This is a genomic window from Marinomonas sp. AWM4_232 (assembly GCF_056158325.1).
The window spans coordinates 2,160,001-2,215,715 of record NZ_JBSWTA010000001.1; the positions used below are offsets into that span (position 1 = coordinate 2,160,001).

Below are 55,715 nucleotides of genomic sequence, written 5' to 3' on the forward strand. Positions count from 1 at the left end.
TTGAAGGTTAATTGATGGGGTTAGCGTAAGCGAAGCTCTTGATCGAAGCCCAAGTAAACGGCGGCCGTAACTATAACGGTCCTAAGGTAGCGAAATTCCTTGTCGGGTAAGTTCCGACCTGCACGAATGGCGTAACGATGGCCACACTGTCTCCACCCGAGACTCAGTGAAATTGAAATCGCAGTGAAGATGCTGTGTATCCGCGGCTAGACGGAAAGACCCCGTGAACCTTTACTATAGCTTCACAGTGAACTTTGAACCTACTTGTGTAGGATAGGTGGGAGGCTTTGAAGTGCAGACGCCAGTTTGCATGGAGCCAATCTTGAAATACCACCCTGGTATGTTTGAGGTTCTAACTCAGGTCCCTAATCGGGATCGAGGACACTGTGTGGTGGGTAGTTTGACTGGGGCGGTCTCCTCCCAAAGAGTAACGGAGGAGCACGAAGGTGCGCTCAGCATGGTCGGAAATCATGCAAAGAGTGTAAAGGCAAAAGCGCGCTTAACTGCGAGACAGACACGTCGAGCAGGTACGAAAGTAGGTCTTAGTGATCCGGTGGTTCTGTATGGAAGGGCCATCGCTCAACGGATAAAAGGTACTCCGGGGATAACAGGCTGATACCGCCCAAGAGTTCACATCGACGGCGGTGTTTGGCACCTCGATGTCGGCTCATCACATCCTGGGGCTGAAGCCGGTCCCAAGGGTATGGCTGTTCGCCATTTAAAGTGGTACGCGAGCTGGGTTTAGAACGTCGTGAGACAGTTCGGTCCCTATCTGCCGTGGACGTTTGAGATTTGAGAAGAGTTGCTCCTAGTACGAGAGGACCGGAGTGAACGAACCTCTGGTGTTCCGGTTGTCACGCCAGTGGCATTGCCGGGTAGCTACGTTCGGACGGGATAACCGCTGAAAGCATCTAAGCGGGAAGCCTCCTTCAAGATAAGATCTCACTGGAACTTAGAGTTCCCTAAAGAGCCGTTCGAGACTAGGACGTTGATAGGTTGGGTGTGTAAGCGTTGTGAGGCGTTGAGCTAACCAATACTAATTGCTCGTGAGGCTTGACCATATAACACCAAAGTGGTTTTACTGAGATTGTTCCAGACAATCTCGAGTACTTCCTCCCTCCATGGAGGTCGTGCACTACAGAATTTACGATACAAACCAACGGTTTGACCTTGGTTATCGACTATTTCAAAGTCTAATTGTTAAAGATATCAAGTTTACGAACTTGCGTGTTTTGGACAAGGCAACAGAAAGCCACCCAGAACGAATGCAAACCCGTTTGCTTGACGATCATAGAGGCGTTGAACCACCTGATCCCATCCCGAACTCAGAAGTGAAAAGCGCCATCGCCGATGGTAGTGTGGGAGATCCCATGTGAGAGTAGGTCGTCGTCAAGCTTTTAATTGAGAAGCCCTGATCGTTAGCGCGGTCAGGGTTTTTTTGCGTCTGGCGAAAATGAAACCAGCTTAGTAAAGGGGTCAGATCCCTCAACTGGTGATAGTGCTTGGAGACTGATGTACGTGCAGGGATCTGACCCCTGAGGTTAAATCTGCTTGACTCTAATGAGCGAGATATATTCAGTCTATACTAGAATCCCTTTCAGAATCTCTCTTTATGGTACCGTCCCATTGAGTGTGTCTCTGCTCTCATCAAACATCTTTATTTATCTCTTATTTAAATAAATTGCTCTTTTGGAATCGACTCACTGGGTGACGATAAGTACTGCTATTCATATCAATCGCAACCTTGCTTAAAAGAGTTAACACTGATTCAACATTAGGCATCGAGTTTCTAATTTTCAATGTTCTTTTGAAGGCTTTGTTCAGTCGCTCAATCCAGTTGGTGGTGTAAATCATATTTCGGATATCATACTCGAAGCTTAGATAAGTTGAGTAATATGAGAGCCAATATGGATCAGCTAGCCTTTTCATATGAGGGTAGTAGCGCTGCCACCGTTGGGCCACTTGTTGTGCTCTGTCTAGCAACTGTTCTTTTGTATCCTCCCGATTTTCAATTTGAAAAATCTCATTCAAGTCACTGACGACGGCTAGGCGATGCTGCTTTTTGACCTTGTTCAGTATGGATCGCTTGAGATGTAGCACACACTTTTGAATTGAAGCATCAAAGTGCTTTTCTAATGTGCTATCGAGTTCGGTAAGGTTATCGATGACGAATAAGTCTGTTTGCTGCATTCCCCTGTCTTTAAGATCTTGGCAAATCTCATCCCAAAAACTTGATGACTCTGTTGGTGCATTATAGATACCAATCACTTCTCGAGTCATATCAGGTAAAACCGCTAACGCTATGTAATACGCCTCACTGGAGACTCTTTCTCGTTTGGTTTTCACAAACGTGGCATCAAGATATACGATGGGATAATAGCTGTTTAGTGGCCGTTCTCTAAACTCTCGCATTGCATCGGACAAGCTAACAGTAATACGAGAGATCTGGCTTTTTGACAGATGCTGACCGTAGATAGTATGTGTAATGGATTCGATATCACGCGTTGTTAAGCCCTTAGCATACAGCTCAAAACACAACTCATTCAGCGTGTCCGATTGATTCCTCATAATATTGAGTAGTGTCGGCTTGAAGTGCCCTAATCGATCCCTTGGGATTTGCAGTGATAAAGCCTCTCCGATACCAAAGCCATTCACGTTGCGATAGCCATTTGCTTTATTGCCTTGTACAGCAGCCTCAAGATAAGCTGCTCGCTCGGCCTTCATCAGGCTGTTGATCGCCATCTCGAGTAATTTATTGATACCGTCAGGCTGCAAAGTTAGCTGATCAACGGCGGCTTGTATCTGTTGAGTGTTTAGTTTTAAAGTGTCCATAGTCTCTCTTTTGTTAAATGGTTTGTTTTTTGGTCGAAACAAAAACATTTAATGAGAGAGAGGCGCCTAATACAACGTCCTTTACTAGACACACTTCTGGGGACGGTATGCTCTTTATATTTTCAACTACCCTAACTCTATGGCTGTTTTTATTAAACCGAAGTTCATATCATCTTATTAAAACTCAATAACTTTGATTGCACATAGCTCATCATCTTATATGGCTATTGAAAGAAAGCTAGTTTCAGTTTTGAAGGGCTTTTGTATCTTTTGAAAATGTTCTGGCTGTTTTCTCACTGGTATGAGCTGTTTTGAGCTTTTAATTTGTACAGTAGTGAACTTTTTCAAATCAATATCACTGTCATTAATAGTCTTTATGAAATTTTATTTCATAATTTAGTCGTTAATGAGTAGGAGACATGAATAAACGGGTATAAAATTCCAAAATCAAAATTTTGGGCTTTTAAATTCATCAATTGAGGTTGTTATCATGTCAGAGGTACTGCAAATAGTGCTGATAAGCTTGGCTGTATTAGCTTTGCTGGGAGTCGTGTTAGAGGATATTATCCATGTTAATAAAGCTAAGATAACGTTGTTTTTAGGAACGTTTTCTTGGTTTTTATTGTATGTTTTTCACTCTGGCTCTCCGGAGGAAGCCGAAGCCGTCGCTATCGGTTTCGAGGAAAACGTTGCTGAGATTGCGTCACTTTGGTTGTTTCTTGTGGCTGCGATGACTTTTGTCGCGTATTTAAATAAAAAGGGGATGATTGAGAATGTTATCCATCTTTTCTTACCTCGGCAGATTAAAGAGCGGTCACTGCTGTTTTTAACAGCGATCTTTTGTTTTATTTTCTCTTCTTTAGCGGACAATATTACTGCGACACTTGTTTCAGTCACATTAATCCTGTCTTTGAATCTGTCGACTAAGAAAACCATTCGTTTTGCGACATTAGTGGTATTTGCGGTTAACTCTGGTGGTGTATCGTTGATAACCGGTGATGTCACGACTTTGATGATTTTCCTTGATGGCAAGGTCAACATTTTAGATCTCTTGATGCTTTCTTTGCCTGCCTTCACAGCGGTAATGGTATTGGCTTTATTATTAAGCCGAGGGCTAAACGACACTGTTGAGATTAACATTCGCCATAATGAAGTAAGACCTGTGGATCTTATGATCGCTGGTGCTTTCCTTTGCACGATCGTGACGACGATAGTTGCCAATGTATTATTTGGTATTCCACCTGTACTGATGTTCTTACTGGGTATGGCAACAATGTTTCTCATTGCACGTTTCTTTGATTCAGATGAAAAGGAAGAGCAACAGATTTTAGAATACATCCGTGTAATAGAATTTGAGACATTGCTGTTCTTCTTGGGCATTCTTTTGCTAGTCGGTATGTTGAAAGAGATTGAGGTGCTGGATGCGATTGTTCGTATGTATGAAATCCTTCCTCCAGCTCTCGCTAATTTTTTAATGGGCGTATTATCGTCTGCGATTGATAACGTACCTTTAACAGCCGCTTTGTTAAAAGCTGGGATTGTTATGACTGAAGCGGAATGGTTAGGTCTGACTTACGCTGTTGGTGTGGGTGGTTCACTGCTTGTGATCGGTTCTGCCGCTGGGATTGTGGCGATGAGTAAGGTAGATGGTTTGACGTTTGGCTCTTACGCGCGATACTCATTTGTCCTGCTGCTTGTATATGCGATTGGTTATGTTGCTTCCATTGGATTAGCTCAACTGGTATTAGGAAGTTGATTTGAGATCGATAAAACAGACGCTGAGGCGTCTGTTTTTATTTGTACTATTACTTATGATAGTTGGCCTAAGAATTGTATGCTCATAAAGTAAAACTAATATATCCAGGATTCATAAACCGAGTGTGTTAAAGCGCTTCAGATGTGCTCTGAGGTGGTGCGTTAAATAGGGGTGGTAGTGAGTGGAGTAGCTATGTTAGATGTTGTGTGGCTTTTAGTGTCGGCAAGCTTGGTGTTTCTAATGCAAGCGGGTTTTCTATGTTTGGAAAGTGGCCGTATCAGGAGTAAGAACAGCATTAACGTGGCTGCGAAAAATATTTCTGACTTCATTATTTCTTCAGCGGTTTTCAATATTTTAGGGTTTGGCCTCATGTTTGGGGCCTCCTACCAAGGTTTTTTTGGCCTTTCTGATTTTATGTTTGGTGAGCAAGCATCTTCTAAAGAAATCGCTTTTTTCCTTTTTCAAATGATGTTCTGTGGCACCGCAGCAACCCTTGTATCGGGAGCGGTTGCCGAGCGTATGTCATTTATCGGCTATGTCATTATTACCATAATTTTGAGCGCAGCGATTTATCCCATTGTTGGCCATTGGGCATGGAATGGCATTTTTCAAAATGAGTCTCAAGGATGGTTAGAGTCTCTAGGGTTTGTTGATTTTGCAGGTTCGACTGTCGTGCACTCTGTGGGTGGCTGGGTTGCTTTGGTGGCGATCCTATTGATCGGTCCAAGAATACGAAGATTTGAACAAGGGATTCACTTGCCCCAGGGGAGTAACTTGCCCCTCTCTGGTCTTGGTGTATTACTGATTTGGCTAGGTTGGGTTGGCTTCAATGGTGGCAGTACGCTCAGCTTAACCGAAGCTGTCCCTCATATATTATTGAAAACGTTTGTTTCTGCTGCCTGGGGTGGTATTGGTGCTAGTTTCCTATTCTTTATACATAAGCGCTATGTTGACGTATCACAGTTACTAAATGGCGTGATTGCTGGCTTAGTTGGTATCACTGCTGGCTGTCATGTCGTATCCACTGGTGATGCCATCATAATTGGCTTTATCAGTGGCGTCATCACGGTACTTGGTAGTTATTTGATGGAGCGCTGCAAGCTAGATGATGCGTTAGATGTTGTGCCAGCTCATCTCTTTGCCGGTATTTGGGGAACCTTAGCGGTTGCCATTTTTGGTGATCTAGCGCTTATTGGAACGGGGTTAACACGCCTAGAGCAACTGCAAAGCCAAGTGATCGGTATTCTTTGTACTGGCTTATACTGTGTGGCGGTTTCATACCTATTGCTGAAAGTCGTTGGGCAATTTGTTTCGCTACGTGTATCTAAGGACTATGAAGAACAAGGTCTAAATATCGCAGAACACCGCGCCACGACAGAGCTTATCGATTTACTGAATTCCATGCAGTATCAGGAAAATAAAGCGGATTTCTCACAACACGTTCCCGAGGAGCCTTTTACGGAAGTAGGTCAAATAGCCAAACAATATAATCAAGTGATTGATCGAGTCACTCAAGAAATCACATCACGAGACGATGCCCTGAGTCGCTTCAAAGAAAGTGAGATGCGTAAATCTGCCATTCTTGATTCTTCAATGGATTGTATTGTTACGATTAATAGCGACGGAATAATCATGGAATATAATCCTGCTGCAGAAAGAACGTTTGGTGTCCTAAAACGTCAGGTTGAAGGCGAAAGCTTTATTGATTTATTCGTTCCTGAAAAAGACCAAGCGAGCATTTTGAATAGCCTAGACACTGGTTTTTCTACTTCTGGTGGTTGGCTCATTAATCGCCGTAACCACTTTCAGCTACAGCGAGGAGATCAACAGATTTTCCCTGTAGAAATAGCGATTACCAAAGCGGTTAATGAGCAGGGCGGCCTGCAAGAGTTTACGCTTCATATTCGAGATGTGACAAGGCACGTGAAGCTACAGCAAAAATTGCGCTTCCTTGCTTACAGTGACCCGCTAACCAGTTTGTTTAACCGTACCTACATGACAGAACAGCTAGAGCGGGCTCTACACAATGCTAAAGAGCATCAAACAAGAGTTGCGTTACTGTTTCTAGATTTGGACAAGTTCAAGATCATCAACGATACATTAGGGCATAAAGCCGGTGATGAGTTGCTTTGTGAAGTGGCTGATCGTCTGACCCAAACGGTGCTAAAGAACGACATCATCGCAAGATGGGGCGGTGATGAGTTCTTAATTATGCTCACAGAGGAAGTGACAGAAGCGCGAGTAAGCACACTGTCGGAAGCCATCCTAGATATTATGCATGAGCCTGTCATGTTGCTGGAAAAACCAGTCAAAGTGGGTACGAGTATCGGTATTGCTTTAAGCAACGCTGACCATGACGCTGAGACACTGATTCAACAGTCGGATATGGCGATGTATTGGGCCAAGCAGAGTGGTCGTGATAACGCTAAGTTATTCCAACCCTACATGGCAAAGGAAGTGACGAGCCATTTCCAGAAAGAGCAAGAGGTACAAAAGGCACTGGATTGCGATCAGTTCTTTTTAGTATTTCAACCACAAATAGACACTCGATCAGGGGCCGTGTTCGGTTTTGAAGCCCTGATTCGATGGCAGCACCCTGAAAAAGGCCTTATCGGTCCTATGGATTTTATTCCTCTAGCGGAAGAGTCCAACTTGATTTGTCGAATTGGTGAGTGGGTCTTGGAAAAAACGCTGCAAACACAGGTGAACTGGCTGGAGTCTGGTATTACGGCGACGCCAATAGCAGTGAATATCTCAGGTAGACACTTTATTTCTGAAGGCTTTCTTGTGTTTATTACAGATCTGTTAAAACGTTATGAGGTGCCGGGTAATCTGATCAAGATTGAAATTACCGAGGGGGTTTTTATTCATGACATGGCGTTATGTATAGAAATCATGGCTGGCTTAAAAGCGCTGGGGGTTGAAATTTCAGTTGATGACTTTGGCACTGGTTATTCCTCATTGCACTATCTAAAACGACTGCCCTTAGATACGTTGAAGATTGATAAGTCGTTCGTGTGTGAAATTGGCGATCAGGCAGAGGGCGATAAAATTTGTGAAGCCGTTGTGCAATTGGCTCAAAACCTTGAGTTGAACGTTATTGCGGAAGGGGTGGAGACAGGTCAGCAGGCAGAGGTTTTAAACCAGCTAGGTTGCCACTTACATCAAGGGTATTACTACGACAGGCCCTTATCTGAGACTGCTGCGCGAGTGATTTTAAAAGCGCAGCAATCTCATACGGATATCAGAGTCAGTTAATCTTTATCTGTTGTTTCCAGTGCACTTTCTCGGTTACGAATCTTTGTTAGTAAAGATTGTCCTGAGGTGCGTGGAATAGCTGGATTCTCTCTGTGTAGCGCAGTCTTCGCAATCATATTGGCTGCCACTGGCGCTGTGATAAGTAAGAATAACGTGATCAAAAGCTCTGATACAGAGAAGGAGCCTTGGTTAATAGATTGATAGACCAGAGAAGCAAGCAGTACACCTGTAATACCAAGAGTCGTCGCTTTTGTTGGTCCGTGCAGACGCATAAAAATATCTGGTAGTCGCGCAAGGCCGATGGATCCAATGAGGAGAAACACTCCTCCCACCACCAATAAAATGCTTATAACCAGTTCAACATAAAAAGACATGAAACTCTCCGTATTATTCGATGATGTCGCCGCGTAGTAAGTACTTACACAAAGCGGAGGTGCTGACAAAACCAAGCATGGCAATCAACAAGGCTGCTTCAAAGTAAAGGCTCGTTTCCATATAGATGCCGTACAGCATCAGTAGAGCAATGGCATTAATGTACATAGTGTCCAGCGCCATAATACGGTCGGAAACATGAGGCCCTACTAACAAGCGCCATAAATTTAAAAATAGAGCCACACAGATACAGATGGTGACGAAAAATAAAGCCCAACTTAGCATCCTAGGATCTCCTTAATAGGTTGTTCGTAACGCTGTTTAACTTCGTCAATAAGGTCTTGCTCGTTATCCAGATGAAGAGCGTGAACATACAACCAGCACTTGTCCTCTGATACTTCTACACTCACGGTACCTGGCGTTAAGGAAACCGTACTTGCCAAGACTGTGATACCAACATCTGATGTTAGATCAAGCGGGATGGCGACAAAACCAGGCTGCAATTTTCGAATCGGTCCAAGTACGAGTACTGCCACCTGCATATTCGCCACTAAGATATCTTTTAGCACCATAAAGAAATAGCGTAGCGCGAGCCATGGCTTAAGTATCTTAGGTTGCTCATCCCGCATTGAATTGACCAGCAACGGAATGCTGATCGCAAAGAAGGCTGCCAAGACAATGTGGCCTGGACTGATGGAGTTATTCATTAGTAACCAAACACTAAACAGCAGTAAGCTGTGAAATGGCATTGGGAATAATTTCATTGTTAAAAGCCTCCTTCAGCCAAAGGGCTGGTTAATAGGGCTTCTACTGATAGCCTAGGGTCATGCAAAAATGCTGCTGCATCATTTGCCAATTCTGATAAAGGGCCAGCGAATAAAGCTAATAACGGTGAGGCGGACAGTAGCAGTACGACACCTAGCCACTCACCAAGGTGAATAGATTGAGCGGCTTCAGGCTGTTTACCAGCCGAGTGTCGCCAAAAGAGTGTTGTCCCAGCGCGTGATAGCGCAATCAAGGCTCCTAAGCTGCTAAGCAATAGAATCGGCCATACCCAGATTTGCTCAGCAGCGGACTGAACAGACTGTAACACCATTATCTTGCCAATGAAGCCAGAAAAGGGCGGCATACCGATCACAGCTATCGCTGCGATAGCAAAGAAAATTCCCAGAAAGACAGGATTATCCATTTTCTTCGCAACCACAAAGCGATCTTCTGCTTTACCTCGTTGTCGCGAGATCATATCTGCTAGAAGGAACATTCCCCCAGCAACTAAAGTACTGTGTACCATGTAGTAAAGGGCAGCGCTGGTTGCCGCTTCACTTTGAATGGCGGTACAAACCAACAATGTACCAGCTGAAAGCACCACTAAATTGGCTGTTAGCAATTTTAAGCTTGGACTTGCTAAGGCGCCAATGGTACCTACGGTGATCGTCAATAAGGCGAGAGGCCAAATCCAAGATTGGGCAATATTCGCTAACTCTCCAGCTTCATCACCAAACACCACACCATGGATCCGTAGAATGCTGTAAATACCCACTTTGGTCATCACCGCAAAAATGGCAGCTACGGGAGCACTGGCACTGGAGTAGGTTTTTGGCAACCAAAAATGCAGAGGTAGCATGGCCGATTTAAGGCCAAACACGGCTAATAACAATAAGGCCCCGATTTTGGCCAAAATGGCAACACTGCCTTCGAGTTCAGAAACTTTCTGAGCCATATCTGCAATGTTCAATGTACCTAACGTGCCATATAAAATCCCTAAGCCGAATAGGAAAACGCTTGAGCCTGCTAAGTTTAAGACGACATAGTGAATCGTCGCCTGAGTTTTCTGTTTTCCGCCACCGTGAACCAGTAATGCGTAAGAAGCAATAAGTAGCACCTCAAAGAAGACGAAGAGGTTAAACACATCGCCGGTTAAGAATGCGCCATTGATACCCATTACTTGAAACATAAACAGCGGATAAAAGTAGCCGCCTGCTTTATCGTGAGAGCCTGTGGCATAACATAGAGCTGAGAACGCCAAGAAGTTGGTCACGGCGACCATGATGCTGGACATCGGATCAGCCACCAGCACGATGCCAAAAGGCGGGCGCCAGTTACCAAGAATGTACTGTGTAATGCCTTCTGTTTGGACCCATAAAACCAGAGCAAAACCAACAATCACCTGAAGTAGCATCGATACAATCGATAAAACTCGTTGGCGTTGCAATGTTTTAGAAAAGGGCGGTAGTAGCAATAACGCGCCAGTAAACAAAGGCAGTAAAATGGGAAGAATACTAAGGTGCTGCATTTAGCGCTGGCCTCCAGATTTCTGACGAACTTCTTCTTTTGTCTGTGGTATACGGCCATCAACATGATCGTTACCTAAGTCAGCACGTGCACGCATGGCCAAGATGACCGCAAATGCAGTCATTGCAAAACCAATTACGATAGCAGTCAAAACTAATGCTTGAGGAAGTGGATCACCGTAGTCTTCGGACATACCGAGCACTGCTGCGGCATCCAGTTTTAAGCGGCCGCTGGCAAATAAGAACAAGTTGACGGCATAGGAAAGCAGCGTCAAACCAACAACCACGGAAAAGGTTCTTCCCCGTAGCGTCAGAAAAATTCCGCAGGCCGTCATTAGGCCCACACAAAAAGCGTAGATGCCTTCCATTACGACTCCTCCTCAAAAATAGCTCGTTCACTGGTCGTTAACTGACCAAGGTTCGCTAGAATTAACATAGTGGCTCCGACAACCGTTAGGTAAACCCCTAGGTCAAAGAGCATGGCACTGGCAAGCTCAAACTTACCAATGACAGGTAGGTAGAAATAGTCAAACCACGACGTTAAGAACGGACGGTCAAAGAACCAACTTCCTAAACCTGTTAGCGCAGCAATACCTATGCCCGAACCGATCATGATTTGATAATCCAGTTTTAAACGCTCTTTAATCCAGTCTACGCCGTGGGCAACGTATTGTTGGATGATTGCCACTGACGTAATAAGGCCTGCAATAAAGCCACCACCTGGCATGTTGTGTCCGCGCAAGAATATGTAAGCGGATACCAACAGTGCTAAAGGTAGAAGACTTTGCGAAACAACAGACAACATTAGAGGGTGGCTATCAGTTGACCAAGGGCGTCCTTGTTCATTACTCGATGGCATGTAGAGACGCATACGAGCAATCAGCTTAAAGATACCCAGTGCCGCAATCCCCAATACAGTGATTTCACCCAGCGTATCGAAACCACGGAAGTCGACCAAGATCACGTTGACCACATTGGTACCACCACCACCGGTTTTACTGTTTTCAGTAAAGAAGTCCGAAATGGTATCCAGCGGACGGGTCATTAAGGCGTAAATAACCGTACCGACGATACCACCGATCATGGCAGAAATACCTAAATCTCGAACCACTCGTCGAGGACTCGATTCTTTCGGCGTCTTTTGCGGTAAAAAGAACAAGGCAAGCATCAGCAATATGATGGTGACAACTTCAACAGATAACTGAGTTAACGCCAAATCTGGTGCCGAGAATCGAGCAAACGCTAAGGTTACGATCAAACCGACCACTGATAAAGTCAGCAGGGCAACCATCCGGCGACGATGCCAAATAACGGTTGCTAGCGAGGCAATCGACAGTAGCACTGCCCCCGTAATAGATAGTGCGTCAACCGGAATTTCAGGGCGTCGCCCTGCGGTAGCGTTTAGGTCCAAAAGTGGGTAAGCACTCATGACAATCGTAAACATGAATAGGAAATACAAATAACGCTGTAGTGAACCATTTTCAAAGAAGTTAATGATCCACGTGGCCTTACCAACCAATTGTTGAATCGCACGCTCAAACAAGACCTTAGGGTCATTTGTCGGAAATTGTGCTTGGAACTTAAACAAATGCTGACGGTTGTAATACACCAATAGACCACCTAAGAGAGCGATTACACTCATTAGCAGAGGTATATTAAAGCCGTGCCAAATCGCCAAACTATATTCTGGCAAAGGGCCATTCAAAGCCGATAAGGAGGCGCTTTGCAGTAAATCGCCGACAATCCAACTTGGGAAAATACCGACCAAGAGACACAGGGCAACAAGAATCTCAACAGGTACACGCATGTAGCGTGGTGGCTCATGCGGCGTTTTAGGTAAGTTAATCGGCTCACCATTAAAGAACACATCGTGCACGAAGCGAGTGGAGTACGCCACGGAAAACACACCACCTAGCGTGGCGAGTACTGGTACCATCCAAGAGAGTGAACCAAGAGAGTCTTGGTGTAAGGTTTCGTTGAAGAACATCTCTTTCGATAAGAAGCCGTTTAGTAGTGGAACACCTGCCATGGCAGAAGAGGCGACCATGGCGAGCGTTGCCGTATAAGGCATGTATTTCCATAAACCGTTTAATTGGCGCATGTCCCTTGAACCAGACTCATGATCAATAATACCTGCCGCCATAAACAAAGACGCTTTAAACGTAGCATGGTTAATAATATGGAAAATGGCCGCTACCAGCGCCAAATCAGATCCCATGCCTAGAAGTAATGTGATCAAACCTAGATGACTGATCGTAGAATTAGCCAAAAGCCCTTTTAGATCATGTTGGAATAGCGCTAGATAACCACCTAACAAGAAAGTAGCAAGACCTGTCATACTGACAATCAGGAACCATAAATCGGTTCCTGCAAGGGATGGGTAAAAGCGAGCCATTAGGAAAATACCGGCTTTTACCATGGTGGCAGAGTGCAAGTAAGAGCTGACTGGGGTTGGCGCAGCCATGGCATTAGGTAGCCAAAAATGGAACGGGAACTGAGCGGACTTAGTGAACGCACCGATTAAGATCAACACAGTAATAATCGGGTATGTACTGTGCGCGCGGATAATATCGCCACTGTCCAGCACCGTTTGCAAATCGAACGTACCGACCACATTACCGAGCATGAGCAAGCCGGCTAAAAGGAATAATCCGCCTGCGCCAGTAATCGTAAGTGCCATACGTGCGCCTTTACGTGCTTCACTCTTACTGCCCCAGAAGCTGATTAGTAAAAAGGAGCTAATACTAGTCAGCTCCCAGAAGACCCAAATTTGAATTAGGTTATCCGACATCACCACGCCAAGCATGGCGAACATGAAAAGAATCAGATAACAGTAAAACTTCCCCATATTGTCGTTACTCGATAAGTAATATCGAGCATAAAGAATAACGAGTAGGCCGATCCCAAGAATGAGCAAACTAAATAAGAGGGTCAGGCCATCCAAGCGAAAAGCCAAAGAAAGCCCTAAGCTTGGCACCCAATCAACAGCGGTTTGAAAACGTTGTCCATCAAGGATCGCTGGGGCCATTTGCAAGATAAGAAACAGCGCGATAGCGGGTAGCGCTGCCGTTAAAAATGCACATGCGGTTCGGCTATAGCGGGTACTACAGAGTGGCACGAGCGTGCCCAGTAGTACTAATAGGGGAATGCATAGTAGGGTATTCAACGGATTTGCTCCTTCATAGCATGTTTACGAGGTCGCCTAGATAGTTAGGTTACCCATCGCCTCCATTTTTACTAGCAACTTATCATGACGCTAAGATTGCTCAATCAACTATAGTTTGTAAGGATAGCGTGATCAGCGCACATTTTCTTTAAAAAAGCGTGCGAAAAAAGTAACAAAAATAATGTCTTGCGCGCCAGCTACAAAAAAGCGCTGATCGAGGTCAGCGCTTATATTAGAGACTCCTATTGAGGGATTAAGTTCATTCCGACTTAATTTCTTCCATCAAGGCTTCAATGTTGACGACCACTTGTAAGCTCGCCGTCTCCATTTTATCAAGATGTTTAAGCATGTCATCATGATGGCCTTGCTCAGCTGCGGCCACGGCTGCTCGCCCTAAATCGTGCACGGCTTTGTGTGGTGTCTCTAAGGCTTTGAAGTTACGAGAATTTTGGTAATGTTTATGGCCATAACCTTGGTAATACCACTTCCCTAAACGGCATTCAGTATGAGCATTAACACCCTCTCGAAAATCGCGTTGGTCAATTTTACGGTAGACCTGATTTTTCCAAACGGTGTGGTCCAATTTAACGGTATCCAGAAAGGCTTGTGTCGCGGCTATTTTGATAACGTGCTGCATCTTTTGAGAGGTAGAAATGACATTTTCGACGATGCTGTCAATTTGACCGGCAGACGTGGCGACATCTTCAGCGCTAGCTTGGTTTTTGCTCACCATGGCCTTAATTTGCTGTGTTTGCTCTAAGACCTTACGGACCAAGTCTTCAACTTGCTCACTAGCCGAGTGCGTTTTGCTAGCCAAATTACGCACTTCATCAGCTACCACAGCGAACCCTCGTCCTGTTTCGCCAGCTCGTGCAGCTTCAATAGCAGCATTTAAAGCAAGTAAGTTTGTTTGGTCTGAGATTTCTTGAATGCTCGACACGAGCTGACTAATGCCACTGGCGGTTTTATCAAGCACATTGGCGGCTTCCATACTGGAGCTGGCTTCATCATTAATGATCAATGCGCGTTGATTTAGACGAGACAAAGCGGAACGGGTGTCACTGAAAAGCGTGTCCACTTCTTTCAGATTACGTCTTTCATCTATTAAGCTGGCAGCACTTTCAGCCAAGCCTTCACGGATAGATCCAATCATCTCTCCCCCACGCAATTGGTAACCGAGCAGTTCAGAGCAGTAATCGTTGTCATTAGTTGTCTGCGTTGTATTTTGGGCTTGGTATAGTTCCGCCTCTAATGCAGATATGCGTTGCTGGCTTTGGCTGCGCTCTTGTTCAATTAGATTTTCGAGCTCAGCAATGCGGTTTTTATTGGAAGAGAAGAACATCTTTTAGCTTGGCTCCATACAACAGGACAAAACATGATTGATGATTGTGTACTCTAAATTAGTGACATAAAAGTAATTTATTGTATACGGGCCAATAGAAAGGCCTTAAACGAACAAGGCCTGCTTTCGATCAATGTAATCAATTGAAGCAGGCCTATTTTCGCGCTTTAGGGGCGGTGCAATTAACCAAAGAATGCCCAAAGAGGACTGTGTTCAGATCCCATGCTCCAGAGTAGGACTACGACTGCTAATAGGAATTCAAGCACTAGTACGCCGATACCCAGTGTGCCAGTGGATAAGATGAAACCTTCTTTATGGCTAATCCCTAAAAATCTTGGTGTGCCTTTGTAAAGTAAGAACGCTGAGTAAGCGACCCCCATGCAAACCGCTAAAACACATAGCCAAGCGATAGGGTAAATTGCGAACAACCCACTTAAAAACATTGGTGTAGCAATGTAACCAGCAAACACAATGCTTTCAGCTCGACTGGGGCGATGAGAGTACTGTCTTGAAAGAGCGTGAATAGCTGACCCAACACCCGCCACCGCTAGTAGAATTAAGGCGTAAAACAAAACCCCCAGTCCAAGGGCGGTCATGACGCTTAGTTTTACACCTTCTTCGCCGTTCAGCGTCCATCCCACTTGCGTGGTCCCAATAAAGCTACTAACAACCGGAATGGCAGCCATAATCAACACATGATGAGCATACATGTGACTGACTGATTCGTGTTCTTTATTGATTTCTCGCCATTCTCGATCAGGATGGTGTAATAATCCCCACACATGATTAATCATGCTGTCCTCCTCGTATTCGACTTAAATTAGTTAGATGTTTCTGAACGGTTTTTTGTGTTTAAAAATCACCCTTAACGTTCAGTATAGATGCATACGAGAAAGCGAGATGGCTGGATGATAACGTTTTCTTATAAAGGAAACGGCGCTTAGATGCTTGTTGAATATCAGACTTCTGGAATAACCTAAACTAAGGCGCTCTAGTTCCCATCTGTACACTGATAATCTTCAGGCATTTCAACATTAAAGGGCTTATCCATGGGGTGCTTTAAATCTAGCTGCGCGATGGAGTGCTGAACTAAGAACTCATAAAGTTTCCAACGGGAGCAAGTGGGATGAGTAACGAAGCTGGTGCTTTGAAGTAATAAGTGATTTTGAGTATCGATCAACTTCAGTGTCATTTTGGTCTCAAGCACAGACTGCTCAAGTGTTTCATAGCCAACTAGATGTGGCATGGTATAAACATTTGTATCACAGCGGTGCTTGTCTTTGCCTGTGCTGTAGCATGAGGTTGTGTGACCTGTTACTCGTTCCCGGTAAATGGGTTGCTCAACTTGCTTAACTTGCTGTTGGTGAGTCAGCGAGAAGCGTGCAATGACATCTGGCTTGGTCAGATTTGCGCCAATATTATGGTAGCCGCGGCTATGAAAAGCTTGAATCACATTTTCAATGTAACGTTTGTTGGTAAGAGGGTCGCCCATCTCCATGGTTTCGACCTTGATGCGAGATTCAGGAGTAACGATAGCGTCAGGATCAATATTGCTGACTTGTCGTCCCGACATCACAACATTTGATGTACAGCCACTCAGCCCTACGAGCAACATTAAACTTACTAATACGCGCATTTCTATACTCCAATGAATACTAGTTACAGCATTTATAACCAACGCAATCCTTGTCGAACATAACATCAGCTTTACTGTGATAGTTGGTTTTTCAATGTATTTGGCCATTTATTACGAAGTCTAAATTATATCCCCCATCAAATGGAATTTATTGTTATTTGCAATTGATTCTCTTTATCTTTAATGTCTTGTCAAATTTTTCCATTTCAGCGGAGATTGTGACATTGAATATAGAACAGAGTAATCGTGATTTTGCCTTCCTAGAGCCAGAGCAAATTATTGAACACGCTCTGCATTACGCTAAAACACCTGTTACTACCACGAACTTTGGGCCTTATGAAGCAGTGATTTTGCATATGGTGACTCAGATAAAACCCGATATGAAGGTGGTTTGGATTGACTCGGGTTATAACACACCGCATACCTACAAGGTTGCCCAGCAGTTGATGGATAAACTGAATTTGGATATCGAAGTTTACACTCCTAAAGTCTCAGCGGCTCGTTGTGATGCTTCAATGGGCGGGATTCCGAGTGTGGATGACCCTCGTCATGCTGAGTTTACCGAGCAGTTTAAACTAGAGCCATTTAGTCGTGCTATGCGTGAGCAAGCACCTGATGTTTGGTTTACAGCGGTAAGAAGTGAGCAAACTGAGTTTCGTAAAGAGATGGAAGTCTTCGGTGAAGGTCCAAATGGCATGTTAAAAGTGGCACCGCTTTTACATTGGAGCGAAACAGATATGCAGGCTTATCTTGATCGTTTTGAGTTGCCTAATGTAGAGCGATACTTTGACCCAACTAAGGCATTAGCGAATCGTGAGTGTGGTCTGCACACCAAGCTTTAGGCGTTGCGATGGTTCTCTATAAAATGACTGATGACACTGCCATACTGGATAAAAACGCTACGTTGTCGACGCTTCTTGCGCGGTATCACGACCTTAACTTAAAGGCTCATAGCGCTGTTTGTTATGGGGAAATGGTGTTAGCAGATGCTTATTATCAGGACGCATTCCGCATCAGTTTAGAGATGCTTCGACGCTTTGGGGGCTTAAGCGAAGTGCTCAAGTCTAGTGTTGAAGCCTGCTTAAATTGCTCTGAGTTTTGCCAATGGAAAGAGGACAGCCATCAGTCTAATTTTTTAGAGAACACCATCGCGCTTTTGCTTGAAATTATAAATGGTGAATTTGGCGACTTCCACAAACAGCAAGCTATGGCGGCCTACGTAGATCTTGCATACATAGCCTCGCGTTTGCACGGCGAGACGCATTCTAGAAAGGCTAAAAGCTTGGTCAACGAGTTTCGGACACTTTGGCCAATATATTCAAAGGCGTTGGTCAGCTTTCAATGACGAATGAAGAGGTTGAGGTCTGTGCAAGTGGGGAAGAGAGAGCGGACGGTCAGAAAACTAAAACAGAGGGTATTATTTTTATTCCCTCAGTAGTAGTGATGAGAAGCTTACTTTTCAATTGGAAACGTACGGTACCAATCGAGGTTGTCAATTTCCATATCGGCTGGTTTCGTCGCTTTAGGCTGGCGCTTAAACAGGCTTACTAACTGGCTTGAAACACTGCTTAAACTAATAAGCTTAACATTGCTCAATGCTTGAGAGATAAAAGACCCGTTGTTTAATGTGTTCATAAAATAGACTCCTAAGAAAGAGAAAAAGCAGAAATCGCTATTACCAGACTATATTGTAATTAATGGCATTTAACTGAACAAACGATGCTTTTTCACCCAAGTATTAAGTTTTTCTCAACAGTGAGTCTGTGGGAGGAGGGATCGTATGGAATCGTGCAGATTTGCAAAATCGAAGACACAAAAAAAGCCGCTCATTGCTGAGCGGCCTTTTTCTTAGACATCTGGTGGAGATGGGGGAGTCGAGCCCTGTTTAAATACACAGTTTAATCAGTAGGTTGCTGATTTGCATATGATCTATATATGTATATTTACATAGTGCTTAGGGGTTGTTTTGATGCCTTGGTGTGTCGCTTGTGCGTCATCTCAGCACAGGCGTTATTTGAACAGCTGTATGCTTTTTAGTGCCGTTTCATGCCCTTCTGTGTCTTTTGATAGGATATTTCAATTTCAAAACAGATATATTTGTATTAACATAATTATTGAAAGCGAGAAGCAGGCTGGTCTTACTACCGATAGCCTGTGGAAGGACCCCATAGATAGGTAAGTGTCTGTGTTAGGGTGAGACCTTTCTCCATTGCCCATGGATAATTAGGGCTTAGATTCGAGGCGATATCCGTTAGGGTATCGCCTTTTTTCGTTGGTAAATTATTTCACCGCTACGGTGTTTATTCAATCTCTTTGCTTCTGAGTGCATGAAGTTCCAAAGAGTGTGTGTCTCATATTGAGCTACTACGACCAACATTTGATTTCTGGTTTTAAACGTACCAATAAACTGAAAACGCTTAGTTTCATCTTCATATTCTGATAACCATACCTCGAAAGGGTTTTGTATAGTTTCAATTGCATACCTTACAAAGCGCTCTCTGGCGTCATTTCTCTTTTCCACAATGTGTCTCAAGTTCTTCCCGTGAACATCAATTAGACCGACAGGCGTCAGAATCTGATTAATGTCATTCTCGTGACCGAGGTTAAAAGCATCAAGGATAATGCTGTAAGCTAAGTCTGCGTTATCTGCTGCACTGATTTCGCCGGGACAGTCGAGGCGGTGTTCTAGCTCTAAGGAACGAAGATCAACTAGCCCTAAATCATTCCATTGATTCTGTATTTTTAATCGTTGAGACATAATCCATTTAGATTGATACGTATTTCTAACATGAGTAATAGTATCACCATTGCCAGCAGTGTTTACCATCTTTCAAGAAATGCCCGTGCAACTCGTCCCAAGTCTCGATCAGCTCTGATAGCTTGCGGCTGTCTTTTGGCCTCTCTAACCACGGCTTATCGTTCGACTGGGTTTCATGCTGGGCAATGGTGAAACGCATAAAACGCTCACACTCGCCCTTAGTCGGGAATGTCTTGCGATATGAGCGGCTTCCTCGGCCAGCTACACGGAAGCGGACCTCATAACCAGATGACAGTTTTTTAATTGGCATTGCCAACCTCTATGATTGGTGCATTCGTACAGTCTGAATATATTTTATTATCATTGGGTGACTTTTGATAAAAGGTCGTTTCCTGATAGTACCTATTTAGGTTTTCTGTTGTGAAAAATAGCCTAAGTGCGAATGGTGGTTCTATATTTTCTAGTGTGCTTAAGGTGAATTCAATATGTTTATTTTTAGGTACTTGTTGTAAGTTACTTTTTATGATTCCTCCATCTTTTATGAGTTCGAAATATGTGTTTTTGATATCTTTTCCATGATTTATTATGTATAGCTCTATGGTGTTTTCTTCTACTACTTTAGATGAGAAAGCGTTATTCATTGATGTGCCAATACGATAGAAATATGCAGAGATTATTTCTATCAAAGGTAGTTGAGAGTTTAATAGGTTTTTAATCTCTAGTTTTGTTAAGTTAACCATTTCTTTCTGTTCATTAACTGAGTTTTTTAACTCCTCGGCCTGTCTTTCTAATGCTAGTCTACTAATGATTAATTCTTCTCTATTCATTGCTAGCTCTTTGTTTTGCATAAAATAGCCAATTACTAGCCATAAAAATGCCAATGGGCTAAAAAAGCCTGCAAGAAAGTCACCAATTCCATTCAGTTCTGATGGTAGTGTTAGATTAGAAAATATTGTTAATATGAACAGCCCTCCGCCAATTATGATGAAGTAGAGTAAGGTTAATTTTTTTCCAATATGAAGATAGTTGCCTCTAAGGTCTAAAAACTTAAAAATTGATTTAAAAGGCTTAGTTAATTTATCAGGTAGTAGGTCATCAAGAGTTTGAAGTAATTTGCTGTCAGAAATTTTATACATTTAGCTACTCCTTGCTAAATCATTGGATGGCCAGACCAGATAACGCGGCCTATGATCTTTAGTGTGTTGAGGTCGGCTGACGCAATGACAATATCGCCGTAGTTTTTGTTATCTGATGTGATCGCCACGGTGCCGTTAAGTTGCTTTTGCACTCGCTTTACGAACAGTTCCCCATCGTAGTTGATGACGTATATCCCACCTTCATTAGTCATAGTATTCATATCCTTATTAATTGTTTAAGCCAACATCTGCAACAGCGTATCGTGCCATTGTTCTAATGGAATGGTACCAAGCTGTGATTTAAGGCGCTTTTTATCCACAGTGCGAATTTGATCTAATAAAATGCGACCGGGCTTTCCGTCTAAGGTGATTTCTGGGCGGCAGCCAAGTGGTTGGCCTTTGGAGGTAATCGGGGCGATGATGACTCTGGGGAGTGCTTGATTCATATCATCAGGGGAAATCACCAAGCAGGGGCGTGTTTTTCGAATTTCAGAGCCAACCGTTGGGTCCAGTTCAACCCAATATACTTCGCCGCGCTTTACCATTCCCAGTCCTCTTGCTCTGATTCGACATCCTGTAGTTCTTTTAGCGGTTCATCGTCTTTATTAGCGTCGTAGTTATCAAACCAGCCTTGACGTGGTTGCTGGCTAGGTTTTAAAACAAGAGCGCCATTTTCAATCGTCATCTCTACTTCATGATCAAGGTGAAGTGCTTCGATCATATGAGCAGGGATGATGATGCCTTTTGAGTTGCCAATTTTTCTTAACGTGGTGTGCATAATGCTAAACCGGTAATAACAATGTTATTACAAGTGTAGGTGAGATTTTACTTGGTTGCAATTTGTACAGATAGGGATTTCGGCTATTTTTAACAGGCACAAAAAAGCCGCTCATTGCTGAGCGGCCTTTTTCTTAGACGTCTGGTGGAGATGGGGGGAGTCGAACCCCCGTCCGCCAGTCCTCTGCCATTGGCTCTACATGTTTAGTCTCTTCTACTTTTTGACTGTTTACCGCCCGAAGGACAGGGTGTAACCAGCGAGCCTGTTTGAGCTTAGATCCTTATCCCCAGGCAGGGCATCGGATAGCATCTTGTAATTTATGATACTGCGGGATCCCGGGCTACAAGCAACCTGGGGGCAGCACACTAGCAGGTTATTAAGCTGCTAGAGCGTAGTTTTCGTCGTTTGCGACTATTAAAGTGATACAAGTGGATTTACGAGATCTCGTATCGCTCTCGACATGCACCTCAGGTTTTGTAACCGGCGTCGAAACCATGTCATCCCCGAAGTTGCGGCCATCATAACGAATCTAATCCGATTTCGCTAGTCAGTGGCGCGCTTTCCACAGTGTGGAAATTAAAATTTTGCCTTCATTAGGCGTTCTTTATCACGTGCCCAATCGCGCTCTTTGGCGGTATCGCGTTTGTCGTGATCTTTTTTACCCGTTACCAGTGCGACTTCACATTTGATCTTGTTACCTTTCCAGTACAAGGCCATGGCCGCACAGGTTTTGCCTTTTTGTTCAGTGACTTGGATGATGCGGTCGATCTCTTTGCGATGCATCAACAGTTTGCGCTGGCGCAACGGTTCGCACACTACGTGTGTCGATGCACTCAAAAGTGGTGTTATGCGAGCGTTGATTAGGTACGCTTCATTGCGGTGGATAATGACGTAACTATCCACTAGCTGTGCTTTCCCTTCACGAAGACTTTTGACTTCCCAGCCTGATAGCTCTAAACCTGCTTCAAACTTCTGGTCAATGAAGTATTCGTGGCGCGCGCGCTTGTTTAAGGCAATCGTGCCCGAGCTGTTTGGTTTTTTCTTTGCTTTACTCATAGGTAAAAATTATACGGTTGATAGCGCGAAAAGCCTATGCTTTTCTTGAGGTATGCGCCCTAATATAAGAAAATTTAGAATTATAAGTAAATTCGGTGCAGGCAGTTGCGCTGCCGTGTGTTTAAATTCGCTTAACGCATTATGAGAGCTTAATGTATGCCCGAGAGTCGCTGTTTACAAGGTATTTGGTCTAGCCCCTGGATATTTATTTTTGCAGCGGCTGGTTCTGCTATTGGTTTAGGAAATATTTGGAAGTTTCCCTACATGCTCGGTGAGCATGGCGGTGGTGCATTCTTGTTGATCTACTGCTTATGTTTATTGGTGGTAGGGCTTCCTATGCTGATGGCTGAGGTGGCCTTAGGCAGAACAGTACGCTCTAACCCCGTTGATACGGTTAATGATCTTGCTGAAAGGCGAGTCGTGTCAAAGTACTGGGTGGTCGTGCCTTATGTGGCTGGGTTAACAGGGCTACTGATTCTTTCCTTTTACAGCGTTATTGCTGGGTGGGCATTTGCTTATTCTCGACGTGCTGTAACTGGTACGTTGGAGCAACTTAACACCGTTCAGTCTGAAGCATTGTTTCAAAGTTTCTTGAATTCGCCTGTGGAGATGCTGCTCTGGCACAGTGTGTTTATGGGACTGGTGGTGTTAGTGGTTGGCCAGTCAGTAACCAGAGGGCTGTCTAATGTTGTGCGTATATTATTACCAACGTTGATTTTCGTTTTATTGTTGTTAGCTGCCTACGCTTTGGTCGTCGGAGCAAGTGCCGATGCCATCGGTTTTATGTTTCGATTGGACTGGGGACAAGTTACGTTTGATGTGGCTTTGTCGGCCATTGGTCATGCCTTATTTAGTCTAGGGGTTGGGTTGGGGGCAATGTTCTCATATGGCGCTTACATGAGTAAGCGTATGTCCATTGCAAAGGCTTGTACCATAGTGGTTGGATTGGATCTTCTGGTATCGATTCTGGCAGCGTTGATTATTTTTCCGCTGACGTTTGAGTTTGGTATTAATGCGGATTCTGGCCCCAGTTTACCCTTTGTGACATTGCCGATTATTTTTGATTTGTTACCAGCAGGCCAAGCGATCGGTTTAGTGTTCTTTGCTTTGTTGGCGTTGGCCGCACTAACGTCCGCTATTTCAATGATGGAGCTGTTTGTCTCTTGGATGCATGAGCGCTTTTATATAGGACGATTGAAGTCCGCGTTTTTAATTGGCATTGGGGTATGGTTCTGTGGCATCGCTATAGTGCTATCGTTCAACCATTGGGATACCAAGCTGCTGTTTGATCTAAATTTGTTTGAGCTGGTCGATAACCTTACGTCTTTGATTTTGCTGCCTATGGCGGCGGTGGCCTTGTCTGTTTTGGTTGCTTGGGTGATTCCTGAGCCAATGTTAAAAAACGAAATGATAGCGAAGAACCCCAAGCATTTTAGATGGTGGTACACTACGCTGAAATACGTCAGCATTCCGGCGGCAGTTCTGATAACCGTTGCTGGTTGGATAGGAGTTTAGTTTGAGTCACATTCAGAAGTTTGCTCATGTGAATTATAGCCAACAGCAAATGTACGATTTAGTGAATGATTTTGAGCAATATCCGGCATTTTTGCCTGGTTGTATTGGTGCACGAACCTTATCTCGCACTGATCAAGAAATTATTGCGACGCTTGATGTCGGCAAAGGGCCTGTTCAGCAGTCCTTTACCACTCGCAATGTGCTTACTGAGCCGAGCAAAGTGGAAATGAATTTAGTTCAAGGCCCTTTTAAGCGTTTACATGGTGTATGGACGTTTGAGCCTTTATCTGAAACAACGTGTAAAATTGCTTTAAGTATCGACTTTGAATTAAGCGGCATGTTGAAATTCGCATTTGGTGGCGTTTTTGGTCAAGTTGCCAATGCCATGGTAGAAGCTTTTAGTGAGCGAGCAAAAGTAGTATATGGCTAAGATTCGAGTTGAGGTGGCTTATGCGCTACCAGAAAAGCAGAAAATAGTCGCATTGGATGTAGAAGAGGGCTGCACTGTGATGGAAGCCGTGCGCCTTTCTAATATCGATGCGTTTTTTCCTGAGTTAGATTTATCTGCCCCGAAGCTAGGCATATTTGGTAAAGCTGTGCGTAAGCCAGAGGAGCAAATATTAAAATCTGGTGAGCGTGTAGAAATTTACCGAGAACTGAAGGTTGACCCGAAACAAGCTCGGGCCAACCGCGCTGCAAAAACAGACAAATAGGAGGCTTCCTACTTTTCCTGAACGTTCTGCAGGGCACCATTTTGGAAAGTGAGGGTCAAATGTTTGACCTCGCTTTGCTTGCTGTTCTGGTCACTGTATAAACTGGTAAACAGATAGTGCCATTGGTTTGAGTTAAACGTGCTGCTTACCATAGGTGTACCCATTACGTATAGGACTTGTGATTCGCTCATGCCAAGTTGGAGTTGTTGCACTTGTTCTGTTTTAATGACGTTGCCTTGTTCAACAGACGGTTTGTAGGGTGAAGGCAGCAAGCTGCAACCGCTAAGAGTGAGCAGCGTGGAAAGTAGGAGAATCGTTTTCTTCATTGGTCTTATCCTGTATTGGTTAGGTCAATGATAAAGTAATTATTAACGAGATCGAAATAGAGAATGACTCATGAGTAGTGAAAATCAAGAACTTAAAAAAGCTGGACTGAAAGTAACACTTCCGCGTGTGAAAATCCTACAAATCTTAGAAAATGCTGGTGATCATCACATGAGTGCGGACGACGTGTACCGTACTTTACTAGACCAGGGCGAAGATGTTGGTCTAGCAACGGTTTACCGTGTACTGACTCAATTCGAAACGGCGGGTCTTGTTTCTCGTCATCATTTCGAAGCCGGTACTGCGGTATTTGAACTTGCGAAAGGCGAGCATCATGATCACATGATTTGTCTTGAGACTGGAAAGGTAATTGAATTTGTGGACGATGTGATTGAGCAGCGCCAGCATGAGATTGCCGAGCAACACGGTTACGAAATCGAAGATCACAACCTGATCATATACGTTCGTCCAAAGAAGAGCTAAAAAACTTCAGTAGCCAAGCTACTGAAGTTGGACATTGCCGAGCATCTCTTGAGCATGAGCCAGAGTTTGCTCGGTAAGTTCTATTCCCCCTAGCAAGCGAGCAATCTCTTGGGTTCGTTTTGTCTCCACTAACGGTTCTACCTTAGATACCGTTGCCTCATTCAATACTTCCTTACTGACGCGGAAATGCTGATGTCCTTGGGCTGCAACCTGTGCCAAGTGTGTGACACAGAACACTTGCCCGCGATTGCCCACAGCGCGAAGCATCCGCCCAACCACCTCAGCGGTGCCGCCACTGATGCCCACATCGACTTCATCGAATACCAATGTCGGAATGACGGATGTGTGTGCCGTGACGACTTGGATGCCTAGGCTGATACGGGAAAGCTCACCGCCGGATGCCACTTTGCGAAGAGGTTGTGCGGGTTGCCCTGGGTTAGAAGCAATCATGTATTCGATTTCTTCATAGCCATTAGCGCTGATTTGATCCAGCGGATCGCAATGGATATGGAAGTGAGCATAAGGCATACCTAAGCCGTGGATTTGTTCTTCAACTCGTTGTGCCAGCTCCTCTTTAGCTTGCATACGCTTTTCTGTTAACAAAGTGGCGCTGGTTGTGAGCTGTTGATAAGCCTTTTCTTCTTTGAGCTTGAGGGCTTCTAAACTTTCTTCCCCACCAGATAAGCTGTCTAGTTCTGCTTCGACGTCTTCTCGCAAAGGAATTAAGCCTTCCGGCAACACTTTGTGTTTGCGGGCGGTGTCGTAGATATCGCTTAAACGTTGTTCGACATCTTGCAGGCGACCAGGGTCTTGCTCCAGAGTATCTTGGTAATGATTCAAGCTGCTTGAAGCCTCTTCCGCTTGGATGAGTGCTTGATTCATCATTTCTAAAGCGTTTTCAAGCTCTTTGGTGGCAGGGTGAATGGTGCTTGCCTGTTGGATGGCTTGATGTAGTAGCGAGCATATATTGCCTTCATCGTTATCTCTAAGGATGCCGCTCGCCGCGTAAGCTTTATATTGAGCGTCTGCAATGTTGGAGAGAAAAGCCTGCTCTGTTTCCAATTCCTCTAACTCGTGAGGCTTTAGGTCCAGCTGCGCTAACTCTTCCGCTTGGTATGACAGTAATTGGATTTTGGCTTCAAGTTCCGCTGAGCGATTTTGTTTTGCATGCAACTCTTCTTTCAGCTTACGCCATGCGTTGTATTCGTCACGAACTTGACGAGAGAGCTCTGTCAGCTGGCCATATTCATCAAGCTGTTGACGTTGTGCGCTGCGCTTTAACAGAGATTGGTGTTCATGTTGACCATGAATGTCGACGAGAAAGCTGCCTGCTTCCTTTAAGTCGCTTAATGTACATGGGCGGCCGTTAATGTAAGCCTTAGAACGGCCTTCTTTGCTAATGACTCGGCGCAATATGCATAGAGGATCGCTGCCATTCTCTAGGTCTCGCTCTTCTAGCCAGTGTTGTATTGCCGGATAAGCGCTGATTTCAAAGGTGGCGCTGATATCTGCCTTTTTTTCCCCGTGACGCACGACGCCTGCATCGGTGCGCCCCCCTAAACAAAGTGAAAGGGCATCCACCATGATGGATTTGCCAGCACCGGTTTCGCCAGAAATGGCGGTCATCCCAGGTTTTAGCTCTAAATCCAGAGTTTCTACAATGGCAAAATTTGAAATGGCGATACTGGTTAACATGGCATGCTCCCGATCAAGCAAAGTTTCATGGTTAAATATACAGTACTTTTATATGGTTCTTTATACAGTACTTGTACGTTTTTTGACAAGTGCTGAGAAAAGATTTTATTTGCATACATTTAATAAGGATTAGGTGTTGAAAGGTTAAAAGGTGACCCCATATACCACGCACAGACAGGTTACTTTCTGTTATTTGGAGATGAAAATGAGTGATCAAACGAATAAAGCACAGCAAGAAGTCGAGCAAGAAGAATTGCTAAACGAAGCCGATGCTGCCATCGCAGAAGAAGTCCTAGAAGGTATGGTAGATGATGCTTCTGATGAACTAGTTAAAGCACGTGAAGAAGCAGCGCAATACAAAGAAGTGGCGCTTCGTGCTCAAGCTGAAGCGCAAAATATTCGTCGTCGTGCTGAGCAAGATGTTGAAAAAGCGCATAAGTTTGCGCTGGAAAAATTCGCTAAATCCGTCATTACGGTTGCGGACAACCTAGAGCGTGCTTTGTCCTCTGCGGTAGAAGGTTCAGAAAATGACCCTATGCGCGAAGGTGTGGAGCTAACTTACAAAGACCTAGTAGAAACGCTAGCGCGTTTTGAAGTGGTTGCGGTTGACCCACAGGGCGAACCATTCAACCCTGAATTACATCAAGCGATGACCATGGTGCCAAATCCAAACATGGAGCCAAACACTGTGATGGATGTGGTACAGAAAGGTTACACACTTAATGGCCGCTTGTTGCGCCCAGCAATGGTGGTGGTTTCAAGCGCAGCCTAAAAAAAACTGTCATTTTTTTGACAGTGAGTGCTTGAAATAAAAATTGCCGTACCCAAATACAGAATTATCGAAACGAACAAAGAATTTTACTGGAGATACAACCATGGGCAAAATCATTGGTATTGACTTAGGTACAACTAACTCTTGTGTTTCCGTGCTAGACGGAGACAAGGCCCGCGTTATCGAGAACGCGGAAGGCGATCGCACCACCCCATCTATCGTAGCATTTACTGAAGATGGCGAGACATTGGTAGGTCAGTCAGCTAAGCGTCAAGCGGTTACTAACCCAACAAACACTCTATTCGCTGTTAAGCGTTTGATCGGACGTCGCTTCCAAGATGACGTGGTACAAAAAGACATCTCAATGGTGCCGTACAAGATCATCTCTGCAGACAACGGCGATGCATGGGTAGAAGTAAAAGGCGACAAGAAAGCGCCACCACAAATTTCTGCTGAAGTTCTTAAGAAAATGAAGAAAACAGCAGAAGACTACTTGGGTGAAAAAGTAACGGAAGCGGTTATCACGGTTCCTGCTTACTTCAATGACTCTCAGCGTCAAGCGACAAAAGACGCAGGTAAGATCGCTGGTCTTGATGTTAAACGTATTATCAACGAGCCAACAGCGGCTGCACTAGCATACGGTCTAGATAAAGCTTCTGGTGATTCAACAGTAGCAGTATACGACCTTGGTGGTGGTACATTCGATATCTCTATCATCGAAATTGCTGACGTTGATGGCGAGAAACAATTCGAAGTACTGTCTACGAACGGTGATACGTTCCTAGGTGGTGAAGACTTCGATATGCGCGTGATCGAATTCTTGGCTGCAGAGTTCAAGAAAGAGACGGGTATCGATCTACACAACGATCCACTAGCGCTACAACGTCTAAAAGAAGCCGGTGAGAAAGCGAAGGTTGAGCTATCTTCTTCTTCTCAAACAGAAGTTAACCTACCTTACATCACGGCAGATGCAACAGGTCCTAAACACCTTAACGTTAAGCTAACTCGTTCTAAGCTTGAGTCTTTGGTTGAAGATCTAGTGACTAAGTCTCTAGAGCCTTGTCGTCAAGCGCTGAAAGACGCAGATCTATCTGCTTCTGACATCGACGAAGTTATTCTAGTAGGTGGTCAGACTCGTATGCCACTTGTACAGTCGAAAGTAACTGAGTTCTTCGGTAAAGCACCTCGTAAAGACGTGAACCCAGACGAAGCGGTTGCAATCGGTGCATCGATCCAAGGTGCGGTACTAGCAGGTGATGTGAAAGACGTTCTTCTACTAGACGTTACGCCGCTGTCTCTAGGTATCGAGACTATGGGTGGTGTGATGACGGCTCTAATCGAGAAAAACACGACTATCCCAACTAAGAAGTCACAGGTATTCTCGACTGCGGAAGACAACCAGAACGCTGTAACGATCCACGCCCTACAAGGTGAGCGTAAGCAAGCGTCTCAGAACAAGTCTCTAGGCCGTTTTGACTTGGCTGACATCCCACCAGCGCCACGCGGTGTGCCTCAGATCGAAGTTAGCTTCGACATTGATGCCAACGGTATCTTGAGTGTCTCTGCGAAAGACAAAGCGACTGGTAAAGAGCAGTCTATCGTGATCAAAGCCTCTTCTGGCTTAAGCGATGAAGAAGTAGAACAAATGGTTCAGGACGCGGAAGCGAATGCTGAAGAAGACCGTAAGTTCGAAGAGCTAGTACAAGCTCGTAACACTGCGGACGGCATGATCCATGCAACTCGTAAGACTTTGACTGATGCTGGCGATAAAGCGACTGCAGAAGAAAAAGAAGCAATCGAGAAAGCGATCACTGATCTAGAAGCGGCTCTAGAGTCTAACGACAAAGATCAGATCGAAGAGAAAACGAATGCGTTGACTCAAGCGTCTGGTTCTCTAGCGCAGAAACTGTACGAGCAAGCAGATGCTGCTGAAGCTCAAGCAGGTGAACAAGCTTCTGGTCAAAAACAAGACGACGCAGTTGATGCTGAGTTTGAAGAAGTTAAAGACGACAAAAAATAAGCCAACCGCTTAGTTAAGTCGTCGTCCCAACGGGACTTATGCAAAACACGGGACGCTACCGTGTTTTGCTGTCTCTAGGGATTTGAACTCACTCTACATATTCAGGAACACCTGCAATGAGTAAACGTGATTATTATGAAGTACTTGGTGTTGCCAAGGATGCGGACAAAAAGGACATTAAAAAGGCCTACCGCTCATTAGCGAACAAGTACCATCCGGATAAGAACCCGGATAATCCAGAAGCGCTGGATAAATTCAAAGAGATTGCCGAGGCGTACGAAGTTCTGTCTTCAGAGGATAAACGTGCGGCCTATGATCGTTTCGGCCATGAAGGCGTGAGTGGTCAAGGTGGTCATGGTGGCTTTGGCGGCGGCGCTGGCGGCTTCAGCGACATCTTTGGCGACGTATTTGGTGATATTTTCGGTGGCGGCGGTGGCGGTGGTCAAAGCCGTACTCGTCGCGGATCAGATCTGCGCTACACCCTGGAGCTTGATCTTGAGCAGGCGGTTTGGGGTTGTGAAGAGAAAATTCGCATTCCAACGGCTGTAGAGTGTGATAAGTGTGAAGGCTCTGGTGCCAAGCCAGGTACTAAGCCAACGACTTGTCCAACTTGTAACGGTGCTGGACAAGTCCGTATGTCGCAGGGCTTTTTCTCTGTGCAGCAGACGTGTCCTCAGTGTCATGGCCAAGGTCAGATCATTTCTGACCCATGTAATTCTTGTCATGGTCAAGGCCGTAAGCAAGAGTACAAGACACTTAATGTTAAGATCCCAGCGGGTGTTGATACTGGCGACCGTATTCGTCTGTCAGGCGAGGGTGAAGCTGGAGCGTTTGGTGGCCCTTCAGGCGATCTATTTGTTCAGGTTTCGGTGAAACCTCATGCGATCTTTGAGCGTGATGGTGCGAACCTTTATTGTGAAGTGCCAATTAGCTTTGCAACGGCGGCGTTGGGTGGCGAAATCGATGTGCCAACACTTGATGGTCGTGTGCGTCTAAAAGTCACGCCTGAATGTCAGACAGGTAAACTGTTCCGTTTACGCAACAAAGGTGTGAAGCCTGTTCGTGGTGGCCCAGTGGGTGATCTGATTTGTAAGGTGGTGGTGGAAACGCCAGTGAACTTAACTGATCGTCAAAAAGAACTGTTAGAAGAGCTTGCGGAAACGATGGGTGAGAACTCAGAGCATTCACCTAAACAGAAAAGCTGGTTTGACGGCGTGAAGCGATTCTTCGAAGACATTAAAAAGTGATGCAAATCGCTATTTAAAACAAAGGAGCCAATTGGCTCCTTTGTTATTTTAGTAGATGTTCAATATATTGACGCAGCAGATTGGCGGCGTTGGTAAAGCTATTATTATTAGGGATGATGAAATCTGCTTTATTGCGAATCTCAATGGTTTTAAGAGAGGCTTGGCGTACATGTCGCATGTAGCGGCTAGTTACCTCATTAACATTACGCCCACGCTCCGCAATATCGCGCTTTAGGCGACGTACAATGGCTATGTCCATATCTGTATCCACATAGAGCAAGTAGTCCACGGCGTCGCGGATGCCAGGGTCTTGGAACATCATATGGCCTTCAACCAGCACCACTTTGGAAGGCTCCAAATTACGATAGCCGACTCGTTTGTGTTGCGAATGGTCGTAAACTGGGATTTCATTTGGCTGTTGTTGATTTTTACAGTTATGGATGGCTAGGGTGATGCTTTCTAAATCTAGCGAGTTTAGATCATCGAAATTGTAGACGTCCGGGTCGATGTTGCCGCAGCCTTTGTAGAAACTATCCTGACAAATAACGGTCAACTTATCTCCTAAGCCTTCTGCTAACAGTGAGCATAGGCGGCTTTTACCGCTACCTGAAATACCGGTGATGCCGATTACGAGTGCCATGGGCTACCTCAAAATAGAAAAATGAATTTGCATTGCTGAGTGGAAGAATTAGGCTCTAGTTTAACAGAGAAGTGTTAAAATCGCTTCCTGACTTATTGGTTAACATAATGAAGATTGAGATTTTCATGTGGAATAAATGCTTACGCACATTTTCTTTGATTTTACTTACCTTGTTGCTATCTGCTCCTGCCTCGGCAAATGATGAGCCAGAGGCATCTGAGCCAATAGAAGAGCCAGTGGTCTACTCTTCAGGGGCTGAACTATTTGGTATACCGTTTAACGATTTATCGAAAGATAAGTTCGAAGAGCACTTGGCTAAAATTGGTTTAGAGCCTTACCCTTCCTACCGAGAAGGCATTGCCAACTATAGCCTCGGTGCGTCTGGTATTTTAGGTATCAAAGAGCTAACAGTTATTTATAACCGTTACCAATATGTTGAGCGAGCCACGATGTCTGGTGTTGTTGAGAGTGCAGAGCTACGCGCTAAGCTTGGTCATTTGTTGGAAGGAAAATACGGTCCGCCTTCAATTGGCTTTGTGCGTGATGGTTATGGGCGTGCTCGTTGGATGCTGTCAGATGGCACTGAGATTGAGTTGCGTAATACTACCTTTGATGTATCAGTGAGCTATATTGACCGCGTTCCAAGACGTGCTTCGGCTTCAGGTCGCATAGATGTCGAGGCTCTGCTGCGTAGGAGCCAATAACCATATGGATATTGTACAAGACATTAATATGGTGTTTGTTCGCCTAATTCAGCCTTATCTTTCTGATATCGCATTGGCTCTCATGGCCACCAGTTTGGTGATCTTAGGTGATTGGCTTAACCGGACGTTAAAGCGCTCTGTGGCGAGCTGGTGGTTTGTAGCGCGTATTGCAGCTTTTGTTCTGATGTGTACTTTTGGTTATGGCCTGCTGACGCTTTGGGGGCAGCCGTTTATTTATCAAGTGTTAAGCATGACGGATCCTGTATGGCGGCCGACTCTAATTCTGGTTTGTTTTTGTTTGCTGGGGATTATCGCCGAGAGAAAACGTTATTTATAAAAAAATTAAGAAATTTTCCTTCTTTTTCTGTAGTGAAATTACGTAACTTTATTAGAAAAAGTGCCGTAATTTTACTGCAATCATCATAATGTCGTTATTTATTTACGCACTTCTTATTCTTACGTTGTTTTCATAAAAAAAAGCTCTAAAGTACCGTTTTTAAAGGTTTTTTGTTGCCTTGTTACAATTTGTTTTTACCTCAATGAATGGGTAGACTGCGCCCAAATTGTCGCAAAACGTTTGTATTTCTCGGGGGCAGATAAATGACAAACACTTGGTTAGAAACGGTTTCCAAAGTTGAATCAATGATTCCACTATTGGGTAAGCTAGGTCGTGAGCAGTCAGTTAAAGTTCAGCTTGCTGGACAAACTTTGATGTCAGATTCTGTTACTGGATTGGTAGCATTGTTTGATCAATATCCAGCAGTAGACCTAGCTCGTGTGTATCAAGTGTTGGAAAAACTGATCGCAAACAAAACATCTAATGCCGTTGTTGAGCTTGAAGAAGCATTGACTGATGCGGACATCGCATCGCTAGCAAGCTTTGCTCAAGCGGGTTCTACAACACCGGTTGTTTTGTACGGTTTCGGTCGTATTGGTCGCTTGCTTGCACGTCGCATGTGTACGCTTGGGCATACCACTCCAGGTATGAATTTGGCTGCTATCGTTGTTCGAAAAGCAGGTGATAATGACTTAGCTAAACGCGCTAGTCTGCTTAAGTTTGATTCAGTTCACGGTACTTACGAAGGTGTTGTTAAAGCGGATGCTGAGAATGAGCAACTGATTATCAACGGCCAGCCAGTTAAGATTATTTACTCATCTGATCCAAGTGAAGTGGATTACACTGCCTACGGCATCAACAATGCTTTGCTAGTAGACAACACTGGTCGCTGGCGTGATCACGATGGACTGAGTATCCATCTAGCTCGTCCAGGTATTGATCGTGTTGTACTGACAGCGCCTGGTAAGCAAATGAAGAACATTGTGTTTGGCGTTAACGATTCGGATATCGAATCAAACGATCAAATCCTATCAGCGGCTTCTTGTACAACGAATGCGATCACTCCGATTCTTTCTGTTCTTGAAGAGAAGTACGGTATCGAATCTGGTCACGTTGAAACAGTGCACGCCTACACGAATGATCAGAACCTAATCGATAACGTTCATAAAGGCGATCGTCGTGGTCGTGCTGCAGCCATGAACATGGTAATGACAGAAACGGGCGCAGCGAAAGCGGTTTCTAAAGCGATTCCTTCTCTTGAAGGTAAGCTAAGTGGCAGTGCGATTCGTGTTCCTGTTATCAATGTTTCTATCGCGGTTCTAAGCTTGAACTTGAAAGCGGAAACGTCAGTTGACGAAATCAACGAAGTACTGAAGAAAGCCTCTGCAAGCGCTGCGCTAGCAGGTCAAATTGGCTTCAGTGCAGAAGCTGATGCGGTAAGCTCTGACTTCATCGGTAGTGAGCAAGCAGGTATTTTGGACTCTCTATCAACAAAAGTACGTGGTAACCAAGCGACTCTTTACGTTTGGTACGACAACGAATATGGCTACAGCTGCCAAGTAGTGCGTCTAATGGAAAAATTAGCGCAGATGGCACTGGCTGATAGCAACGCTGTAGAGACTGCAGCGGCGTAATGACCGGACACATTTAAGCATGTGTGTTAGTTCGGCGACCTTCGGGTCGCCGTTTTTTTTGCCTAAAAATAATGTGTTTTTGTTTGTCTTGAGTGCCTAGCTAAGTTTAGACAAAAAAAATCGGGCACAAGGCCCGATAAATGTAACTAGCAGTTGATGTGATGTGGCGCTCACCAACATCACGACTAATGCATGGCTGTGGGGGCATGCATTAGAGGTTGGCATCCAATCATGATTGATGCCAGGTTAAGGAAGCAGTACTACCAAAACATGGTGCTTATTCTAGCTATTGAGCGTTGCACGACAAACGATATAAACTTGTGTTTTGGATTAAATTATCTAATGCTAAATGCCTATGAATAAAGCCTCTCTTCCTTTTCTGCATACGTTTGTTGTGGCAGCTAAGCATTTAAGTTTTACCAAAGCTGCACAAGAGCTATTTTTAACCCAAGGAGCGGTTAGCCAGCAGATTCGCTTACTCGAGCAGCGGCTAGGTTTTACCTTGTTTGTACGTTTTCATCGACGCTTGGAACTGACGCCTATGGGGGCTCGTCTGGCGATGCATCTTAGGCATATGTTTTCAGACCTAGATGGTTTGATTGATGAGTTAAGAGAGGAGCGAGATTCAAATATTATAACCCTGTCTGTTATGCCGTCTTTTGCAACACGCTGGTTAATGCCACGCTTGGGGCGATTACAGGAGCGCCACCCCAGTCTTCAGTTACGTATTCAAGCAAACGATCGCGAGGTGAATTTCACTCGAGATAGAATTGATGCGGCCATTGTTCATAGTCATTTACATTCTGGAAGTGCTTACAGTGTGCCGCTGCTTACAGATCGGGTATTTCCGGTCTGTAGTCCGCTTTTTGCAGAGCAGAATGCCCTAACGTCTCCTCAAGATTTGGTTCGAGTACCACTTATTAATGATGATTCAGAGTGGCGCTTCTTTAGTCCTTATGCAGAGTGGGAGGCATGGTTGGCTATGGCGCAAGTCAAAGGTGCGCGTCCAAGTCGTGCAATGAGCTTTAATCGTGGAGATTTGGCTGTTCAAGCTGCATTGTCTGGGCAGGGGGTTGCTCTAGGGCGCACGCCTCTTGTGATGGATGATATTAGAGAAGGGCGTTTATTGAAGCCATTCGATCAGGTTTACGATAATGGTCATGTGTATTTATTTGCGTGTCCTAATGAGTTCCGAGATAGAGAGCCCATTCAACAAGTACTGAGCTGGTTAATGGATGAATGTCGCTTGTACTCTATAGAAGAGTCTTTGTCATGACAGCAGTAGCTTGATTGACAATGCGATACACATAACGATCACCAGTGGCCGAATTAACGTGTTGCCTCTGGTGATCACTAATCGTGACCCAATCTGCGCGCCAAACCATTGGCCCGCTCCCATTGCGATCCCTATTCCCCAAAGTACATGCCCACTGAAGCTAAAAACAATCAGTGATGCGACATTGCTGGTAGCGTTTAGTACTTTTGTATGAGCGGTTGCTGAAACTAAGGAGTAGCCCATTAGGCAGATATAGGCGGTCGAAAAGAATGCCCCGGTGCCTGGGCCAATAAGGCCATCGTAAAAGCCTATACTAAAACCTATTAATATTGAGAAATAAACCAAATTTAGGTGGGGCAGCCTACTTATCAAGGGTTGCAGTTTAGGCAAGCTGATAAAGAAGATGGCCACAAGAATTAAAATAGCCGGAATCACTTTAATCAGTATTGAGCTATCGATGTAAGAAACCATGAGTGTTCCTAGCAGGCTGCCTGAGGCGGTCATGCAAATAGCTAAGCGCATTTTGGTTAAGTCCACTTGCCTCGTTTTCACAAAATGAAAGGAGGCGGAAAGGGTACCGGCACATCCTTGAAGTTTATTTGTTGCAAGTGCTTCAACTGGAGAAATACCCGCGGCGATTAAAACGGGTACAGTAATGAGACCGCCTCCCCCTGCAAGAGCGTCGATAAGGCCCGCAATAAAAGCAGTGAGAACTAATGCGAAGATGACCCAAAGGGATAAATCAGAAAACCATTCCATTGGCTTCTCCTTGTGCAAATAGTCATGGCGTAAAGACACTACTTTACAGTATGTTAGAGGTCGGTGGCGAGTTGGTAGCCGCTCAAAATAGCGAGTTACGTTTTTAAACGCTTATTTGCTTGAGCTTGGGAGTGTTACTGGCTAAGTTAGATTATTGATACTTAGTGATATTGAGGGATTTTATTGATGGCTAAACAATACTCAGAAGTGCATCAAGACGATTTTATGAAGTTTGGGGGAGAACGCCCAAGTTATCTGGATATCGAGGATGAATTGATGTCCATGGGTGGGCATGGTGTCTCAGGGAATGCATTTAAAAAGGAGGTTTTAAAATTAGCTGGTTGGACGGGAGGGGCATTGACAACATATGCTCAGCGACCAGTTGTGGCTGCCAATGCATTTAATAAAATTCGAGAAGGCTTGGCTAAAGTCAGTAATGCTGATGATTTGAAAGCGTTTCTGAAAAGCTAGCTAAAGCGTTAGCAGTTTAATAGATTGAGGAGTGCACCTTACGCATGAGGAGCACTCTCAGTTTCTAACACTACATTTCTGCGTTGGCGATTTCTCTGATACCGTATTCTTCGTCAAGTATCTGGCCTATCACATTTTTACCCGCTAAATGGTGTGCGTATTGCATGTGTAGGCAACGAATTTGATCCCAATTTTTTATTCCGCCAATCCCAAGTGTTTCAAAAAGGTGAGTAAAGCCTTTCTCATCGATAATTTTTTTGTGCTCATCACTCATCGCTTGCCACCGTCTTGAGACGTAGTCTTGATGAGATTGATGATACGCTTGTCGTAGCTCGTCATCATCTTTGATTCGTTGTTCTAGTTCCTTGACAACACCTTGGCTTTCAATACGGGCAAGAGCTTTATCTATAGCACTACTAGACAGCCAGTACAGTGTTGGAAACGGTTGGTCAAACACCCATGTTTCCATTTCTAAAACTTGAGGAATACCATTAGGAGAATAGTGAGCTACTTGTCGAATGCCACTCGGCGCTCGACCTAATTGCTTCGTGATTATGTCGATATCAGCTTGTGATAGTGAATGAGTCATTGAGGTAATTATAAAGTGAATGCAGGGAAGCTTGCGGCAAATTGTTGGATCCATTCCGCAGCGGCTTCGTTATAGTTTAAACGCCGACCTTGGTGCTTAGCTTGTCGACGATAATGTTCTATCTGAGATAACTGTTCGACCATACGAACACAGTAGCAATCGTCATTATTTGGAAACTCAATTGCAATACGGTATTCATCTTGCTCTTTGTCACACCATGCGATTCGGCCTGTGACGCAGAAATGTGGATCAATTTCTTGTAACGTTATACGAACGCATGAACCTGTTTGGTAAGCCGAAGGTGCTAAATAGGTGATGCCTACAAAGCCAAGTCTTTCTGCCTCAACAACAGGGAAAGACTGGTCCTCAATCAACGTTATGTTGAGTGGGAGGTCTTTCGGATGTGCAACAAATTCCATCGCAACAAGCCAATAATCGTTTAATTAGTCAGTTTATCGGCCGGATGGCCTTAAGGTTTAAAAGAAAGCGAATTGTACGCTTTTTACTCTGACTGTACAGACGAAATTTAGGATAAATTTCCCCCAATACATAATTTTTAACTATTAAAATATTATATTTTTGCATTCAAAGGCCTACTTTGTGATTGGCTAAGTGCTTGAGTTTTATTTATGCATAAACTAAACCAAGTATGGTTGGTAGCCAGTCAATAATTTGTCATGCTAGCACGTTATTGTTTCTATAGTAGAACTTGCAAATTTAGTGGAAAGCAGGCACATTTTTTGTTAAATGCGAATTTAATAAAAATGAGTGACGAGATGCTAAAACAGGAGACATTTATGTCGTTATCCGTCGTACAGCGGGTGTTACTGGGTTTTATATTATTGCTATTGCTGCTTTTTGTCGTGGCAGGAGCGGGTGTAGGCGGATTAAATTCTGTGCAGACACGTATTGAAAAGGTGACAGGTGACATTGCGGATATATCTGATCAGAGCTCTGACGTCAGTGCGGCCTTGGCGCAAAGTAGTAGTGCCGTACTGCAATATTTGGTGGCATCTAGCGACGGAGTATTAGACAGCGCTAAGCAACAATATTTGAATGAACAAGAACACTTTGCACAGAGTGCTGAGTCGCTAAAACGAGAAGTGGCTAACTTCCCTGATATCTTAGCAACGGTTGATGCTATCGACCAGCAGTCGATTTCCTTTTTCCTGCTAGCTGATAAGGCTATTCGTGACCATAATCGAATGGTTGAGCTAAGCCGAATAATGCCAGATAAAAAACTGGACCTTAAAGACGCTTTAACGTTCGCAATAGACGACTTAGATGCCTTGGGAAACTACCCTGAAACTGATGAGCAGGCGTTTGCCGCGGGATTAGCAAAAACACAACTAGAAAGTCTATTGTTATTGGTGGGTGATTACTTTGACTCTACAAGTGTGAAAGCCTTAACGAATATTCGTAAAGAAATGAGTAAAGCATTTGCTCCTGTAGATAAGGTGATTGAAAAATTAGGGGACGACAGCATTTTGGAATCCATTGAAGAAGTACGCAATGCTATAGAATCTGAGCAAGGTGTAGTACTTAACTACTTTGTATTTCAGCAAATTAAATTGGACTCTGAAGAGGCTGCTGCTGGTTTATCAGAAGGGCTTGCTACCATGCAAGTACTGCAAAACGAATTAATCTCTCGTGTACGAGAGCTTCGAGAGGGGGCTAAGCTTAACGCATTAGATGCGTCAAATAGTGCTAAATATGTCTCTTATATCGTTGTGGCGATCTCTGTGGTATTGGCGATGTTGATCGCTTATTGGGTGAGTTTAAGTATTCGCAAACCACTTGCAAATATTATGGCTGTTTTGAATCAGATCGCAGACAAAGATTTCAGTCAACGTGTTTCTGTATCGAGTAAGGATGAATTTGGTCAACTTTCTCATTGGGTCAACACGTTAGTTGAGCAGCTTAGTGGGGTAATTAGGCAAATAGACAGTGCCTCGAACAAAGTGGTTTCTTCGGCAGAGGATGTTTATCAATCAACAACAAATACGCGCAAAGTTATGATGCTGCAGAATGATAAGACGACTGAAGTTGCGGCTGCTATGGATCAAATGTCAGCAACGGTTCGAGAAGTCTCTCATCATGCTGAGGTCACCCTAGAAAAAGTACAGCAAGTGGATCAGAGTGCTGACAGTAGCCTGCAGCGTATGACTGAAAATATATCCCAAGTGGAGCAGCTGGTTTCTCAATTAGAGTCATCTGCTCAGGTTGTACAGCAGGTGAACCAATACTCGCAGAACATCGGTAATATTCTAGAAGTTATTCAAGATATTGCAGAGCAAACCAATCTGCTGGCACTTAATGCAGCAATTGAGGCGGCTCGAGCTGGCGAGCAGGGGCGGGGCTTTGCTGTGGTTGCGGATGAGGTTCGCACGCTGGCCAATAGAACTCATACCTCTACAGAGGAAATACAGCGAGTCATTACCGAATTGCAAAGCGGAGTTAAAGCAACAGTTTCCACTATGGATCAGAGTTGTCAGTATGCCCGTAATAGCATGAATGAGGCTCAAAGTGTTGGGGATTCGTTGCAGGATCTACGGCATTATATTGGTGAAATTCGCGAATTAAGTGTGCAAATTGCGACGTCATCGGATCAGCAAGCAGGGGTGGCGCAAGACATTAATCAAAGCATTCATGAGATTTCTAATCGCTCGCAAGAGGCGATGGAAGATGCACAAGCCAGTCAAGCTAATTGCCAAAGTATGAATGAATTGGCCCAGCATCAGCGAAAACTTGTTGGACAGTTCAAGACATCCTAACGTCGCAGAGTTTTAGAAATCAAGCTATGATGCTGATCCGAGAATCAAATGGAGTACGAGCATGAGTGTGCAAATTGGTGATATGTTGCCCTATGGTTCCTTCTTGGTAATGGGGGAAAATGGTCCACAAGAAGTGAATGTCACTGAATTCTTTGCAGATAAAACCGTCATTTTATTTGCTGTGCCAGGTGCTTTTACGCCGACCTGTAGTGCGAGGCACTTACCAGGCTACGTCGAACACTATCAAGCATTCAAAGAGCAGGGTGTTGATGACATTGTCTGCTTGTCTGTAAACGATGTGTTCGTTATGAATGCGTGGGGGCAAGCTCATGGTGCGGGTAACATCGTTATGGCTGCGGACAATTCAGCGGAGCTAACCACGGCTTTAGGCTTAGAATTGGAAATAGCCACGGCACAAATGGGACTTAGAAGTCGCCGTTACGCTATGTTGGTGATCAACGGCGTGATTCAGCAGCTCTGGTTAGAAGAGCCTGGAGAGTTTGGAATTAGTTCTGCTGAACATGTTCTAGGGCAGGTTTCATAGTTACGAAAGAATAAAGATAAAGTCGCCGATTGGCGGCTTTTTTTGTGCTTGTGACGGCGCATCTATTAAGGTACTTAAGAAATCTGCAAATTAGATGCGATCTAGGAAACGCATAAATCTACTTGCTTTTTTATTGCCTAGGCGCAATATACTTATAAGACAAGCACATAGAAAAAGGAGGGCGATCCATGACATATAGCGATCGCGTTGATGCGCTGGTATCACCAAAAGGCGCATTAGAGATGTTATCTCAGGAAGAAATAGCTCGTATGTCGGAGGACAGCGGTGATTTGCATGAACTGTTCCGCCGTTGTGCGTTGGCTATTTTAAACTGTGGCAGTGATTCGGACGACCCAGCAGAGGTTATGTCTACTTTCAAGGACTTCGAAATTCGCATCATTCAACAAGAGCGTGGTGTAAAGCTTCAGTTGAGCAATGCTCCAAGCAGTGCTTTTGTTGACGGCAAAATGATCAGTAGCGTACGAGAAATGCTATTCAGTGTGCTGCGAGACATTATTTTTACTTATCATGAATACAATGTTGCTCGTGGCCTAAATGACGCAAGCTCAGACAAAATAACCAACGTTGTTTTTGAGCTGCTTCGAAATGCAAATGTGTTTCGTCGTATACAAACACCGGACATGGTGGTTTGCTGGGGTGGACACTCTATTGCCCGCCATGAGTATGACTACACGAAACAAGTGGGCCATGAGCTAGGCCTGCGTGAGCTGAATATTTGTACGGGCTGTGGTCCAGGTGCCATGAAAGGGCCTATGAAAGGAGCTGCCATTGCTCATGCGAAACAACGTATCCAAAATGGCGTATATCTTGGTTTAACGGAGCCGGGAATCATTGCCGCCGAATCACCTAACCCAATTGTTAATCAGCTGGTTATTATGCCAGATATCGAAAAGCGACTTGAGGCATTTGTTCGCACTGGCCATGGCATCGTTGTTTTCCCTGGTGGCGCTGGGACCGCTGAAGAAATTCTCTATATTTTGGGTATCTTATTGCACCCTAAAAATGCAGAGATGCCATTCCCATTAGTCTTTACTGGCCCCAAAGAAAGTGCACCTTACTTTGAGCAGATTAATGAATTCATTGGTTCTGTTTTAGGCGATAAGGCGCAAGCGAAATATCAAATTATTATTGATGATGCCGTTGAAGTGGCGCGAGTAATGAAGGAAGGGATGGAAGCTGTACGCCTATACCGTAAGGCGCATCAAGATGCCTTCTATTACAACTGGAAGTTGCATATCCCCGACGAATTTCAACGTACATTTGAGCCGACACATGAAAATGTGAAGGGATTGAATTTGTTTTATGGCCAAGATACGCACTTGCTCGCAGCCGACCTACGTCGTGCCTTCTCTGCGATTGTGGCTGGGAATGTAAAACCACAGGGTGTTGCCAGCATTAAAGAATTTGGACCATTTGAGATACACGGTGACAAGGGGTTGATGAAGAAACTCGATGCTTTGCTAGAAGCGTTTGTCACTCAGCAGCGCATGAAGTTACCAGGTACGGCTTATGAGCCTTGTTATAAGGTGATTACTGATTAAATTTGTCTGAAAGGATTGGCAAAAAGCCGTGCTAGCGTTTACTAGCACGGCTTTTTAGTTTTGAGACGGTCTCTATGTTGCTACTGGCGTGTGTTTGCTTGAATTTGACGGAGTAGCTGATGGATAAAGCCAAGTTTTTCTCTTACCTTCGGCACTAATACAAACGGATAGAGATCTGGTTGCCCCATGCTTCGGTTTAAGCAGTTGGCTGCGAAGGTCAATGGAAGGTACTCGTTAAGGAGATCTTCAAAGCTCTCGTGTGTATAAGGGTCTAAAGAAGCGCTTGCTGTAAGCTGGCTATGTTGAGGCAAGGGTGGGCGAGTGCTAAGGCCAAAGTAATAAGCGGTTTCCAAAGTATCTAATATATGTAAATAGTGCGCCCAAGTTTCCGCCCAATCTTCCCATGGGTGGGATGAGGCATAGGAGCTGATGAATTCATTTTGCCATTCAAGGTTAGGGGTGGCGTAATGGCTTGAAAGTGCTTCAGCGTAATTGCGTTGCTCGTCGCCAAACAGTGCTCTAAATGAGTCCAAATAAGTAGGTTGATCGGCAATCAGCTGATCCCAATAGTAATGGCCAATTTCGTGTCGAAAGTGCCCAATGACAGTGCGGTACGATTCATTCATGTCCTTGCGCATCTGTTCTCTATCAACGCTATCGGCTTCGACAGCATTAATCGTCACCTGACCTTGTGCGTGACCCGTTGAAGTTTGAGCGCCTTCAGGGATCACGTTTTCTTCAGAAATAAAATCGAAAGATAAGCCGTCATCTGGGTCTTGTTTCTTGTTCACAATCGGTAGATTGAGTTGGCGTAAAGCATATACCAGCTGATGTTTTGCCTGCTCCAGCGTTTGCCAAGCTTGTTGCTCCTCGATGCCCGAAAGGTTAGGGATGTGTCGATTTAGATCGCACGCATCACATAGTGTGTCTGGGGTAGAGACTAGCCAGTTACAGACGTTATGAGCATGATTGGAGCAGTGGAACCAAACCGTGTTGTCTGGTGACGGTTGTTGATTCGAGTAGACATTGAAACCTTGTTCCAATGGTGTCAGCGCTGTTAGCTCTAATGTGTCGGAGCGAAATCCTAAAGGGGATTGGCAACTCTCACACAGGGTGTTTTCAAAAAGCAGCGCTTGACCACATTGTTGGCAACTGAATAGCTTCATGATCCTTTGTGACTCTCTATGCTTTGAAATTCATCTGGTTGATCAGCTCAACGTGCTCAAGTATCAGCTGGCCTGAAATACTGGTGGCGTTGGGGATTGTGGGTAAGGCGTCTATTGGGTACCAGCCTGCTTCCGCGATCTCATCAGGTGCTGGAGCGATATCTCCATGATCATATTCGGCAAAAAAGCCCACCATAAGTTGATGGGGGAATGACCAAGGTTGGCTGCCACGATAGTGAATGTTCTTAATATGAATTCCCACTTCCTCCAGCACTTCACGATGCACGGCTTCCTCTAATGTTTCACCCGCTTCAACAAACCCTGCAATGTTGCTCATTCGTCCTGACGGCATGTTAAATGAGCGCGCGAGCAATATAGAATTTTCCTTTCTTACAGAGACAATGATGCAGGGGGAGATGCGTGGATAGTGTCTAATGTGGCACTTGTGGCAGAGCTTTGCGTGTTCTTTCTCATGCTTTTTGGTAAGCGTTGATCCGCAGCGGCCACAGAATTGGTGGTCCAAATCCCATGTTGCCAGTTGATGGGCTCTGCTTAAAAGGCCAAAGTAGTAGGCATCGGACTCATAAAGAACATCACGCAACCCTTTCTCGGTATAGCCTTTAGGTGGAGAGGGGAAATGGCATACGAATACATCTTCCCCTTCAAACTGACCGATATAAACACTGCGCATTTCTGGTGTTGGATGAAAGTCTTTTAGGGAAAAAAGAAAGCCCGAGTCATGTGTTAGTACGCTTTGCTTGGTGACTAGTATGTATCGTGCCATGCCATGTGGGGATGGGTGAGTGCTTGTGCCAATTTCAACCATGAAAAAACTCATCATTCTTTAGTGTGTATGTGGTTAAGCTACTCTCTCCAATGGTTGTATGCAATTGTCCAGCAGAGCCTTTTTGCATGTTTATCTGCTACCTTTCCCGTACAATGTGATGACATGTAAAGAATGATGAAAGGGTTTTTATGAAATTGCTGTCTGCTGCGCTTTTAGGTGCTTGCTGTGTAACTGGGGCTGCTCATGCACAAGAGTATTTGCCAATTTTGCAGTACCACCATGTAGATGCTTCAACACCTCGCTCAACATCCGTGTCACCTGAAGAATTTAAACAGCACATGGACTATTTGAAGGAAGCTGGTTATCAGGTGCTTGATCTGGCAACAGCTTTGCAGCGTATTCGTTCTGATCAGCCTTTGCCCGATAACGCTGTTGCCATCACGTTTGATGATGCCTATTTAAATATTTACGAGAATGGCTTCCCGATCCTTAAAGAGCATGGCTTTCCGTTTACCGTATTCATTAATACCGGCCCAATTGAACGAGGCCATCGTAGCTTTCTGACTTGGTCTCAAATGGAGGAAATGCAAAAGTCTGGTGGTGTGTTCGCGAATCACACGGTGAGCCATCCTTACATGCTTCGTCTGGAAGAGGGGGAGACAGTAGATCAGTGGAAGCAGCGGATTCAACAAGAGGTATCTGATGTTGAATCTTTGCTATCGTCAAAGCTAGGTTCTACTCCGAAGATGATTGCTTATCCTTATGGTGAATCCAATGAGGTGGTGCGTCACCTTATTAGGGATCAAGATATGGTTGGCTTTGGTCAACAGTCAGGAGTGGTTAGCAAGGATTCGGACTTTGCCAATTTACCTCGCTTTCCAGCTGCAGGGCCTTATGCAGAGCTTTCTTCTTTGAAAGTGAAATTGCGCGCTAAGCCAATGCCGCTTAATGCAATAGAGAATGGCGGCGATTTTGCTCATGAGCAGCCCGTTAAAATGACGCTTACCTTAAAAGAAGGGCGCTATCGTAAGAATGACTTAAATTGTTATGTCGCAGGACAAGGTAAAGCGTCGCTTAATTGGGTGGGTGAAAATGTGGTCGTTGTCGAAGCAGAGCGAGCATTTCCTGTAGGAAGAGGGCGCATCAATTGTACGATGCCTGATCAGTCCGGGAGGCATTATTACTGGTTCTCAAATGTTTGGATTCGAACGGCCTCCGAACAGCTGTATGTAACGGATTAATTTTAAAAAAGTTAAAAAAATAGTTGCACTGAAATTTAGAATCCGTAATATACACCTCGCTCGCAACGGAGGGGTGGCAGAGCGGTTGAATGCACCGGTCTTGAAAACCGGCGAAGGTTAATAGCCTTCCGAGAGTTCGAATCTCTCCTCCTCCGCCATTTCCTTTTTGGTTTTGGTCTGAAGCGAGTTAAAAATTAGTTGTTCCCTGATAGCTCAGTTGGTAGAGCAAACGACTGTTAATCGTTAGGTCACTGGTTCGAGTCCAGTTCAGGGAGCCATTCGGAGTATAGCGCAGTCTGGTAGCGCGCCTGCTTTGGGAGCAGGATGTCGGGGGTTCGAATCCCTCTACTCCGACCACTAATTTTAAATCAATGGTAATGGTGGGCGTAGCTCAGTTGGTAGAGCTATGGATTGTGATTCCATCGGTCGTGGGTTCGAGCCCCATCGTCCACCCCATTGCCTCATAGTTGGGTCGTTAGCTCAGTTGGTAGAGCAGTTGACTTTTAATCAATTGGTCACTGGTTCGAATCCAGTACGACCCACCAGCTATGTATTTTACAGAATGAATATTTCTGTTTTCTGACATTCCCTGATAGCTCAGTTGGTAGAGCAAACGACTGTTAATCGTTAGGTCACTGGTTCGAGTCCAGTTCAGGGAGCCACTCGGAGTATAGCGCAGTCTGGTAGCGCGCCTGCTTTGGGAGCAGGATGTCGGGGGTTCGAATCCCTCTACTCCGACCAGTCAGAATAGTGAAAAATCGAATGTTCGGGTCGTTAGCTCAGTTGGTAGAGCAGTTGACTTTTAATCAATTGGTCACTGGTTCGAATCCAGTACGACCCACCACTTTTGATATGCGGAGGGGTGGCAGAGCGGTTGAATGCACCGGTCTTGAAAACCGGCGAAGGTTAATAGCCTTCCGAGAGTTCGAATCTCTCCTCCTCCGCCATTTTACCTGCTCTTAGTGGGGTTGTGATTCCCTGATAGCTCAGTTGGTAGAGCAAACGACTGTTAATCGTTAGGTCACTGGTTCGAGTCCAGTTCAGGGAGCCATCTATTTGTTTATGGTGGGCGTAGCTCAGTTGGTAGAGCTATGGATTGTGATTCCATCGGTCGTGGGTTCGAGCCCCATCGTCCACCCCATTTATTCTCCTTTCTCTTTCTTTATATCTAATTTAAAATTTCTGCTTTCTGCTTTCTGCTTTCTGCTTTCTGCTTTCTGCTTTCTGCTTTCTGCTTTCTGCTTTCTGCTTTCTGCTTTCTGCTTTCTGCTTTCTGCTTTCTGCTTTCTGCTTTCTGCTTTCTGCTTTCTGCTTTCTGCTTTCTGCTTTCTGCTTTCTGCTTTCTGCTTTCTGCTTTCTGCTTTCTGCTTTCTGCTTTCTGCTTTCTGCTTTCTGCTTTCTGCTTTCTGCTTTCTGCTTTCTGCTTTCTGCTTTCTGCTTTCTGCTTTCTGCTTTCTGCTTTCTGCTTTCTGTGACTCTTGCGTTTTAGGTGTGTGTTCTTAAGCTAATCCTAGATTACGGATTACGGATTACGGATTACGGATTACGGATTACGGATTACGGATTACGGATTACGGATTACGGATTACGGATTACGGATTACGGATTACGGATTACGGATTACGGATTACGGATTACGGATTACGGATTACGGATTACGGATTACGGATTACGGATTACGGATTACGGATTACGGATTACGGATTACGGATTACGGATTACGGATTACGGATTACGGATTACGTGCGGATGTGCAATTAATATTAGATAAGAGAATTGGATTTATATATAGATGTGAAATCTAGGAGAAAAGAGAAATGGTGGAGGGAGGTGGATTCGAACCACCGAAACTTTCGTGGCAGATTTACAATCTGCTCCCTTTGGCCACTCGGGAACCCCTCCACAGCAGCGGGGCATATATTATCTATGCCCCAATGCGTTGTAAAGTCTTTTTTCTATTTTTTATTAATAAGTTGCGTGAGTTTGGCCTGCATACGCTCTTCTGCTGAAAGGTTATCGAATTGAGGGTCTTGCTTAGGCTGAGTTTTAGCTTTGTTGTTGGTGCGCCCCTTGCCTTTATTTTGAGATGTCGAGCTGCCTTGTGAACGTTTGCCTTTATTGCTTTTGGGCATAGGCTTTTTGTTCTCAACAGGCTTTTTGACGTTAGGAAGTGCTGGCTCATTGCTCACAGCGTTTCCTTCAAGGTCGATACGAGGTTGACCTGAAAGCAGGCACTTCTTGTAACGGTCTGAGCGAGTGTAGGCTGCCATAGCGCGTTTTTGTTTACTGGCATTAAATTGTTCGTCTAATACCATATCTTTGTCGATGCCGACCTTGAGAGGGCGTGGGTTATTCCAGTCAAAGGCTTTTGGATAGCGCTCTTCTAATAACTTGATGAGTCGGCGGTTGTTCTTTTGGTTTTTCTGTCGACGTTTCTCCTCGGCACTGAGAGTCGCAGTTTCTGGAGAGTTGTCTTGCACAGGAGTTTGCTCAACGTCTGTCGCAGTGGTTTCTTCGATATCAGCGGTGGTGTTTTCGTGTTGTTCAGTAGTCATAGGAGAATCTTTAGTTTCTGTCAGGTCTTCAGTTGGTTGATCTTCAAAAGCATTTTGTAGAAGGTCAAAGTTAAAGTGTGCTTGTGAGTTTTCAGGATTAGAAGTGTTTTCAGTTTCTATTGGTCGCACATCTAAACTGTCTTCAATGTACAGCTGCAGTTGCTCTTCTGTTGAGCGAGTTTGACTCATTGTAGACAAGAGGTCTAAGGATGCATTGCTTGGCGCGCTTTCTTGCCTGTGAGAAGGGGTCGCTTTTAGTCGCTTGACTTCCTCTTGGGTTGTTGCCAATTCTTGTACAAGCTGCTCAATGCGCTCTTCAAGTGCTTTGATTAAGCGGTCCATAAATTAGTTTCCTGCATTCGCTAACCATAAAGGTACTCTAGGCAATCCTTCGCGGCCAACCATTTCATTGAGTTGCTGTGGTGTAGGCATGATGACGTCCGTATGTGCATAACTACTGAGCCACTCGTACGTATTAAACAAAACAATAAGGGAGATAATTAAAGAGAACCATTTCATGATGTTAAAAGGTTAACCCCATACCTATAGTGGCATGTTTGTCGTAGGCATTCTCGTTGCTGTTATAAACCTTTACGAAAATATCAATGCGGGTATCGTCACTGATGCCAATACGAACCCCAGCCTCAGGATAAGCGGCAACATTATCAAGGAAATTAGCGCCTAGGCCGATATAACTCCATAGGGGCATGTTTCCATTAATGTAAAACAATGGCGAAGTGGTATAAAAACGAGCGCCTGCCTGGGCAGCAGTTTCAAAACTATCGCGTAAAATAAAAGAGAAACCACCGTAGAGCGATAAGCTTCTTGGGAAAGTGTATTCTATCGAAGTATTGATCATGCCAGTTGTATTGCTGGTTGCCGTGGAGGGCTCCCTAAAAACAAGTTCGTAGCTTACCAGAGGAGAAAATTGTCCAGCGGCAACTGCGCTGGTGGCACCTGTCAACAGTGCCGCTGCAACAAATTTTTTCATATGCCTAATATCAGTCTAATTGATTGAGTTTGCTTAACATCTGGTTCAGGCTGTTTTCCCAGTTTGTTTGCTGCTCAGATTGTTGGGTAAGCTGAGCTTTTGCTTCGTCACGCTCTTCTGAAAGTTCATAGTTCTGCATCTCTAGCTCAGAGATACGTTGGCGAAGGGTTGAAATTTCTTCGACCGCGGCGTTGATGCGTTGCTCTAGGTGATGCAGTAGTTCGTTATTCATGGTACTTCTATCCTAATTACTTGTATTGTGAGCTTGATTTTAGAGTTTTACCAAGCAATCACAACATCTTGTTGTTGCACATTCAAAATTCTTGCTTCAACCGCAAGCTCGCCAATGGCAAAGTTAGGTTGCACTTGGGTGATTGTAACATTGATATTGGCATTATTAAGCTGCGTTTGAGCATTCTGTAGTTGATCAAATATTTCATATCGTCGAAAGACTTGGAATTGATCTCCTTTTTTAATGCCGGCTAGCGCTCCAGCATTGATATGGATACGGTTGCTTTCCGTGCGGAATATGTTGGCAACAAATGGCTGGCAAGTGAGGTCATCACTTGCATCGATGGACATGTCTTTCAGTGTTTGGGCGACTACTTTGCCGTAATGTAGCTGCCAGAACTTGGCACTACCAAAGCCAACTTTGTTGCTTTCCTTAGTGTCCCATTCACCTATTTCATCATAACGATGTTGGAAAATAAGCGCCCCACTAAAACCGTCATAAAGATATAAGTCGAGTACAAATTTCCGTTGGCCATCCTCTTTATTTGCCCAGCTCAGTAATGAGTTGAGAGGTGTTTTCTGATTGGGGTGTTTGGGGTATAACTCACCAATGTCTCGAATGACGCCGCTGATAACATATTGAACACCAAGATTTTCTCCGATCCTAGCGACGTCGGTGAGCGATCCATCATTATTTGCTGAGGTTGGGGCATTAATTAAGTCTGGATAGACGCTGATATTGGTAGCAGACAGTGCGCGTAAATAGCCTTGCTGATTAATGGCGTCCACTAAACTTTTAGGTAGCTCTCTACCTATGTTGTGCAGCGCGCCTAGATTGGCTTGCTGCGGAGTTTGTAGCGCAAAGCCAGTTACGCCAACCGATTTTCTGTAGGGGTTAACGGATCCGTTTTCACACATGCTTTCCGGCAGGATGCGAGTCTCAATAGTGATGCTAAGCATGTCATCGACAATCTGCTCAGAAACGATGTTTATGTTGTTAACCTGAGCGGCAGACTGTATCGACGTATTAGAGCTGACAACGCCATTTTGCATTCTATCATTACTGCGAATACTTGCACTTGCTTGCAGCGATGCTTGTTTGATTGCTTGTTGTGTTGCCCTGTAGCGCGCATCATTTATATCGTTGTTGTAAATGATCGCTTGGCCTTGCGCTTCAATTTTTTGGCTAAGGAGGTTGGTGCTCAATAGAAGTGCAAGGCATGAGACGATAACTTTAATCATTATTGAACGCTATAGAAAGAAGTTGGAGTCTGTTTGCTGCTAGGTGCTGATACCCTGTAGCTATTATTAGTAAGGCAGTTTACGTTAGATTTAAGTGCCTCAACAGAACTCACACATTGTCTGAAGTTTTGTTGCAGCGCTAGCTCAACAACCGTTTCAAATGTGCCATCCTCCAGCTCTCTTTGTGAAATAACTTTTGCCCCAACCAAATAAGCATCGACATAAGCTCTGATCTCATCAGATTGAGCGACCATATTGCTAACAGCGTTGTTGGCATTAATCTCAATACCATAAACGCGCTCTGCAAGATTTCGTAGTGCGTCGATTTTAGAGCCACGCATTGTCATCAGTCGAGATTGGGAGTGGCTAAATGATTTGCCTGTTGGTGGTGCAGAGTAGCCAGTTGATCTTACGATTATTGGTTCTCTAGGCATGACCTCAATAATTTCTGTTTCTTTTATTGTCGTGGGGGCTGGCGTTGATTGGTATTGAGAGGCAGCAGTAATGGTATTAGGTGATGGTGCAACGCAAGGTGAGTTGGCATTGCATCTTTTCGTCATTGGATAAGGGGTGTGCGTACAAGCTGCTACTAGCACTGAGGCGGATGTAAGAACAGCTAGTTTGAGAATAGCATTCATTAAGGTGGCTCCTTTAGTGATTTAGTACACCCGATAAATCGTGGTCTTTTCCGTTACAGTTCGTGCTGGCATGGGGGCTACTGTGATGGTCTGCATTTGCACATGTTGTATAGGTAAAATCTTTTGTGGGCTAGGGCAGTCGTAGTATTGATGATAAGAGCACCCCGATAAAAGTGTAGCCAGTCCTGTGATCATGAGGATATTCATCCGTTTTGAGCTCATTGTTAAGTCTCTATCGAAAGTTCTTAATGAAGTTAACTCTGATTAAAATTTAGTCTGGCCAATCTACAATAAATACTCGATCCGACACAAGTTTGTTGACCAGGATATAAACATTCTAACTGAAAATTAAAAATCTCGTTCCAATTTTATTTGCGTCTATACTTATTTCGGTACATGACGGGAGGTGGCGTATGATAAATGTCTTAGAATCAAACTTATTGAGCCAAGCTCATAACTTGCCAGCCTCATTAGCGGAACGTTTGCGCTTTGATGTCGAGCAAACACTGAAAGGATTGTATGCTGATGAGTCCTTAGTGGATAGAATTGAAGATTTATATTTGCCTTTTGCTCGATGGGTTGTACAGCATTCAAGGCCTAAGCATGAACCATTGGTCATCGGCTTGGGTGGACCTCAAGGCTGTGGCAAAACTACGTTCAGTGCTGTTGTTAGTCATATATTAGCGAAGGGGTTCGATTTAAATGCGGTTGTTGTTAGTTTGGATGACTTGTATTTAAAGCGCGCGGATCGTTTGGCCTATGCAAATCAAGTGCATCCAATGTTTGCGACACGTGGGGTTCCTGGTACCCATGATGTTGAATTGGCGCTGAGTATCTTTAACCGTTTGAAGAATCTGCAGTCGGGTGAAGTTATGTACGTGCCGACTTTTGACAAATCCTTGGATGATCGTAAACCCGTTCACCGATGGCAAGAGGTGGCGGGCACAGTTGATGTCATTTTCTTTGAAGGGTGGTGCGTGGGTGCGCAGGCTATGCCTGAAGAACACCTTGTTGAGCCAATCAATGTGCTGGAAAAAGATAAAGATGCTCAAGCAATATGGCGACGAGAAGTTAACCGACATCTGCAGAGTGATTACAAGCAGTTGTTTGATTTAATTGATGTCACTATGTGGATGCAGCCACCAAGTTTTGATGTTGTTTATGATTGGCGTAACAAGCAAGAGCGGGTATTGGAAAATCATCTTTATGACATTCATGGTGGCATATTGGATACTCTTGATATCAAGGTGATGTCTCCACAAGTGCTGAGAGGATTTATGCAGTACTATGAACGGATTACCCGTCATATGATTTGTTCGATGCTCAATAAAGCTGATGTGCAGTTTGTATTGGATAAAGATCAGACGATTCTAGAGGCAAAACTACCGAACTCTCATTAAGCGTGTTTGGACATGAAAAAGTTGTGATAGGCTATCGTGATAATCGATAGCCTATTTTTTTGGAGACTAAGGTGTCACAAACACTTGAATTTATCACTGTTGATACAGCTAAAAATCCAACGTCCGCTGTAATCTGGTTGCATGGACTTGGAGCCGATTGTCACGATTTTGAAGGATTGGTTCCGCAGTTGGGGCTTTCTAATAAAGCGGTTCGTTTTGTGTTTCCAAACGCGCCAATCCGGCCTGTCACGGTCAATGGTGGAATGAAGATGCGAGCATGGTACGACATTCTGGAAATGTCTCTTGATCGTAAAGTGGACATGGATAACATTCGAGAATCGGCCGAGCAGATTGACGAGATTCTTGATGGGCTGGCGGCTCAAGGTATCCCTAATGAAAAGGTAGTGATTGCAGGCTTTTCTCAAGGTGGCGTGATTGCCTATCAAGTTGCTTTGTATGGCAAAAAGAAACTCGCTGGTGTGATGGCATTGTCGACTTACTTGGCTGACGCGACAACGGTGCCAAACGCACAAGAAAGTGCTAATGGTGAGACACCATGGCTGATACACCATGGTTCGTTTGACCCAGTCGTTGCGCCTGAACTAGCGGTGCGAGCGAAGACACAATTAGAAGAGCTAGGTTACGCGCTAGAATACAACACTTATCAAATGCCACATTCAGTATGTCCTGAGCAAGTGAAAGATATTGCTGCTTGGCTTCAGGCTCGATTTGTTTAAGGAGACAGTTCATGGATGACGTAACGGTAAATGAATGGCATAGCTATGCGAAAAGCTGGGCTAAGCATGCAGGTTCCATGATGATGGAGGCGCGTCAGAAAGCCTGCTTTGATAGGGAGTATAAGACAGGGCATGAACTGGTGACTTCAACGGATATAGCGATTGATGAATACCTGTGTGAGAGTATTCGCCAAACGTTTCCTGATCATTTGATCTTATCGGAAGAATCTTCACCTGATCTAACCTTTGCTCAGGGCGCAAGTGTACCGGTTTGGGTGATCGACCCGATTGATGGCACAATCAACTTTGCACAAGGTTTATTACATGTGGCGGTGTCCATTGCAGTGTATTACCAAGGTGAGCGCTGGGTGGGGGTTGTACATGCCCCATTTTTACAAGAAACCTATACTGCTGTGAAAGGGCAGGGGGCTTGGTTTAATAGTGAACCTATTCAAGTTAGTCAACGTAATGACCTTCGTGACGCGATTGTTGCAACGGGCTTTCCCTATGATAAGGCAACTTTACCCATCTTGATTAAACAGCTGCAGGCGGTGTTATCCCGTTGCCAAGATGTTCGTAGAAATGGTTCAGCTGCTTTGGATTTATGTGCCGTGGCGCGGGGGCAAATGGATGCTTATTACGAGTCGGTGAAACCTTGGGATATGGCGGCAGGAGCTTTAATCGCAGAAGAGGCTGGGGCAATAGTGGGGCACTTTCAGGAGCAAGGCTCAAAGTGGCCCAACAAAATCAATGGTGAGTTCTTATTGGCGGCGACTCCTGACTTGTATCAGTCTTTATTAGAGGTTTTGCAAGTAGCAGGTGAGTAACCTGATGTGCATCAGCCATCATTTAGCATGTAGCGCCTAGTCTAACTCTAGCGCTAATGTTAGAGAGGAGGCTGCTATGTTAATGGATGGTGTGGTAATCGGTAGTATCATTGTGATTGCTTTGTGTACAGTTTTTATGGCTTGGTTTGGTGTTATTGCTTATCGCCATATTATGCAAGATAAGGATTGAATCACTAAGGCATTGGCTGAACTCCCTAAGGCAGCCAATGCCCTAACTCCTTTCTTTTGCTGATCGTTGCTTTAACCCCGTGTAGAATGTACTTATTACAGATTTGAAACTTCGGGAGACGTATGTCGATCAGTGCCTTTTTGATTGCCCTAGCAGTGTGTTTTGCTGTGATGGGAATATCTATCTACTTTATAGCAAAACAGCTGAAGCAAAATCGCGCGCGTGATGAGCGAATTAAAGCAGGAGAGCTTCGTTTACAAGAAGAGCGTGCCAAGCGTATCGAGAGTATCCAAGTGATCATGCAGGCCGTAGAGGCTGATGAGAAGTTGACTTGGTCTGAGGCGGCGATTCGAGTGAAGAACCTTCTCGACCAGCTGAGCATCGACTTGTCTGAGCATGAACATGTGCGAGCAATTTACGCCATTGAAGAGGGCATTCAACATATCCCTACTCACGAGCAGTGGAATGAGTTGCCATTGAAAGCTCGGCGTAAATACCGCGATGAAATGGAGGCGTTGGAAGACAAGCATATTGATCAGCTACGCCAAGCGAGAGCCTATTTGTTGGCATATAAGTTTGACTAACGATGACTCAAATTATTCTCGCAATACTCATCAGCTTTGTTTTATTTGTTTCCATTCTGGTGTTCTTTATTAAACACAAACAACGCATGCCTTACTATCAGATTGATCGATTAGGATGCGTACAGTTATTGGAGCAAGCGGTTGCTGGTGGTCTATTAGAGCGGGATTGGCATGTTTTTATTGGTATGAGTGTACGCTACGATAATGAAATAGAAAATTTACGTCATATTTGTACTGAAATAGATGAAAACCATGTTATAAATTCTGTAAAAATAAATGGTCAGAATTACGTGGTATTTTCAAAGCAGGGTCAGGTTCAGTTAATGGCTTTGCTAGAAGAGTGGACTAACAAAGTCGATTACTTAGCTTAATTTTTTATAAACAGGAAATGATTATATGAATGATCTTGATAAGTTGATGGATGAAGGCAGTCAATGGTTGCCTTGGCTAACAGAGAAAGGTGTTTCGATTATTGTCGGCATCATCATTTTCTTTGTAGGTAAGTTTATTGCGAAGCGCGTTGCTAGTTGGATTGAGAATCGAATGCTTAAATCCAAAGTAGACAAAGCAGTAGCAGGGTTTGCTTCAAGTATTCTTTACGCTTTAATGTTTGCGGGCATTGTCCTGATGGCATTGGGGCAAATCGGTGTAGAAACCACCTCTTTTATTGCAATTTTAGGTGCGGC

General features: G+C 44.5%; 58 protein-coding genes, 12 tRNA genes, 2 rRNA genes, 1 other RNA gene and 1 pseudogene (2 of these 74 only partly in view). 40 read left to right on the forward strand and 34 right to left on the reverse strand.

The window, feature by feature from the left end:
* Positions 1-1,061, forward strand: a 23S ribosomal RNA gene (locus ACXAC1_RS10240) (it extends 1,826 nt beyond the left edge of the window).
* A 219-nt stretch (positions 1,062-1,280) separates the two neighbouring features.
* Positions 1,281-1,395 (forward strand): 5S ribosomal RNA (rrf, locus tag ACXAC1_RS10245).
* A gap of 273 nt (positions 1,396-1,668) precedes the next feature.
* Here the strand turns inward: rrf and ACXAC1_RS10250 are convergent.
* Entirely contained in the window at positions 1,669-2,832 is a 1,164-nt protein-coding gene (locus ACXAC1_RS10250) for an IS256 family transposase (RefSeq protein WP_475058256.1), read from the reverse strand.
* Between the two features lie 490 nt (positions 2,833-3,322).
* On the opposite strand from ACXAC1_RS10250, the gene nhaD reads away from it, so the two are divergent.
* Both nhaD and amt read left to right on the forward strand, forming a co-directional pair.
* Complete coding sequence (gene nhaD, locus ACXAC1_RS10255; RefSeq protein ID WP_475061402.1) at positions 3,323-4,588, forward strand: sodium:proton antiporter NhaD; 1,266 nt, start codon at positions 3,323-3,325, stop codon at positions 4,586-4,588.
* Between the two features lie 177 nt (positions 4,589-4,765).
* Positions 4,766-7,846 carry an ammonium transporter gene (gene amt, locus ACXAC1_RS10260; RefSeq protein WP_475061403.1) on the forward strand — a complete coding sequence of 1,027 codons (3,081 nt, stop codon included), beginning with the start codon at positions 4,766-4,768 and terminating at the stop codon, positions 7,844-7,846.
* On the opposite strand, the gene ACXAC1_RS10265 is transcribed toward amt, so the two are convergent.
* From ACXAC1_RS10265 to ACXAC1_RS10310, 10 genes and pseudogenes are all read right to left on the reverse strand, one after another.
* On the reverse strand, positions 7,843-8,220 hold the full coding sequence (locus ACXAC1_RS10265; RefSeq protein WP_475061404.1) for a Na+/H+ antiporter subunit G: 378 nt from the start codon (positions 8,218-8,220) through the stop codon (positions 7,843-7,845). The two genes, amt and ACXAC1_RS10265, sit on opposite strands and share 4 nt — an antisense overlap.
* A gap of 13 nt (positions 8,221-8,233) precedes the next feature.
* On the reverse strand, positions 8,234-8,503 hold the full coding sequence (locus tag ACXAC1_RS10270; RefSeq protein WP_133565137.1) for a K+/H+ antiporter subunit F: 270 nt from the start codon (positions 8,501-8,503) through the stop codon (positions 8,234-8,236).
* Entirely contained in the window at positions 8,497-8,982 is a 486-nt protein-coding gene (locus tag ACXAC1_RS10275; RefSeq protein ID WP_228191789.1) for a Na+/H+ antiporter subunit E, read from the reverse strand. Before ACXAC1_RS10275 ends, ACXAC1_RS10270 begins: the two co-directional genes overlap by 7 nt.
* A gap of 2 nt (positions 8,983-8,984) precedes the next feature.
* Positions 8,985-10,511 carry a monovalent cation/H+ antiporter subunit D gene (locus ACXAC1_RS10280; RefSeq protein WP_475061405.1) on the reverse strand — a complete coding sequence of 509 codons (1,527 nt, stop codon included), beginning with the start codon at positions 10,509-10,511 and terminating at the stop codon, positions 8,985-8,987.
* Positions 10,512-10,877 carry a Na+/H+ antiporter subunit C gene (locus ACXAC1_RS10285; protein ID WP_133565130.1) on the reverse strand — a complete coding sequence of 122 codons (366 nt, stop codon included), beginning with the start codon at positions 10,875-10,877 and terminating at the stop codon, positions 10,512-10,514.
* Complete coding sequence (locus ACXAC1_RS10290; RefSeq protein WP_475061406.1) at positions 10,877-13,675, reverse strand: monovalent cation/H+ antiporter subunit A; 2,799 nt, start codon at positions 13,673-13,675, stop codon at positions 10,877-10,879. Before ACXAC1_RS10290 ends, ACXAC1_RS10285 begins: the two co-directional genes overlap by 1 nt.
* Before the next feature lie 259 nt (positions 13,676-13,934).
* Positions 13,935-14,312: a CZB domain-containing protein gene (locus ACXAC1_RS10295; protein ID WP_475063811.1), complete on the reverse strand. Its 378-nt coding sequence runs from the start codon at positions 14,310-14,312 to the stop codon at positions 13,935-13,937.
* Between the two features lie 30 nt (positions 14,313-14,342).
* Positions 14,343-15,017: pseudogene (locus tag ACXAC1_RS10300) on the reverse strand (methyl-accepting chemotaxis protein); the annotation flags it as partial.
* A gap of 182 nt (positions 15,018-15,199) precedes the next feature.
* A complete protein-coding gene (locus tag ACXAC1_RS10305; protein ID WP_228191793.1) occupies positions 15,200-15,811 on the reverse strand; it encodes a Yip1 family protein in 612 nt (203 codons plus the stop codon).
* Between the two features lie 197 nt (positions 15,812-16,008).
* Complete coding sequence (locus ACXAC1_RS10310) at positions 16,009-16,653, reverse strand: hypothetical protein (protein WP_475061407.1); 645 nt, start codon at positions 16,651-16,653, stop codon at positions 16,009-16,011.
* 218 nt (positions 16,654-16,871) lie between these two features.
* On the opposite strand from ACXAC1_RS10310, the gene ACXAC1_RS10315 reads away from it, so the two are divergent.
* Together ACXAC1_RS10315 and ACXAC1_RS10320 are read left to right on the forward strand one after the other, a co-directional pair.
* Positions 16,872-17,495, forward strand: coding sequence for a phosphoadenosine phosphosulfate reductase domain-containing protein (locus tag ACXAC1_RS10315; RefSeq protein ID WP_475061408.1), 624 nt, complete (start codon positions 16,872-16,874; stop codon positions 17,493-17,495).
* Between the two features lie 8 nt (positions 17,496-17,503).
* Positions 17,504-17,998, forward strand: coding sequence for a hypothetical protein (locus tag ACXAC1_RS10320; RefSeq protein WP_475061409.1), 495 nt, complete (start codon positions 17,504-17,506; stop codon positions 17,996-17,998).
* Positions 17,999-18,105: 107 nt separating this feature from the next.
* Here the strand turns inward: ACXAC1_RS10320 and ACXAC1_RS10325 are convergent, their stop codons facing one another.
* From ACXAC1_RS10325 to smpB, 9 genes are all read right to left on the reverse strand, one after another.
* A complete protein-coding gene (locus ACXAC1_RS10325) occupies positions 18,106-18,288 on the reverse strand; it encodes a hypothetical protein (protein WP_475061410.1) in 183 nt (60 codons plus the stop codon).
* A 616-nt stretch (positions 18,289-18,904) separates the two neighbouring features.
* Complete coding sequence (locus ACXAC1_RS10330) at positions 18,905-19,411, reverse strand: PBECR2 nuclease fold domain-containing protein (RefSeq protein WP_475061411.1); 507 nt, start codon at positions 19,409-19,411, stop codon at positions 18,905-18,907.
* Between the two features lie 43 nt (positions 19,412-19,454).
* Positions 19,455-19,721, reverse strand: coding sequence for a hypothetical protein (locus ACXAC1_RS10335; RefSeq protein ID WP_475061412.1), 267 nt, complete (start codon positions 19,719-19,721; stop codon positions 19,455-19,457).
* The gene (locus ACXAC1_RS10340; protein ID WP_475061413.1) at positions 19,711-20,547 is read right to left on the reverse strand and encodes a hypothetical protein; all 837 of its coding nucleotides are present in this window, start codon (positions 20,545-20,547) and stop codon (positions 19,711-19,713) included. The genes ACXAC1_RS10335 and ACXAC1_RS10340 overlap by 11 nt, the downstream gene beginning before the upstream one ends.
* A 14-nt stretch (positions 20,548-20,561) precedes the next feature.
* The gene (locus tag ACXAC1_RS10345; RefSeq protein ID WP_475061414.1) at positions 20,562-20,759 is read right to left on the reverse strand and encodes a S24 family peptidase; all 198 of its coding nucleotides are present in this window, start codon (positions 20,757-20,759) and stop codon (positions 20,562-20,564) included.
* Between the two features lie 24 nt (positions 20,760-20,783).
* Positions 20,784-21,092 (reverse strand): type II toxin-antitoxin system PemK/MazF family toxin, encoded by a 309-nt coding sequence (locus ACXAC1_RS10350; RefSeq protein WP_475061415.1) that lies wholly within the window; start codon positions 21,090-21,092, stop codon positions 20,784-20,786.
* A complete protein-coding gene (locus ACXAC1_RS10355) occupies positions 21,086-21,325 on the reverse strand; it encodes an AbrB/MazE/SpoVT family DNA-binding domain-containing protein (protein WP_475061416.1) in 240 nt (79 codons plus the stop codon). Before ACXAC1_RS10355 ends, ACXAC1_RS10350 begins: the two co-directional genes overlap by 7 nt.
* Positions 21,326-21,467: 142 nt before the next feature.
* Positions 21,468-21,830: a transfer-messenger RNA gene (gene ssrA, locus ACXAC1_RS10360) on the reverse strand.
* Between the two features lie 71 nt (positions 21,831-21,901).
* A complete protein-coding gene (gene smpB, locus ACXAC1_RS10365) occupies positions 21,902-22,381 on the reverse strand; it encodes an SsrA-binding protein SmpB (protein ID WP_133565103.1) in 480 nt (159 codons plus the stop codon).
* 156 nt (positions 22,382-22,537) lie between these two features.
* Between smpB and ACXAC1_RS10370 the strand changes: the two genes are divergently transcribed.
* The 3 genes from ACXAC1_RS10370 to ACXAC1_RS10380 are packed head-to-tail and all read left to right on the forward strand — an operon-like array spanning position 22,538 to position 24,609.
* Entirely contained in the window at positions 22,538-23,896 is a 1,359-nt protein-coding gene (locus ACXAC1_RS10370; protein WP_475061417.1) for a sodium-dependent transporter, read from the forward strand.
* A gap of 1 nt (position 23,897) precedes the next feature.
* Entirely contained in the window at positions 23,898-24,326 is a 429-nt protein-coding gene (locus ACXAC1_RS10375; protein ID WP_475061418.1) for a type II toxin-antitoxin system RatA family toxin, read from the forward strand.
* The gene (locus tag ACXAC1_RS10380; protein ID WP_475061419.1) at positions 24,319-24,609 is read left to right on the forward strand and encodes an RnfH family protein; all 291 of its coding nucleotides are present in this window, start codon (positions 24,319-24,321) and stop codon (positions 24,607-24,609) included. The genes ACXAC1_RS10375 and ACXAC1_RS10380 overlap by 8 nt, the downstream gene beginning before the upstream one ends.
* A gap of 8 nt (positions 24,610-24,617) precedes the next feature.
* Here ACXAC1_RS10380 and ACXAC1_RS10385 read toward each other — a convergent pair whose 3' ends face one another.
* Positions 24,618-24,935, reverse strand: a complete 318-nt coding sequence (locus tag ACXAC1_RS10385) for an outer membrane protein assembly factor BamE (protein WP_475061420.1) — start codon at positions 24,933-24,935, stop codon at positions 24,618-24,620.
* Positions 24,936-25,005: 70 nt separating this feature from the next.
* Between ACXAC1_RS10385 and fur the strand changes: the two genes are divergently transcribed.
* A complete protein-coding gene (fur, locus tag ACXAC1_RS10390; protein ID WP_199464122.1) occupies positions 25,006-25,416 on the forward strand; it encodes a ferric iron uptake transcriptional regulator in 411 nt (136 codons plus the stop codon).
* Positions 25,417-25,434: 18 nt separating this feature from the next.
* On the opposite strand, the gene recN is transcribed toward fur, so the two are convergent.
* Positions 25,435-27,111: a DNA repair protein RecN gene (gene recN / locus ACXAC1_RS10395; protein ID WP_475061421.1), complete on the reverse strand. Its 1,677-nt coding sequence runs from the start codon at positions 27,109-27,111 to the stop codon at positions 25,435-25,437.
* 205 nt (positions 27,112-27,316) lie between these two features.
* On the opposite strand from recN, the gene grpE reads away from it, so the two are divergent.
* The 3 genes from grpE (at position 27,317) to dnaJ (ending at position 31,150) form a co-directional block, all read left to right on the forward strand.
* Positions 27,317-27,883, forward strand: coding sequence for a nucleotide exchange factor GrpE (grpE, locus tag ACXAC1_RS10400; protein ID WP_475061422.1), 567 nt, complete (start codon positions 27,317-27,319; stop codon positions 27,881-27,883).
* A gap of 103 nt (positions 27,884-27,986) precedes the next feature.
* Positions 27,987-29,903: a molecular chaperone DnaK gene (gene dnaK / locus ACXAC1_RS10405; RefSeq protein WP_475061423.1), complete on the forward strand. Its 1,917-nt coding sequence runs from the start codon at positions 27,987-27,989 to the stop codon at positions 29,901-29,903.
* Between the two features lie 116 nt (positions 29,904-30,019).
* Entirely contained in the window at positions 30,020-31,150 is a 1,131-nt protein-coding gene (gene dnaJ / locus ACXAC1_RS10410; protein ID WP_475061424.1) for a molecular chaperone DnaJ, read from the forward strand.
* 43 nt (positions 31,151-31,193) lie between these two features.
* Here the strand turns inward: dnaJ and ACXAC1_RS10415 are convergent, their stop codons facing one another.
* Entirely contained in the window at positions 31,194-31,790 is a 597-nt protein-coding gene (locus tag ACXAC1_RS10415; protein ID WP_133565088.1) for a uridine kinase family protein, read from the reverse strand.
* Between the two features lie 107 nt (positions 31,791-31,897).
* Here ACXAC1_RS10415 and ACXAC1_RS10420 point away from each other — a divergent pair, with 107 nt between their 5' ends.
* From ACXAC1_RS10420 to ACXAC1_RS10435, 4 genes are all read left to right on the forward strand, one after another.
* A complete protein-coding gene (locus tag ACXAC1_RS10420; protein WP_475061425.1) occupies positions 31,898-32,494 on the forward strand; it encodes a uridine kinase in 597 nt (198 codons plus the stop codon).
* 4 nt (positions 32,495-32,498) lie between these two features.
* On the forward strand, positions 32,499-32,831 hold the full coding sequence (locus ACXAC1_RS10425) for a DUF3392 family protein (protein ID WP_475061426.1): 333 nt from the start codon (positions 32,499-32,501) through the stop codon (positions 32,829-32,831).
* A 263-nt stretch (positions 32,832-33,094) separates the two neighbouring features.
* Complete coding sequence (locus ACXAC1_RS10430; RefSeq protein WP_475061427.1) at positions 33,095-34,465, forward strand: glyceraldehyde-3-phosphate dehydrogenase; 1,371 nt, start codon at positions 33,095-33,097, stop codon at positions 34,463-34,465.
* A 355-nt stretch (positions 34,466-34,820) separates the two neighbouring features.
* Complete coding sequence (locus ACXAC1_RS10435) at positions 34,821-35,741, forward strand: LysR substrate-binding domain-containing protein (protein WP_475061428.1); 921 nt, start codon at positions 34,821-34,823, stop codon at positions 35,739-35,741.
* Here the strand turns inward: ACXAC1_RS10435 and ACXAC1_RS10440 are convergent.
* Positions 35,736-36,500 (reverse strand): TSUP family transporter, encoded by a 765-nt coding sequence (locus ACXAC1_RS10440; protein ID WP_475061429.1) that lies wholly within the window; start codon positions 36,498-36,500, stop codon positions 35,736-35,738. The two genes, ACXAC1_RS10435 and ACXAC1_RS10440, sit on opposite strands and share 6 nt — an antisense overlap.
* 186 nt (positions 36,501-36,686) lie before the next feature.
* Here ACXAC1_RS10440 and ACXAC1_RS10445 point away from each other — a divergent pair, with 186 nt between their 5' ends.
* The gene (locus ACXAC1_RS10445; protein ID WP_475061430.1) at positions 36,687-36,971 is read left to right on the forward strand and encodes a hypothetical protein; all 285 of its coding nucleotides are present in this window, start codon (positions 36,687-36,689) and stop codon (positions 36,969-36,971) included.
* Positions 36,972-37,041: 70 nt separating this feature from the next.
* On the opposite strand, the gene ACXAC1_RS10450 is transcribed toward ACXAC1_RS10445, so the two are convergent.
* On the reverse strand, positions 37,042-37,560 hold the full coding sequence (locus ACXAC1_RS10450; RefSeq protein ID WP_475061431.1) for a DUF501 domain-containing protein: 519 nt from the start codon (positions 37,558-37,560) through the stop codon (positions 37,042-37,044).
* 8 nt (positions 37,561-37,568) lie between these two features.
* Complete coding sequence (locus ACXAC1_RS10455) at positions 37,569-37,979, reverse strand: PilZ domain-containing protein (RefSeq protein ID WP_475061432.1); 411 nt, start codon at positions 37,977-37,979, stop codon at positions 37,569-37,571.
* Between the two features lie 378 nt (positions 37,980-38,357).
* Here ACXAC1_RS10455 and ACXAC1_RS10460 point away from each other — a divergent pair, with 378 nt between their 5' ends.
* The 3 genes from ACXAC1_RS10460 to ppnN all read left to right on the forward strand — a co-directional run bounded on the left by ACXAC1_RS10460 (position 38,358) and on the right by ppnN (position 42,440).
* Complete coding sequence (locus ACXAC1_RS10460) at positions 38,358-40,334, forward strand: methyl-accepting chemotaxis protein (RefSeq protein WP_475061433.1); 1,977 nt, start codon at positions 38,358-38,360, stop codon at positions 40,332-40,334.
* 61 nt (positions 40,335-40,395) lie between these two features.
* Positions 40,396-40,878, forward strand: coding sequence for a redoxin family protein (locus ACXAC1_RS10465; RefSeq protein ID WP_475061434.1), 483 nt, complete (start codon positions 40,396-40,398; stop codon positions 40,876-40,878).
* 188 nt (positions 40,879-41,066) lie between these two features.
* The gene (gene ppnN, locus ACXAC1_RS10470; protein ID WP_475061435.1) at positions 41,067-42,440 is read left to right on the forward strand and encodes a nucleotide 5'-monophosphate nucleosidase PpnN; all 1,374 of its coding nucleotides are present in this window, start codon (positions 41,067-41,069) and stop codon (positions 42,438-42,440) included.
* Between the two features lie 80 nt (positions 42,441-42,520).
* Here the strand turns inward: ppnN and ACXAC1_RS10475 are convergent, their stop codons facing one another.
* A complete protein-coding gene (locus tag ACXAC1_RS10475; protein WP_475061436.1) occupies positions 42,521-43,606 on the reverse strand; it encodes a zinc-binding metallopeptidase family protein in 1,086 nt (361 codons plus the stop codon).
* Between the two features lie 16 nt (positions 43,607-43,622).
* The gene (nudC, locus tag ACXAC1_RS10480) at positions 43,623-44,432 is read right to left on the reverse strand and encodes an NAD(+) diphosphatase (protein WP_475061437.1); all 810 of its coding nucleotides are present in this window, start codon (positions 44,430-44,432) and stop codon (positions 43,623-43,625) included.
* 149 nt (positions 44,433-44,581) lie between these two features.
* Here nudC and ACXAC1_RS10485 point away from each other — a divergent pair, with 149 nt between their 5' ends.
* From ACXAC1_RS10485 to ACXAC1_RS10540, 12 genes are all read left to right on the forward strand, one after another.
* Positions 44,582-45,634, forward strand: coding sequence for a polysaccharide deacetylase family protein (locus tag ACXAC1_RS10485; protein ID WP_475061438.1), 1,053 nt, complete (start codon positions 44,582-44,584; stop codon positions 45,632-45,634).
* A 67-nt stretch (positions 45,635-45,701) separates the two neighbouring features.
* Positions 45,702-45,792 (forward strand) — tRNA-Ser (locus ACXAC1_RS10490).
* Positions 45,793-45,836: 44 nt separating this feature from the next.
* Positions 45,837-45,912 (forward strand) — tRNA-Asn (locus ACXAC1_RS10495).
* 2 nt (positions 45,913-45,914) lie between these two features.
* Positions 45,915-45,991 (forward strand) — tRNA-Pro (locus tag ACXAC1_RS10500).
* Between the two features lie 23 nt (positions 45,992-46,014).
* Positions 46,015-46,090: transfer RNA gene (locus ACXAC1_RS10505), tRNA-His, on the forward strand.
* A gap of 13 nt (positions 46,091-46,103) precedes the next feature.
* Positions 46,104-46,179, forward strand: a tRNA-Lys gene (locus ACXAC1_RS10510).
* 41 nt (positions 46,180-46,220) lie between these two features.
* A tRNA-Asn gene (locus tag ACXAC1_RS10515) sits at positions 46,221-46,296 on the forward strand.
* 2 nt (positions 46,297-46,298) lie between these two features.
* Positions 46,299-46,375 (forward strand) — tRNA-Pro (locus tag ACXAC1_RS10520).
* A gap of 27 nt (positions 46,376-46,402) precedes the next feature.
* A tRNA-Lys gene (locus ACXAC1_RS10525) sits at positions 46,403-46,478 on the forward strand.
* 12 nt (positions 46,479-46,490) lie between these two features.
* Positions 46,491-46,581: transfer RNA gene (locus tag ACXAC1_RS10530), tRNA-Ser, on the forward strand.
* Positions 46,582-46,609: 28 nt separating this feature from the next.
* Positions 46,610-46,685, forward strand: a tRNA-Asn gene (locus tag ACXAC1_RS10535).
* Positions 46,686-46,699: 14 nt separating this feature from the next.
* A tRNA-His gene (locus tag ACXAC1_RS10540) sits at positions 46,700-46,775 on the forward strand.
* 677 nt (positions 46,776-47,452) lie between these two features.
* Here the strand turns inward: ACXAC1_RS10540 and ACXAC1_RS10545 are convergent.
* From ACXAC1_RS10545 to ACXAC1_RS10570, 6 genes are all read right to left on the reverse strand, one after another.
* A tRNA-Tyr gene (locus tag ACXAC1_RS10545) sits at positions 47,453-47,536 on the reverse strand.
* 53 nt (positions 47,537-47,589) lie between these two features.
* The gene (locus tag ACXAC1_RS10550; protein ID WP_475061439.1) at positions 47,590-48,531 is read right to left on the reverse strand and encodes a ProQ/FINO family protein; all 942 of its coding nucleotides are present in this window, start codon (positions 48,529-48,531) and stop codon (positions 47,590-47,592) included.
* 181 nt (positions 48,532-48,712) lie between these two features.
* Positions 48,713-49,180, reverse strand: coding sequence for a hypothetical protein (locus ACXAC1_RS10555; protein WP_475061440.1), 468 nt, complete (start codon positions 49,178-49,180; stop codon positions 48,713-48,715).
* A gap of 10 nt (positions 49,181-49,190) precedes the next feature.
* Positions 49,191-49,412: a cell division protein ZapB gene (locus ACXAC1_RS10560; RefSeq protein WP_475061441.1), complete on the reverse strand. Its 222-nt coding sequence runs from the start codon at positions 49,410-49,412 to the stop codon at positions 49,191-49,193.
* A 47-nt stretch (positions 49,413-49,459) separates the two neighbouring features.
* Positions 49,460-50,653, reverse strand: coding sequence for a flagellar assembly protein FlgT (locus ACXAC1_RS10565; RefSeq protein WP_475061442.1), 1,194 nt, complete (start codon positions 50,651-50,653; stop codon positions 49,460-49,462).
* Positions 50,653-51,291 (reverse strand): LPP20 family lipoprotein, encoded by a 639-nt coding sequence (locus ACXAC1_RS10570; protein WP_475061443.1) that lies wholly within the window; start codon positions 51,289-51,291, stop codon positions 50,653-50,655. The genes ACXAC1_RS10565 and ACXAC1_RS10570 overlap by 1 nt, the downstream gene beginning before the upstream one ends.
* Before the next feature lie 413 nt (positions 51,292-51,704).
* On the opposite strand from ACXAC1_RS10570, the gene ACXAC1_RS10575 reads away from it, so the two are divergent.
* From ACXAC1_RS10575 to ACXAC1_RS10605, 7 genes are all read left to right on the forward strand, one after another.
* Positions 51,705-52,691 (forward strand): hypothetical protein, encoded by a 987-nt coding sequence (locus tag ACXAC1_RS10575; RefSeq protein ID WP_475061444.1) that lies wholly within the window; start codon positions 51,705-51,707, stop codon positions 52,689-52,691.
* Positions 52,692-52,762: 71 nt separating this feature from the next.
* The gene (locus ACXAC1_RS10580) at positions 52,763-53,428 is read left to right on the forward strand and encodes an alpha/beta hydrolase (protein WP_475061445.1); all 666 of its coding nucleotides are present in this window, start codon (positions 52,763-52,765) and stop codon (positions 53,426-53,428) included.
* Between the two features lie 11 nt (positions 53,429-53,439).
* Positions 53,440-54,255 carry an inositol monophosphatase family protein gene (locus tag ACXAC1_RS10585; protein WP_475061446.1) on the forward strand — a complete coding sequence of 272 codons (816 nt, stop codon included), beginning with the start codon at positions 53,440-53,442 and terminating at the stop codon, positions 54,253-54,255.
* Between the two features lie 76 nt (positions 54,256-54,331).
* Positions 54,332-54,445, forward strand: coding sequence for a DUF3149 domain-containing protein (locus ACXAC1_RS10590; RefSeq protein ID WP_133565054.1), 114 nt, complete (start codon positions 54,332-54,334; stop codon positions 54,443-54,445).
* Positions 54,446-54,567: 122 nt separating this feature from the next.
* Positions 54,568-55,029 (forward strand): DUF2489 domain-containing protein, encoded by a 462-nt coding sequence (locus ACXAC1_RS10595; protein ID WP_475061447.1) that lies wholly within the window; start codon positions 54,568-54,570, stop codon positions 55,027-55,029.
* Positions 55,030-55,031: 2 nt separating this feature from the next.
* Positions 55,032-55,400, forward strand: coding sequence for a hypothetical protein (locus ACXAC1_RS10600; protein ID WP_475061448.1), 369 nt, complete (start codon positions 55,032-55,034; stop codon positions 55,398-55,400).
* Between the two features lie 25 nt (positions 55,401-55,425).
* Positions 55,426-55,715: the 5' end (the start) of a mechanosensitive ion channel family protein gene (locus ACXAC1_RS10605; protein ID WP_475061449.1), read on the forward strand. It continues 538 nt past the right edge of the window; 290 of the gene's 828 nt are visible here — the first part of the coding sequence; the start codon lies at positions 55,426-55,428; its stop codon lies off the right edge, out of view.

Coding starts and splice junctions, on each gene's coding strand:
- ACXAC1_RS10250 (WP_475058256.1), bottom strand. CDS start 2,832: ATGGACACTTTAAAACTAAACACTCAACAGATACAAGCCGCCGTTGAT.
- nhaD (WP_475061402.1), top strand. CDS start 3,323: ATGTCAGAGGTACTGCAAATAGTGCTGATAAGCTTGGCTGTATTAGCT.
- ACXAC1_RS10265 (WP_475061404.1), bottom strand. CDS start 8,220: ATGTCTTTTTATGTTGAACTGGTTATAAGCATTTTATTGGTGGTGGGA.
- ACXAC1_RS10270 (WP_133565137.1), bottom strand. CDS start 8,503: ATGCTAAGTTGGGCTTTATTTTTCGTCACCATCTGTATCTGTGTGGCT.
- ACXAC1_RS10275 (WP_228191789.1), bottom strand. CDS start 8,982: ATGAAATTATTCCCAATGCCATTTCACAGCTTACTGCTGTTTAGTGTT.
- ACXAC1_RS10280 (WP_475061405.1), bottom strand. CDS start 10,511: ATGCAGCACCTTAGTATTCTTCCCATTTTACTGCCTTTGTTTACTGGC.
- ACXAC1_RS10285 (WP_133565130.1), bottom strand. CDS start 10,877: ATGGAAGGCATCTACGCTTTTTGTGTGGGCCTAATGACGGCCTGCGGA.
- ACXAC1_RS10295 (WP_475063811.1), bottom strand. CDS start 14,312: ATGCAGCACGTTATCAAAATAGCCGCGACACAAGCCTTTCTGGATACC.
- ACXAC1_RS10305 (WP_228191793.1), bottom strand. CDS start 15,811: ATGATTAATCATGTGTGGGGATTATTACACCATCCTGATCGAGAATGG.
- ACXAC1_RS10310 (WP_475061407.1), bottom strand. CDS start 16,653: ATGCGCGTATTAGTAAGTTTAATGTTGCTCGTAGGGCTGAGTGGCTGT.
- ACXAC1_RS10320 (WP_475061409.1), top strand. CDS start 17,504: ATGGTTCTCTATAAAATGACTGATGACACTGCCATACTGGATAAAAAC.
- ACXAC1_RS10325 (WP_475061410.1), bottom strand. CDS start 18,288: ATGAACACATTAAACAACGGGTCTTTTATCTCTCAAGCATTGAGCAAT.
- ACXAC1_RS10330 (WP_475061411.1), bottom strand. CDS start 19,411: ATGTCTCAACGATTAAAAATACAGAATCAATGGAATGATTTAGGGCTA.
- ACXAC1_RS10335 (WP_475061412.1), bottom strand. CDS start 19,721: ATGCCAATTAAAAAACTGTCATCTGGTTATGAGGTCCGCTTCCGTGTA.
- ACXAC1_RS10340 (WP_475061413.1), bottom strand. CDS start 20,547: ATGTATAAAATTTCTGACAGCAAATTACTTCAAACTCTTGATGACCTA.
- ACXAC1_RS10345 (WP_475061414.1), bottom strand. CDS start 20,759: ATGACTAATGAAGGTGGGATATACGTCATCAACTACGATGGGGAACTG.
- ACXAC1_RS10350 (WP_475061415.1), bottom strand. CDS start 21,092: ATGGTAAAGCGCGGCGAAGTATATTGGGTTGAACTGGACCCAACGGTT.
- ACXAC1_RS10355 (WP_475061416.1), bottom strand. CDS start 21,325: ATGCACACCACGTTAAGAAAAATTGGCAACTCAAAAGGCATCATCATC.
- smpB (WP_133565103.1), bottom strand. CDS start 22,381: ATGAGTAAAGCAAAGAAAAAACCAAACAGCTCGGGCACGATTGCCTTA.
- ACXAC1_RS10370 (WP_475061417.1), top strand. CDS start 22,538: ATGCCCGAGAGTCGCTGTTTACAAGGTATTTGGTCTAGCCCCTGGATA.
- ACXAC1_RS10380 (WP_475061419.1), top strand. CDS start 24,319: ATGGCTAAGATTCGAGTTGAGGTGGCTTATGCGCTACCAGAAAAGCAG.
- ACXAC1_RS10385 (WP_475061420.1), bottom strand. CDS start 24,935: ATGAAGAAAACGATTCTCCTACTTTCCACGCTGCTCACTCTTAGCGGT.
- fur (WP_199464122.1), top strand. CDS start 25,006: ATGAGTAGTGAAAATCAAGAACTTAAAAAAGCTGGACTGAAAGTAACA.
- recN (WP_475061421.1), bottom strand. CDS start 27,111: ATGTTAACCAGTATCGCCATTTCAAATTTTGCCATTGTAGAAACTCTG.
- grpE (WP_475061422.1), top strand. CDS start 27,317: ATGAGTGATCAAACGAATAAAGCACAGCAAGAAGTCGAGCAAGAAGAA.
- dnaK (WP_475061423.1), top strand. CDS start 27,987: ATGGGCAAAATCATTGGTATTGACTTAGGTACAACTAACTCTTGTGTT.
- dnaJ (WP_475061424.1), top strand. CDS start 30,020: ATGAGTAAACGTGATTATTATGAAGTACTTGGTGTTGCCAAGGATGCG.
- ACXAC1_RS10415 (WP_133565088.1), bottom strand. CDS start 31,790: ATGGCACTCGTAATCGGCATCACCGGTATTTCAGGTAGCGGTAAAAGC.
- ACXAC1_RS10420 (WP_475061425.1), top strand. CDS start 31,898: ATGAAGATTGAGATTTTCATGTGGAATAAATGCTTACGCACATTTTCT.
- ACXAC1_RS10425 (WP_475061426.1), top strand. CDS start 32,499: ATGGATATTGTACAAGACATTAATATGGTGTTTGTTCGCCTAATTCAG.
- ACXAC1_RS10430 (WP_475061427.1), top strand. CDS start 33,095: ATGACAAACACTTGGTTAGAAACGGTTTCCAAAGTTGAATCAATGATT.
- ACXAC1_RS10435 (WP_475061428.1), top strand. CDS start 34,821: ATGAATAAAGCCTCTCTTCCTTTTCTGCATACGTTTGTTGTGGCAGCT.
- ACXAC1_RS10440 (WP_475061429.1), bottom strand. CDS start 36,500: ATGGAATGGTTTTCTGATTTATCCCTTTGGGTCATCTTCGCATTAGTT.
- ACXAC1_RS10445 (WP_475061430.1), top strand. CDS start 36,687: ATGGCTAAACAATACTCAGAAGTGCATCAAGACGATTTTATGAAGTTT.
- ACXAC1_RS10450 (WP_475061431.1), bottom strand. CDS start 37,560: ATGACTCATTCACTATCACAAGCTGATATCGACATAATCACGAAGCAA.
- ACXAC1_RS10455 (WP_475061432.1), bottom strand. CDS start 37,979: ATGGAATTTGTTGCACATCCGAAAGACCTCCCACTCAACATAACGTTG.
- ACXAC1_RS10460 (WP_475061433.1), top strand. CDS start 38,358: ATGTCGTTATCCGTCGTACAGCGGGTGTTACTGGGTTTTATATTATTG.
- ACXAC1_RS10465 (WP_475061434.1), top strand. CDS start 40,396: ATGAGTGTGCAAATTGGTGATATGTTGCCCTATGGTTCCTTCTTGGTA.
- ppnN (WP_475061435.1), top strand. CDS start 41,067: ATGACATATAGCGATCGCGTTGATGCGCTGGTATCACCAAAAGGCGCA.
- ACXAC1_RS10475 (WP_475061436.1), bottom strand. CDS start 43,606: ATGAAGCTATTCAGTTGCCAACAATGTGGTCAAGCGCTGCTTTTTGAA.
- nudC (WP_475061437.1), bottom strand. CDS start 44,432: ATGGTTGAAATTGGCACAAGCACTCACCCATCCCCACATGGCATGGCA.
- ACXAC1_RS10485 (WP_475061438.1), top strand. CDS start 44,582: ATGAAATTGCTGTCTGCTGCGCTTTTAGGTGCTTGCTGTGTAACTGGG.
- ACXAC1_RS10550 (WP_475061439.1), bottom strand. CDS start 48,531: ATGGACCGCTTAATCAAAGCACTTGAAGAGCGCATTGAGCAGCTTGTA.
- ACXAC1_RS10555 (WP_475061440.1), bottom strand. CDS start 49,180: ATGAAAAAATTTGTTGCAGCGGCACTGTTGACAGGTGCCACCAGCGCA.
- ACXAC1_RS10560 (WP_475061441.1), bottom strand. CDS start 49,412: ATGAATAACGAACTACTGCATCACCTAGAGCAACGCATCAACGCCGCG.
- ACXAC1_RS10565 (WP_475061442.1), bottom strand. CDS start 50,653: ATGATTAAAGTTATCGTCTCATGCCTTGCACTTCTATTGAGCACCAAC.
- ACXAC1_RS10570 (WP_475061443.1), bottom strand. CDS start 51,291: ATGAATGCTATTCTCAAACTAGCTGTTCTTACATCCGCCTCAGTGCTA.
- ACXAC1_RS10575 (WP_475061444.1), top strand. CDS start 51,705: ATGATAAATGTCTTAGAATCAAACTTATTGAGCCAAGCTCATAACTTG.
- ACXAC1_RS10585 (WP_475061446.1), top strand. CDS start 53,440: ATGGATGACGTAACGGTAAATGAATGGCATAGCTATGCGAAAAGCTGG.
- ACXAC1_RS10590 (WP_133565054.1), top strand. CDS start 54,332: ATGTTAATGGATGGTGTGGTAATCGGTAGTATCATTGTGATTGCTTTG.
- ACXAC1_RS10595 (WP_475061447.1), top strand. CDS start 54,568: ATGTCGATCAGTGCCTTTTTGATTGCCCTAGCAGTGTGTTTTGCTGTG.
- ACXAC1_RS10600 (WP_475061448.1), top strand. CDS start 55,032: ATGACTCAAATTATTCTCGCAATACTCATCAGCTTTGTTTTATTTGTT.